Annotated in this window: 55 protein-coding genes and 1 tRNA gene (1 of these 56 only partly in view); 27 read left to right on the forward strand and 29 right to left on the reverse strand. The window is 72.4% G+C overall.

The genetic code is table 11. The features are described from left to right. Window positions 1-69 precede the first annotated feature (69 nt). From otsB to QC282_RS18850, 3 genes are all read right to left on the reverse strand, one after another. Window positions 70-939 (reverse strand): trehalose-phosphatase, encoded by an 870-nt coding sequence (gene otsB / locus QC282_RS18840; RefSeq protein ID WP_279550645.1) that lies wholly within the window; start codon window positions 937-939, stop codon window positions 70-72. A 27-nt stretch (window positions 940-966) separates the two neighbouring features. Beyond that, a complete protein-coding gene (locus QC282_RS18845; protein ID WP_279550646.1) occupies window positions 967-1,188 on the reverse strand; it encodes a DUF3263 domain-containing protein in 222 nt (73 codons plus the stop codon). 227 nt (window positions 1,189-1,415) lie between these two features. Continuing rightward, window positions 1,416-2,630, reverse strand: coding sequence for an extracellular solute-binding protein (locus tag QC282_RS18850; RefSeq protein WP_279550764.1), 1,215 nt, complete (start codon window positions 2,628-2,630; stop codon window positions 1,416-1,418). Between the two features lie 158 nt (window positions 2,631-2,788). Here QC282_RS18850 and QC282_RS18855 point away from each other — a divergent pair, with 158 nt between their 5' ends. The 3 genes from QC282_RS18855 (at window position 2,789) to QC282_RS18865 (ending at window position 6,015) form a co-directional block, all read left to right on the forward strand. After that, the gene (locus QC282_RS18855; protein WP_279550647.1) at window positions 2,789-3,733 is read left to right on the forward strand and encodes an ROK family protein; all 945 of its coding nucleotides are present in this window, start codon (window positions 2,789-2,791) and stop codon (window positions 3,731-3,733) included. Continuing rightward, entirely contained in the window at window positions 3,733-4,968 is a 1,236-nt protein-coding gene (gene nagA / locus QC282_RS18860; protein ID WP_279550648.1) for an N-acetylglucosamine-6-phosphate deacetylase, read from the forward strand. The genes QC282_RS18855 and nagA overlap by 1 nt, the downstream gene beginning before the upstream one ends. Window positions 4,969-5,085: 117 nt before the next feature. After that, a complete protein-coding gene (locus QC282_RS18865; RefSeq protein ID WP_279550649.1) occupies window positions 5,086-6,015 on the forward strand; it encodes a 1-phosphofructokinase family hexose kinase in 930 nt (309 codons plus the stop codon). Between the two features lie 68 nt (window positions 6,016-6,083). On the opposite strand, the gene QC282_RS18870 is transcribed toward QC282_RS18865, so the two are convergent. Beyond that, window positions 6,084-7,028, reverse strand: coding sequence for a carbohydrate-binding protein (locus QC282_RS18870; RefSeq protein ID WP_279550650.1), 945 nt, complete (start codon window positions 7,026-7,028; stop codon window positions 6,084-6,086). A gap of 121 nt (window positions 7,029-7,149) precedes the next feature. Beyond that, the gene (gene cdgB, locus QC282_RS18875) at window positions 7,150-8,808 is read right to left on the reverse strand and encodes a diguanylate cyclase CdgB (protein ID WP_279550651.1); all 1,659 of its coding nucleotides are present in this window, start codon (window positions 8,806-8,808) and stop codon (window positions 7,150-7,152) included. 367 nt (window positions 8,809-9,175) lie between these two features. On the opposite strand from cdgB, the gene QC282_RS18880 reads away from it, so the two are divergent. Beyond that, entirely contained in the window at window positions 9,176-9,739 is a 564-nt protein-coding gene (locus QC282_RS18880; protein ID WP_279550765.1) for a flavin reductase family protein, read from the forward strand. A gap of 27 nt (window positions 9,740-9,766) precedes the next feature. Here the strand turns inward: QC282_RS18880 and arfB are convergent, their stop codons facing one another. Further along, window positions 9,767-10,204 (reverse strand): alternative ribosome rescue aminoacyl-tRNA hydrolase ArfB, encoded by a 438-nt coding sequence (gene arfB, locus QC282_RS18885; RefSeq protein ID WP_279550652.1) that lies wholly within the window; start codon window positions 10,202-10,204, stop codon window positions 9,767-9,769. Window positions 10,205-10,394: 190 nt separating this feature from the next. On the opposite strand from arfB, the gene QC282_RS18890 reads away from it, so the two are divergent. Beyond that, window positions 10,395-10,970, forward strand: a complete 576-nt coding sequence (locus QC282_RS18890; protein WP_279550653.1) for a TerD family protein — start codon at window positions 10,395-10,397, stop codon at window positions 10,968-10,970. Window positions 10,971-11,115: 145 nt separating this feature from the next. Here QC282_RS18890 and QC282_RS18895 read toward each other — a convergent pair whose 3' ends face one another. Together QC282_RS18895 and QC282_RS18900 are read right to left on the reverse strand one after the other, a co-directional pair. Beyond that, a complete protein-coding gene (locus QC282_RS18895; RefSeq protein ID WP_279550654.1) occupies window positions 11,116-12,507 on the reverse strand; it encodes a M1 family metallopeptidase in 1,392 nt (463 codons plus the stop codon). A 61-nt stretch (window positions 12,508-12,568) separates the two neighbouring features. Continuing rightward, the gene (locus QC282_RS18900; protein WP_279550655.1) at window positions 12,569-13,138 is read right to left on the reverse strand and encodes a heme-binding protein; all 570 of its coding nucleotides are present in this window, start codon (window positions 13,136-13,138) and stop codon (window positions 12,569-12,571) included. Window positions 13,139-13,238: 100 nt separating this feature from the next. Between QC282_RS18900 and QC282_RS18905 the strand changes: the two genes are divergently transcribed. Further along, window positions 13,239-13,739 (forward strand): hypothetical protein, encoded by a 501-nt coding sequence (locus QC282_RS18905; protein ID WP_279550766.1) that lies wholly within the window; start codon window positions 13,239-13,241, stop codon window positions 13,737-13,739. Between the two features lie 176 nt (window positions 13,740-13,915). On the opposite strand, the gene QC282_RS18910 is transcribed toward QC282_RS18905, so the two are convergent. Further along, complete coding sequence (locus tag QC282_RS18910) at window positions 13,916-14,605, reverse strand: pentapeptide repeat-containing protein (protein WP_279550656.1); 690 nt, start codon at window positions 14,603-14,605, stop codon at window positions 13,916-13,918. A gap of 159 nt (window positions 14,606-14,764) precedes the next feature. Between QC282_RS18910 and QC282_RS18915 the strand changes: the two genes are divergently transcribed. The 5 genes from QC282_RS18915 to QC282_RS18935 all read left to right on the forward strand — a co-directional run bounded on the left by QC282_RS18915 (window position 14,765) and on the right by QC282_RS18935 (window position 20,108). After that, on the forward strand, window positions 14,765-15,934 hold the full coding sequence (locus QC282_RS18915) for an NAD(P)-binding protein (protein WP_279550657.1): 1,170 nt from the start codon (window positions 14,765-14,767) through the stop codon (window positions 15,932-15,934). Between the two features lie 74 nt (window positions 15,935-16,008). Then, window positions 16,009-16,989, forward strand: a complete 981-nt coding sequence (locus QC282_RS18920; RefSeq protein WP_279550658.1) for a zinc-binding dehydrogenase — start codon at window positions 16,009-16,011, stop codon at window positions 16,987-16,989. A 56-nt stretch (window positions 16,990-17,045) separates the two neighbouring features. Further along, window positions 17,046-18,548, forward strand: coding sequence for an MFS transporter (locus tag QC282_RS18925; RefSeq protein ID WP_279550660.1), 1,503 nt, complete (start codon window positions 17,046-17,048; stop codon window positions 18,546-18,548). 121 nt (window positions 18,549-18,669) lie between these two features. Beyond that, entirely contained in the window at window positions 18,670-19,632 is a 963-nt protein-coding gene (locus QC282_RS18930; protein ID WP_279550662.1) for an aminoglycoside phosphotransferase family protein, read from the forward strand. Continuing rightward, window positions 19,629-20,108, forward strand: a complete 480-nt coding sequence (locus QC282_RS18935; protein ID WP_279550663.1) for a GNAT family N-acetyltransferase — start codon at window positions 19,629-19,631, stop codon at window positions 20,106-20,108. Before QC282_RS18930 ends, QC282_RS18935 begins: the two co-directional genes overlap by 4 nt. A 41-nt stretch (window positions 20,109-20,149) precedes the next feature. Here the strand turns inward: QC282_RS18935 and QC282_RS18940 are convergent. Beyond that, a tRNA-Thr gene (locus QC282_RS18940) sits at window positions 20,150-20,222 on the reverse strand. A gap of 327 nt (window positions 20,223-20,549) precedes the next feature. Between QC282_RS18940 and QC282_RS18945 the strand changes: the two genes are divergently transcribed. The 3 genes from QC282_RS18945 (at window position 20,550) to QC282_RS18955 (ending at window position 23,140) form a co-directional block, all read left to right on the forward strand. Then, window positions 20,550-21,638, forward strand: a complete 1,089-nt coding sequence (locus QC282_RS18945) for a sn-glycerol-3-phosphate ABC transporter ATP-binding protein UgpC (RefSeq protein ID WP_279550665.1) — start codon at window positions 20,550-20,552, stop codon at window positions 21,636-21,638. A gap of 247 nt (window positions 21,639-21,885) precedes the next feature. Then, window positions 21,886-22,338, forward strand: a complete 453-nt coding sequence (locus tag QC282_RS18950; RefSeq protein WP_279550666.1) for a hypothetical protein — start codon at window positions 21,886-21,888, stop codon at window positions 22,336-22,338. A 70-nt stretch (window positions 22,339-22,408) separates the two neighbouring features. Then, a complete protein-coding gene (locus QC282_RS18955; RefSeq protein ID WP_279550667.1) occupies window positions 22,409-23,140 on the forward strand; it encodes a nucleotidyltransferase family protein in 732 nt (243 codons plus the stop codon). Window positions 23,141-23,264: 124 nt separating this feature from the next. Here the strand turns inward: QC282_RS18955 and QC282_RS18960 are convergent, their stop codons facing one another. From QC282_RS18960 to QC282_RS18985, 6 genes are all read right to left on the reverse strand, one after another. Beyond that, window positions 23,265-24,956 carry a DoxX family membrane protein gene (locus tag QC282_RS18960; RefSeq protein WP_279550669.1) on the reverse strand — a complete coding sequence of 564 codons (1,692 nt, stop codon included), beginning with the start codon at window positions 24,954-24,956 and terminating at the stop codon, window positions 23,265-23,267. A gap of 139 nt (window positions 24,957-25,095) precedes the next feature. Further along, window positions 25,096-26,037 carry a 23S rRNA (guanosine(2251)-2'-O)-methyltransferase RlmB gene (gene rlmB / locus QC282_RS18965; protein ID WP_279550671.1) on the reverse strand — a complete coding sequence of 314 codons (942 nt, stop codon included), beginning with the start codon at window positions 26,035-26,037 and terminating at the stop codon, window positions 25,096-25,098. 97 nt (window positions 26,038-26,134) lie between these two features. Beyond that, entirely contained in the window at window positions 26,135-27,535 is a 1,401-nt protein-coding gene (cysS, locus tag QC282_RS18970; RefSeq protein ID WP_279550672.1) for a cysteine--tRNA ligase, read from the reverse strand. A gap of 72 nt (window positions 27,536-27,607) precedes the next feature. Beyond that, window positions 27,608-28,102 (reverse strand): 2-C-methyl-D-erythritol 2,4-cyclodiphosphate synthase, encoded by a 495-nt coding sequence (gene ispF, locus QC282_RS18975; RefSeq protein ID WP_279550673.1) that lies wholly within the window; start codon window positions 28,100-28,102, stop codon window positions 27,608-27,610. After that, window positions 28,092-28,844, reverse strand: a complete 753-nt coding sequence (gene ispD, locus QC282_RS18980) for a 2-C-methyl-D-erythritol 4-phosphate cytidylyltransferase (protein ID WP_279550674.1) — start codon at window positions 28,842-28,844, stop codon at window positions 28,092-28,094. The genes ispF and ispD overlap by 11 nt, the downstream gene beginning before the upstream one ends. Window positions 28,845-29,163: 319 nt before the next feature. Next, a complete protein-coding gene (locus QC282_RS18985; RefSeq protein WP_003953493.1) occupies window positions 29,164-29,646 on the reverse strand; it encodes a CarD family transcriptional regulator in 483 nt (160 codons plus the stop codon). A gap of 699 nt (window positions 29,647-30,345) precedes the next feature. Here QC282_RS18985 and QC282_RS18990 point away from each other — a divergent pair. Then, window positions 30,346-31,047 (forward strand): DUF461 domain-containing protein, encoded by a 702-nt coding sequence (locus QC282_RS18990; RefSeq protein ID WP_279550675.1) that lies wholly within the window; start codon window positions 30,346-30,348, stop codon window positions 31,045-31,047. A gap of 225 nt (window positions 31,048-31,272) precedes the next feature. On the opposite strand, the gene QC282_RS18995 is transcribed toward QC282_RS18990, so the two are convergent. After that, entirely contained in the window at window positions 31,273-31,953 is a 681-nt protein-coding gene (locus QC282_RS18995) for a response regulator transcription factor (protein WP_030829297.1), read from the reverse strand. Continuing rightward, complete coding sequence (locus QC282_RS19000) at window positions 31,950-33,296, reverse strand: cell wall metabolism sensor histidine kinase WalK (RefSeq protein ID WP_279550676.1); 1,347 nt, start codon at window positions 33,294-33,296, stop codon at window positions 31,950-31,952. Before QC282_RS19000 ends, QC282_RS18995 begins: the two co-directional genes overlap by 4 nt. Window positions 33,297-33,518: 222 nt before the next feature. On the opposite strand from QC282_RS19000, the gene phoU reads away from it, so the two are divergent. From phoU to QC282_RS19015, 3 genes are all read left to right on the forward strand, one after another. Next, window positions 33,519-34,217 carry a phosphate signaling complex protein PhoU gene (phoU, locus tag QC282_RS19005; protein ID WP_279550677.1) on the forward strand — a complete coding sequence of 233 codons (699 nt, stop codon included), beginning with the start codon at window positions 33,519-33,521 and terminating at the stop codon, window positions 34,215-34,217. 264 nt (window positions 34,218-34,481) lie between these two features. Then, on the forward strand, window positions 34,482-34,637 hold the full coding sequence (locus QC282_RS19010) for a hypothetical protein (protein WP_279550678.1): 156 nt from the start codon (window positions 34,482-34,484) through the stop codon (window positions 34,635-34,637). 158 nt (window positions 34,638-34,795) lie between these two features. Beyond that, entirely contained in the window at window positions 34,796-35,044 is a 249-nt protein-coding gene (locus QC282_RS19015; protein WP_279550679.1) for an SCO4226 family nickel-binding protein, read from the forward strand. A gap of 55 nt (window positions 35,045-35,099) precedes the next feature. On the opposite strand, the gene QC282_RS19020 is transcribed toward QC282_RS19015, so the two are convergent. Continuing rightward, on the reverse strand, window positions 35,100-36,416 hold the full coding sequence (locus QC282_RS19020; RefSeq protein WP_279550680.1) for a pyridoxal phosphate-dependent aminotransferase: 1,317 nt from the start codon (window positions 36,414-36,416) through the stop codon (window positions 35,100-35,102). An 860-nt stretch (window positions 36,417-37,276) separates the two neighbouring features. Here QC282_RS19020 and QC282_RS19025 point away from each other — a divergent pair. Continuing rightward, window positions 37,277-38,194, forward strand: a complete 918-nt coding sequence (locus tag QC282_RS19025; protein WP_279550681.1) for a hypothetical protein — start codon at window positions 37,277-37,279, stop codon at window positions 38,192-38,194. Window positions 38,195-38,482: 288 nt separating this feature from the next. Here the strand turns inward: QC282_RS19025 and QC282_RS19030 are convergent, their stop codons facing one another. Next, complete coding sequence (locus QC282_RS19030) at window positions 38,483-39,241, reverse strand: GntR family transcriptional regulator (RefSeq protein ID WP_279550682.1); 759 nt, start codon at window positions 39,239-39,241, stop codon at window positions 38,483-38,485. Window positions 39,242-39,343: 102 nt separating this feature from the next. On the opposite strand from QC282_RS19030, the gene QC282_RS19035 reads away from it, so the two are divergent. Further along, window positions 39,344-39,727: an ATP-binding protein gene (locus tag QC282_RS19035; protein ID WP_279550683.1), complete on the forward strand. Its 384-nt coding sequence runs from the start codon at window positions 39,344-39,346 to the stop codon at window positions 39,725-39,727. Window positions 39,728-39,833: 106 nt separating this feature from the next. Here QC282_RS19035 and QC282_RS19040 read toward each other — a convergent pair whose 3' ends face one another. Continuing rightward, on the reverse strand, window positions 39,834-40,595 hold the full coding sequence (locus QC282_RS19040; protein WP_279550684.1) for a phosphoglyceromutase: 762 nt from the start codon (window positions 40,593-40,595) through the stop codon (window positions 39,834-39,836). Between the two features lie 164 nt (window positions 40,596-40,759). On the opposite strand from QC282_RS19040, the gene QC282_RS19045 reads away from it, so the two are divergent. Continuing rightward, window positions 40,760-42,097: an MFS transporter gene (locus tag QC282_RS19045; RefSeq protein ID WP_279550685.1), complete on the forward strand. Its 1,338-nt coding sequence runs from the start codon at window positions 40,760-40,762 to the stop codon at window positions 42,095-42,097. Window positions 42,098-42,247: 150 nt separating this feature from the next. Here the strand turns inward: QC282_RS19045 and QC282_RS19050 are convergent, their stop codons facing one another. Further along, window positions 42,248-42,733, reverse strand: a complete 486-nt coding sequence (locus tag QC282_RS19050) for a DUF2000 domain-containing protein (protein ID WP_279550686.1) — start codon at window positions 42,731-42,733, stop codon at window positions 42,248-42,250. On the opposite strand from QC282_RS19050, the gene QC282_RS19055 reads away from it, so the two are divergent. Further along, the gene (locus tag QC282_RS19055; RefSeq protein WP_279550687.1) at window positions 42,732-43,538 is read left to right on the forward strand and encodes an AraC family transcriptional regulator; all 807 of its coding nucleotides are present in this window, start codon (window positions 42,732-42,734) and stop codon (window positions 43,536-43,538) included. The two genes, QC282_RS19050 and QC282_RS19055, sit on opposite strands and share 2 nt — an antisense overlap. 144 nt (window positions 43,539-43,682) lie before the next feature. Here the strand turns inward: QC282_RS19055 and QC282_RS19060 are convergent, their stop codons facing one another. Together QC282_RS19060 and mshA are read right to left on the reverse strand one after the other, a co-directional pair. Further along, window positions 43,683-44,192 (reverse strand): YbjN domain-containing protein, encoded by a 510-nt coding sequence (locus tag QC282_RS19060; RefSeq protein ID WP_279550688.1) that lies wholly within the window; start codon window positions 44,190-44,192, stop codon window positions 43,683-43,685. Continuing rightward, complete coding sequence (gene mshA / locus QC282_RS19065) at window positions 44,185-45,525, reverse strand: D-inositol-3-phosphate glycosyltransferase (protein ID WP_279550689.1); 1,341 nt, start codon at window positions 45,523-45,525, stop codon at window positions 44,185-44,187. The genes QC282_RS19060 and mshA overlap by 8 nt, the downstream gene beginning before the upstream one ends. 280 nt (window positions 45,526-45,805) lie before the next feature. On the opposite strand from mshA, the gene QC282_RS19070 reads away from it, so the two are divergent. The 3 genes from QC282_RS19070 to QC282_RS19080 all read left to right on the forward strand — a co-directional run bounded on the left by QC282_RS19070 (window position 45,806) and on the right by QC282_RS19080 (window position 49,629). After that, window positions 45,806-46,597 (forward strand): class I SAM-dependent methyltransferase, encoded by a 792-nt coding sequence (locus QC282_RS19070; protein ID WP_279550690.1) that lies wholly within the window; start codon window positions 45,806-45,808, stop codon window positions 46,595-46,597. A 293-nt stretch (window positions 46,598-46,890) separates the two neighbouring features. Next, a complete protein-coding gene (locus QC282_RS19075; RefSeq protein ID WP_279550691.1) occupies window positions 46,891-47,976 on the forward strand; it encodes a C40 family peptidase in 1,086 nt (361 codons plus the stop codon). Between the two features lie 336 nt (window positions 47,977-48,312). Continuing rightward, window positions 48,313-49,629, forward strand: coding sequence for a PP2C family protein-serine/threonine phosphatase (locus QC282_RS19080; RefSeq protein ID WP_279550692.1), 1,317 nt, complete (start codon window positions 48,313-48,315; stop codon window positions 49,627-49,629). Between the two features lie 215 nt (window positions 49,630-49,844). Here QC282_RS19080 and QC282_RS19085 read toward each other — a convergent pair whose 3' ends face one another. From QC282_RS19085 to QC282_RS19095, 3 genes are all read right to left on the reverse strand, one after another. Further along, window positions 49,845-50,177 (reverse strand): DUF2516 family protein, encoded by a 333-nt coding sequence (locus QC282_RS19085; RefSeq protein WP_279550693.1) that lies wholly within the window; start codon window positions 50,175-50,177, stop codon window positions 49,845-49,847. 167 nt (window positions 50,178-50,344) lie between these two features. After that, window positions 50,345-50,932, reverse strand: a complete 588-nt coding sequence (locus tag QC282_RS19090; protein ID WP_279550694.1) for a hypothetical protein — start codon at window positions 50,930-50,932, stop codon at window positions 50,345-50,347. 23 nt (window positions 50,933-50,955) lie between these two features. After that, window positions 50,956-51,468 (reverse strand): helix-turn-helix transcriptional regulator, encoded by a 513-nt coding sequence (locus QC282_RS19095; RefSeq protein ID WP_279550695.1) that lies wholly within the window; start codon window positions 51,466-51,468, stop codon window positions 50,956-50,958. A gap of 262 nt (window positions 51,469-51,730) precedes the next feature. Between QC282_RS19095 and QC282_RS19100 the strand changes: the two genes are divergently transcribed. Continuing rightward, a complete protein-coding gene (locus QC282_RS19100) occupies window positions 51,731-52,552 on the forward strand; it encodes a MerR family transcriptional regulator (protein WP_279550696.1) in 822 nt (273 codons plus the stop codon). A gap of 140 nt (window positions 52,553-52,692) precedes the next feature. On the opposite strand, the gene QC282_RS19105 is transcribed toward QC282_RS19100, so the two are convergent. After that, complete coding sequence (locus QC282_RS19105) at window positions 52,693-53,052, reverse strand: helix-turn-helix domain-containing protein (protein ID WP_279550697.1); 360 nt, start codon at window positions 53,050-53,052, stop codon at window positions 52,693-52,695. 84 nt (window positions 53,053-53,136) lie between these two features. Between QC282_RS19105 and QC282_RS19110 the strand changes: the two genes are divergently transcribed. Further along, window positions 53,137-54,033, forward strand: coding sequence for an NAD(P)-dependent oxidoreductase (locus QC282_RS19110; RefSeq protein WP_279550698.1), 897 nt, complete (start codon window positions 53,137-53,139; stop codon window positions 54,031-54,033). Window positions 54,034-54,145: 112 nt separating this feature from the next. Here the strand turns inward: QC282_RS19110 and QC282_RS19115 are convergent, their stop codons facing one another. Further along, window positions 54,146-54,816, reverse strand: the 3' portion of a protein-coding gene (locus QC282_RS19115) for an AAA family ATPase (RefSeq protein ID WP_279550699.1). 1,369 nt of this gene lie beyond the right edge of the window; 671 of the gene's 2,040 nt are visible here — the last part of the coding sequence; its start codon lies beyond the right edge, outside the window; its stop codon occupies window positions 54,146-54,148.

Genomic DNA, 54,816 nt, shown 5'->3' on the forward strand with positions numbered 1-54,816 from the left:
CCACGCCCCCGACCCACCCACCACCTCCACCCACCACGCCGACCACGCCGACCACGCCGACCCGAGGCATCACGCCAGACGATCCGCCAACGCCCCCAGCAACCCGACCACACCCTCCGGCCCGTCCACGACCACATCCGCCCGCCGCCGCAGCTCGGGCACCTCGTCGCTGCCACTGCACACCAGCAACCCCGGAGTCCCCGCCGCACGCAGCCGGTCCACGGCCGAGAACGCCGGCAGATCCCCCAGGTCGTCACCCCCGTAGAGCACCGACTCCGCGCCGATCGACCGCATGAAGTCGTCCAGCGCCACCCCCTTGTCCACCCCCGGCGGCCGCAACTCGAGCACCATGCGCCCCGGTTCCACGATCAGCCCGTGCCTCGTCGCCAGGTCCGTCAACGGCTCCCGCAACACCTCGAACGCGGCCTGCGGATCGGCGGCCCGCCGCGTGTGAACGGCCACCGCGCGCCCCTTCTCCTCCACCCAGGCACCGTCGGCCACCCCCAGCCCCGCCAACAGCCCCGGCAACTCCCCCAGCGCCCCGGCGACTCCGGGATACGGCTCGGGCGCGACGAGCTCCCCGCTCGCGGCCTCCCAGCGCTCGGCGCCGTAGTGCCCGAGCACGACCAGACGTTCCAGCCCGGCGACCCCCGCGAACCCGCCGTACCGCACCGCGACCTCCGCGGGCCGCCCGGTGATCACCGCGACGGCGGCCACCTTCGGCGCGAGCGCGGCCAGCACCGGCACCGCGCCGGGATGCGCCCGGGCCTGCTCCGGATCGGCGACGATCGGCGCGAGCGTCCCGTCGAAGTCGAGCGCGACGACGGCCTTGTCCGGCCGGTCGAGAATGGCGTCGAGGCCGCTGCGCCCGGCCGCGGTGGCAGGCGTCGGCAGGGGCCGAGCGGGGTCAGTTTCCGTGGCGTCCGTATAGCTGCCCATGGAGCGACCCTATCCAGGCAACCCCCGTCACCGCTCAGCGCGCCGAGCGTCCCGCACACGTCTGAGCCGGTTCACGGTCACGGGATCGAGGGCCAGCGCACGGGGATCGTCGAGCAGGGCGTTGAGGAGCTGGTAGTACCGCACGGGCGCGAGCCCCAGCTCCTCCCGTATGGCCCGCTCCTTCGCACCGGGCCCGGAGAACCCCCGACGCTCCAGCGCGAGGATGTCCTGTTCCCACGACCTGTCCATGCCACAACGCTAACGCTGAACGCGCCCGCGAACCGGCACCACCCCTGAACCCGAGCCGCAACGAGCCACGGGCAGGCACCCAAACTCAGACCCTCAGGCGCACCCGCATCCCACCACAACCGCACCCACCCGCACCCGCACCCGCACCCACACCCACACCCACAACCGCACCCGCAGCCACCCCCGGCGTCACCCCCGGCGTCACCACCCACCGACCCGCCGCACCGTCACTCCGCGCTCTCGGCCCGCATCGCCAACGACTGAAGCCGCCCGAGCACGTCCTCCGGACTGCCGCCGGGGGCGACGGCCCGCCCCATCTGCTTCTTCACGGCCGCGCTGACCTCGGCCCAGGAGGTCTGCCCCACGGGATACATCTCGGACAGCTGCAACTCGTCCAGGAACGGCCGCAGCTCCGCGTCCTGCTCGGACCCGCTCATCACCTCGAACGCGGAGGTGGTGACGGGCAGCAGGTCGTACCGCCGGGAGAAGTCGAGCACGTTCTCGTCCTCGTACACGAAGTCGAGGAAGTCGCCGATCTCCTCCTGGTGACCGTTCTGCTTGAACGCGGTCATCCAGTCGGCGACGCCCAGCGTGGCCCGGCTCTCGCCCTCGGCGCCGGGCGTGGGCACCATGCCGAACTTCACGCCCTTCTTCGCGGCGGCCTCCATCAGCGAGGGATGCCCGTTGAGCATGCCGACGTCGCCCTCGGTGAACGCGGCGAAGGCGTCGGCGCGGTTGAGATCGCCGGGCGCGACGGGCCCGGTCAGCCCCTTGCCGACGAGTTCGTCCTTGAGCCAGGTGAAGGTGTCGACGTTCTGCGGGGAGTCGATGCCGTAGCTGCCGACGGTGTCGGTGTAGCCGCCCCCGCCGCTGAGCATCCACTGCATGGTCTCGGCCTGCGCCTCCTCGGGCCCGAGGGGCAGCGCGTACGGGTACTTCACGCCCTCGGCCTTGAGCGCCGCGGCGCCGGCGGCGAGCTCGTCCCACGTGGTGGGCGGGGTGATCCCGGCCTGGGCGAAGAGGGTCTTGTTGTAGAACAGCACCCGCGTGGAGGAGGCGAACGGCATCCCGTACTGCACGGACGACACCTGCCCCGCGGTGGCCAACTGCGAGACGAAGTTGGCCTGGACGGGTATGGAGAGCACGTCGTCGGCCCGGTAGAGCAGGTCCTTCGCCGCGTAGTCGGCGTACGCGCCGATCTGCGCCATGTCGGGCGCCTTGCCGGCGTCGACCATCTCCCTGACCTTGCGGTCGACGTCGTTCCAGGAGTGGACGCTGACGTCGACGGTCACCCCGGGGTGCTTCGCCTCGTAGGCGCTGACCAGCTCGTCCCAGTACTTCTGCGAGCTGCTGCCCGCGTCGTCCCCGTAGTCGGCGGCGACGAGCCGCAGCGTCACCTCGTCCGAGCCGCCGAGTCCGCAGCCGCCGAGGACCACCGTCATGCCCAGTGCGGACACCACCGCGATCGTTGCTGTCCTACGCCGCCGCTGCACTTGTCCTGCTCCCGAACCTGTTGGCGAGAATTTTCGAAACCGGCCATAAGGTCTACACCACGTAAGTGGACTAGACCTCTTGAGGGTAGTCGGGCCACACTGTCCCCGTGAGACATGTCATCGCCCTCGACGTGGGCGGCACCGGGATGAAGGCCGCCCTGGTCGGGGCGGACGGCGAGCTGCTCCACCGGGCCCGCCGGGCGACCGGACGAGAGCGCGGACCCGACGCGGTCGTGGACGGCATTCTCGGCTTCGCCGCCGAACTGCGCGCGTACGGCACCGAGCACCTCGGCGAGCCCGCGTCCGCGGCCGGCGTGGCCGTCCCCGGCATCGTGGACGGCGACACCGGCGTCGCCGTGTACGCGGCCAACCTCGGCTGGCGCGACGTACCGCTGCGGGCGCTGCTCGCCGAGCGGCTCGGCGACGTGCCCGTCGCGCTCGGGCACGACGTGCGCACCGGCGGCCTCGCCGAGGGCCGGGTCGGCGCGGGCCGGGGCGCCGACCGGTTCCTGTTCGTGGCGCTGGGCACCGGCATCGCGGGCGCGATCGGCCTGGACGGCCGGGTGGAGGCGGGCGCGCACGGCTTCGCGGGCGAGATCGGCCACGTCGTCGTACGGCCCGGCGGGCTGCCCTGTCCGTGCGGTCAGCGCGGCTGCCTGGAGCGGTTCGCGTCGGCGGCGGCGGTCAGCCAGGCGTGGGCCGGGGCCTGCGGGGACCCGGACGCGGACGCCGCGGACTGCGCGCGGGCCGTCGAGGCGGGCGACCCGGGCGCGGTGCGGGTCTGGCAGGACGCGGTGGACGCGCTCGCCGACGGCCTGGTCACCGCGCTCACCCTGCTGGATCCGCGCACCCTGATCATCGGTGGCGGCCTGGCCGAGGCGGGGGAAACCTTGTTCTCACCCCTGCGGGACGCCGTCCGGCGTCGCGTCACCTTCCAGAAGCTGCCGTCGATCGTCCCCGCAGCCCTGGGCGACACCGCCGGCTGCCTCGGTGCCGGGCTCCTCGCCTGGGATCTCCTCGACAACACCGACCGTACGGAGGTAAGCGCCTGATGGCCAACGCCCCAGGGGCGCGGGACAGCGCCGACGCGCGGCGGAGCCGCGACGCGCGACCCGCCACCGACCACCCGCAGCCGGCGACGGCGGGAACCCCCACGGTCCTCGCCGGTGCCCGCGTGGTCCTGCCCACCGGAACGGTCGAGGACGGCCGGGTGGTCGTCGACGGCACCCGCATCGCCGCCGCGGCCCCCGAACACGCCCGGGTCGTCGACGTGTCCGGTCACTGGCTGGTCCCCGGCTTCGTCGACATCCACAACCACGGCGGCGGCGGAGCGTCCTTCACCTCCGGGACGGTCGAGGAGGTCCTCAGGGGTATCCGCACGCACCGGCTGCACGGCACCACCACGCTCGTCGCCTCCACGGTCACCGGCGACATGGACTTCCTCGCGCAGCGCGCGGGCATGCTGTCGGAGCTGGCCGAGCAGGGCGACATCGCCGGCATCCACTTCGAGGGCCCGTTCATCTCGCCGTGCCGCAAGGGCGCCCACTCCGAGGACCTGCTGCGCGACCCGGACCCGGCGGAGGTGCGCAAGCTGATCGACGCGGCGCGCGGGCAGGCCCGCATGGTCACCCTCGCCACCGAACTGCCGGGCGGCGTCGACTCCGTACGGCTGCTCGCCGAGCACGGCGTGATCGCTGCGGTCGGGCACACGGACGCGACGTACGAGCAGACGGTCGAGGCGATCGAGGCGGGCGCGACGGTCGCCACGCACCTGTTCAACGCGATGCCGGTGCTCGGGCACCGCGCCCCCGGCCCGATCGCCGCCCTCCTGGAGGACGAGCGGGTCACGGTCGAGCTGATCAACGACGGGACGCATCTGCACCCGGCGGCGCTCCAGCTGGCCTTCCACCACGCGGGAGCGGACCGGGTCGCGTTCATCACGGACGCGATGGACGCGGCGGGCTTCGGTGACGGCCGCTACATGCTCGGCCCGCTGGAGGTCGAGGTGGCCGACGGCGTGGCCCGGCTGGTGGAGGGCGGCTCGATCGCGGGCTCGACGCTGACGCTGGACCGCGCGTTCAAGCGGGCGGTGACGGTGGACAGGCTGCCGGTGGAGCACGCGGTGGCCGCGCTCTGCGCGAACCCGGCCCGTCTGCTCGGCCTCGCCGACCGGATCGGTTCCCTGGAGCCCGGCAAGGACGCCGACCTGGTGCTGCTGGACGACGCCTTCGAGGTGGCGGGCGTGATGCGCCGGGGCGAATGGGTGGTGGATCCCCAACTGGGCTGATACGTCCCGGAGTACGGGAGCGGTCGCGGACCGGGGGCTGGGAGGACAGCCGGGTCTTTGGCATGATCGTGGCCTCGGAAAACGGCAACGGCACGCACGCGGGGGAGGTCGGCCCAGGTGATCCTGACGGTCACGCTGAACACCGCTCTCGACATCACCTACCGGGTCCCGGCCCTCACTCCGCACGCCTCCCACCGGGTCACGGACGTGACGGAACGTCCCGGCGGCAAGGGTCTGAACGTGGCCCGGGTCCTCGCGGCCCTCGGGCACCGGGTGACGGCCACCGGTTTCGCGGGCGGCGCCACCGGGCGCGCGGTGCGGGACCTGCTGGCCGAGGCGGCGGACGTGGTGGACGAGCTGGTGCCGGTCGCCGGGCCGACGCGGCGCACCATCGCCGTGGTGGACGCGGCGACGGGCGACACGACGCAGCTCAACGAGCCGGGCCCGCCCGTCTCACCCGCCGAGTGGTCCGCCTTCCTCAAGACGTACGAACGTCTCCTGGCGTCGGCGTCGGCCGTGGCCCTGTGCGGCAGCCTGCCGCCGGGCGTGCCGGTCGGCGCGTACGCCGGTCTGGTCCGCACCGCCAGGGCGGCGGGCGTCCCGGTCCTGCTGGACACCAGCGGGGAGCCGTTGCGCCGGGGCGTCGCGGCCCGGCCGGACCTCGTGAAGCCGAACGCGGAGGAGCTGGCCGAGCTGACCGGCTCCCACGAGCCGCTGCGGGCCACGCAGGACGCCCGGCGCCGCGGTGCGCGCACGGTGGTCGCGTCCCTGGGCGCCGAGGGCCTGCTCGCGCTCACTCCCGAGGGCCGCTGGCGGGCGGCCCCGCCGGCCCGGGTCCGCGGCAATCCGACGGGCGCCGGCGACTCGGCCTGCGCGGGCCTGCTGTCGGGTCTCGCAGAGGGCCTGTCCTGGCCTGACCGCCTGACCCGCGCGGTGGCCCTGTCGGCGGCGACGGTGCTGGCGCCGACGGCGGGCGAGTTCGACCGGCGGGCGTACGAGGACCTGCTGCCCCGCGTGGCGGTGACGACGGAGGCGAGCGCGGCGTAGGCCGTGTCCGCGGCGTAGGCCGTGTCCGCGGCGTAGGCCGTGTCCGCGGCGTAGGCCGTGTCCGCGGCCTACTTCTTGACCTTGCCCGCCTTCAGCCACATCTGGTCCAGCAGGACGTTGCACTTGTCGCCGTCCTGGCAGGACAGGGAGATGGTGTTGGTGCCCTTGCTGAGGGTCGGCCAGGCGAAGGTCTGGGTCCAGCCCTTGGCGAAGTCGCCGTCCTTGGCGCCGGCGAAGTTGCTCATGTTGAGCTTGCTGCCGAACGGCTTGCCGTTGACGGTGAGCGTCATGGCCTGGTCGTCGTCGGCGGTGCTGTACCGGGTGAACAGCGTGTAGAGGCCGTCCTCGGGGATGCCGTTGACGGTCCAGGTGACCGTGGAGCCGGGCTGGTTGAGGTTCGTCACGTAGATGCCGCCGTCGGACTCGGCGCCCTCGACGTCCGACGCCGTCGCGGCGCCGCCGTCCAGCCGCAGCGCCTTCGCGTCGATCGCCGGCAGCTCGACCTCGTCCTCGGCCCCCTTGCTCGCCGTCTCGCTCGGCTTCGCGCTCTGCTGCGCGGTCGGGGCCGTCGTCGCCCCGCCGTCGGCCTTGTCGTCGTCGCCCTCGCTGGTGGACATGGCGATGCCGATGCCGATCACGACGGCGGCGACGACCGCGATCGCGCCGATCAGCAGGCCCTTGGTGTTGGGCCCGCGGCCACGCCCGCCGCCGCCACCGGCCCCGACGCCGGGCGACGGGTGCTGCGCGGTGGGGGCGCCGCCCGGGAAGGTCTCCGGCGCGGCGTAGTGCGTGTTGGGCCTGCCGTAGGCGCCCTGCTGCTGCGGTACGGGGGCGCCGGCCGGCGCGTGCTGGCCGTACTGACGTGTGCCGACCGGACGCACCCGGTTGACCGAGTTCGGGTAGCCGTACCCACCGGACGGCGGCTGGGCTCCGTTGGCCTGACCGTCGGCGTACAGGTAGCCGAACGGGTCGTCGTCCTCGGGCGTGCTCGCGCCGTTGTTGCCGGGCGTCATCCCTTGGTCTCCTCAAAACAGGTGCGGTGCGGATGCGATACGAGTCGTAGAGGGGCGAGCCTACCCGCTCTGGATGCCCCAAACGGGTGACCCGGATCGCATCGGCTCGCTGAGCTGCGGGTCAGCCGGCGCGGCGATGTTGTTTGGGACGAGATCTTTTCTCGACGTACATCCGCTCGTCAGCAGACTTCAACACTTCGTCCGCCGTCATGCCGCAGTGTGCCCATCCGATGCCGAAACTGGCGCCCACGCGCACCGCCCGGCCCTCCGCCCGGATGGGCTGGATGATCTCGTTGCGCAGCCGCACGGCGAGGTCCTGCGCGTCGGCCCGGCCGAGCCCGTTGGCGAGAATGACGAATTCGTCACCCCCGAGCCGCGCGACCGTGTCACCGTCGCGCACGCCGCGTGACAGTCGCCGGGCGACCTCGATGAGGACGGCGTCGCCCGCGTTGTGCCCGAACCGGTCGTTGATGGACTTGAAGCCGTCGAGGTCGCAGAAGAGGACCGCGAGCCCTTTGGCGCCGTCGTCGGGGTCGCTCTCGGGGGCGACGGTGTGCACGTGGTGGTCGTAGGCGTCGTACGTCTCCGCGGCCGGCCCGTAGTCGAAGCCGTGACTCGGGGTGTCGTGGACGGCGGGGTGGCCGTAGGCCGCGTCGATGGAGTCGGCCGTGGCGGAGTGCAGCGACTGCGGGCGCTGGCAGAGCCGGGCGGCGAGCCGGGCGCGCAGCTCGGCCGAGTTGGGCAGGCCGGTCAGGGAGTCGTGGGAGGCGCGGTGGGCGAGTTGGAGCTCGCGGCGCTTGCGTTCCTCGATGTCCTCGACGTGGGTGAGCAGGAAGCGGGGCCCGTCGGCGGCGTCGGCGACCACGGAGTTGCGCAGCGACACCCAGACGTAGGTGCCGTCGCGGCGGCCGAGGCGCAGCTCGGCCCGGCCGCCCTCGGCGGAGGTCCGCAGCAGGGTGCCGATGTCCTCGGGGTGGACGAGGTCGGAGAAGGCGTAGCGGCGCATCGCGGAGGCGGGGCGGCCGAGCAGCCGGCACAGGGCGTCGTTGGTGCGCAGGATGCGGCCGTGCTGTTCGCCGCCCATCTCGGCGATGGCCATGCCGGAGGGCGCGTACTCGAAGGCCTGCCGGAAGCTCTCCTCGCTGGCGCGCAGGGCCTGCTGTTCGCGTTCCAGCCGGACGAGGGCGCGCTGCATGTTGGAGCGCAGCCGGGCGTTGCTGATGGCGATGGCGGCCTGGAATGTGTACATCTGGAGGGCCTCGCGGCCCCAGGCGCCGGGCCGCCGCCCGTTGCGCGGCCGGTCGACGGAGAGGACGCCGAGGAGTTCGCCGCTGGAGCCGCCGGGGCCGGGCGCGTACATCGGGGCGAAGAGGCGGTCGGCCGGGTGCCACTCGTCCTCGAAGCGCGGGGCGGGGCCGTCGGTGTACCACTGGGGGACGTCGTCGTCGTCGAGGACCCAGCCCTCGGTGTGCGGTATGAACACCAGGCTGCCCCACTGCTCGCCCATCGCGAGGCGGCGGTCCCAGGACTCGCGGGAGCCGACGCGGCCGGTGATGAGGGCCTCGGCGGCGGGGTTCCCGGCGAAGGCGGCGACGACGAGGTCGCCGTCGGGCCGGACGAGGTTGACGCACGCCAGCTCGTACCCGAGGGCGCCGACCGCGCCGTCGGCGACGGTCTGCAGCGTGTCCGCCAGGCTGCGCGCCGTGTTCATTTCGGCCATGACCCGGTGCAGCTGTCGCAGGGACGCAAGGCGGACATACGGCTCCGACTCGGTCTCCATGCTCGCCCTCCCCCCGAGACCTCGCAGCGAATCAAGGGTTCTCTTCGGCGTATCGAACTGGCAGCTTCCCCGCCACTGAATCACAGCGCGCTGCCCACTCGGTACACAGGGTCAACAATTCCCGGCTCCTGTGACTCAAGTCACAGGCAAAGATGAACAATTGAGTGGGGTTCCAGCGATTCTCCTGTCCGTTTACTGAACGCATTTATGCGCGCGAGGTGACGTTTTCGGCGTTTTTCCGCCGCCCGCGTCCCGCCCGCCGGCACGGCTCCGCCCTCCGGACCAGGTCCCGGATCGGGCGGGGGCCCGATGCGGGGCGTACGGGGCGGAGACTAGCGTTTCAGGTGTGCCGAAGACTTCTCCCGCCATGTCCCCGATGATCCCCGCGCCCGGCTCCGGGCATGCTGAGGGGGTGACCAACGACGAGTTCCGCGCCGCCATGTCCCGGCTCGCGGCGGGCGTGGTCCTGGTGACCGCGCAGGAGCCGCCGCTCGACGCCGGCGATCCGCAGGCGCCGGACGCCGAGGACGTCGGCATGACGGCGACCGCGTTCATGTCGGTGTCCCTGGACCCGCCGCTGGTGCTGGTCAGCCTCCGCGTGGGCTCCCGCATGGACGACCTGCTCGACGAACAGCCGCAGTGGGCGGTCTCCGTCCTCGCCGAGAGCCAGCGCCACATCGCGGGCCGCTTCGCGATGAAGGGCCGCCTCAGCGACCGCCTGCTGTTCGAGGACATCCCCTACGTACGCGGCGAGCTGACCGGCGCGCCCCTGGTCGGCGGCGCCCTGGCCACCCTGGAGTGCCGCACGGAGCAGCGCGTCGTGGCCGGCGACCACACCCTGGTGGTCGGCCGGGTGCTGACGGCCCACATCCCGAGCGCGGAGGGCGGCCCGCTGCTGTACTTCCGGGGGCGCTACCGGCATCTGGGCTGACCCGCCCCGGCCCGCGCGCCGGGGCGGCTACGACCAGTTCTTCGGGGAGCGGCCCCGCTTGGTCTCCGAGCGCTGCTTCTTCTCCCGCAGCCGCCGCTCGTTGATGCCCCGCGGGATGCGGGTGGGCCTGCGCGGCCGGGGCGGCGGCGCCGTGGCCTCCGCGAGCAGCGACGCCAGCCGTACGGCCGCCGTCTCGCGGTTGCGCCACTGGGAGCGGTGCTCGCAGGCGCGGACGGTGACGACGCCGTCGGTCAGGCGCCCGGCCAGCCGCTCCAGGGCCCGCTGCTTCCACACCTCGGGCAGCGCCTGCGTCTTCGCGAGGTCGAAGCGGAGTTCCACCGCCGTGTCGGTGGTGTTGACGTGCTGTCCGCCCGGCCCGGACGACCGCGAGAAACGCCACACCAGCTCGGCCTCCGGGAGGGAGACGGAGCCGCGGATGACGTGAGGACCGGACATGCCGTCCATGTTCCCGTCCCTGTCCGGTCCACGTCACCCCCTTTTCGGGACGGCGGGTAAAAAAGGTAAAGCCGCCCGGAACCTTCGGTACCCCCCGCGGCGTTCATAGAGGTAGCTGTAGCTTCGTGCCGTACGCAATCAGCAGGCGTACGAAGCTACGACGCATCGCGTACGCAACGAGGGAAGGGACTCCCGAACAATGGCTGTAAGCCTGTCCAAGGGCGGCAACGTCTCGCTCACCAAGGAAGCTCCGGGCCTGACCGCCGTCACCGTGGGCCTCGGCTGGGACGTCCGCACCACCACCGGTACCGACTTCGACCTCGACGCCTCCGCGATCGCGGTGAACGCGCAGGGCAAGGTCTACTCGGACGCCCACTTCGTGTTCTTCAACAACAAGCAGACGCCGGACAGCACCATCGTCCACACCGGCGACAACCGCACGGGCGAGGGCGCCGGCGACGACGAGGCGATCAACGTCAACCTGGCCGGCCTCCCGGCCGACATCGACAAGATCGTCTTCCCGGTCTCCATCTACGACGCCGAGAACCGCAGCCAGAACTTCGGCCAGGTCCGCAACGCCTACATCCGGATCGTCAACCAGGCCGGCGGCGCGGAGATCGCCCGTTACGACCTGTCGGAGGACGCGGCCACCGAAACGGCCATGGTCTTCGGCGAGCTCTACCGCAGCGGCGCCGAGTGGAAGTTCCGCGCGGTCGGCCAGGGCTACGCCTCGGGCCTCGTGGGCATCGCCCAGGACTTCGGTGTGAACGTCTGATCCAGCGCTGAACCTGGTGGAGCCCCCGGCCGCGGACAACCGCCCGGGGGCTCCGCGCTTCCCCGGGGCACCTTTCCCGCGTGATCCCGGAGCCCCTTCCCCTCACACCCCACCGTGACATTCCGGCGCCGGCGTGCGGCGGTCCTCAGGAGAGGTCCGGCTTCCCCTCGCCGTACAGCCAGTCCTCCCAGACGGCCGTGAAGTCCTTGCCGGGCGCCCGCTGTTCCACGTACGCGGTGAAGTCGGCCGTGTCCGCGTTGCCGTGCCGGTGCTTCCCGGCCCAGCCGCGCAGGAGGTCGCGGAAGGCGGCGTCGCCGACCGTCCGGCGGATCCGGTGCAGGACCATCGCGCCCCGCACGTACACCGGAGCGCCCGAGATGTGCGCGGCGTCCGTCGGCCGGGCGGGCGGGAACGCCCAGATCTCCGGGTCGGCGCTCCCGCCGGCGTAGAACGCGTCGAAGGTCTCCTGCGCGCTGTCGCCGCCGTGGTCCTCGCGCCACAGCCACTCCGCGTACGTGGCGAAGCCCTCGTTCAGCCACATGTCCCGCCAGGTCTTCGGCGAGACGGAGTTGCCGTACCACTGGTGGGCCAGCTCGTGCACGAGGGTCGTGAGGTCGGGGGTGCCGGGGAAGACGGGGCGGTTCTGCGTCTCCAGGGCGTATCCGGCGTCCTCCTCGCGGGCGACGATCGCGCCGGTGGAGGAGAAGGGGTACGGGCCGAAGTTCCGTTCCGCCCAGGTGATGATCTCGGGGATCCGCGCCAGCACCGGGCGGCTGGACCGGACGCGGTCCGGGTCGACGGCCGTGTGGACCGGCAGCCCGGAGCGCGTGCGGGAGCGGGTCACCTCGTAGTCGCCGATCGCGAGCGTGGCGACGTGGCTCGCCATGGGTTCGGCGGTGCGCCAGGTGAAGGTGGTGCGGCCGCGCGCGGTGCGCTGCCGCGTCAACTCCCCGTTGGACTCGGCCCGCAGGTCCTCGGGGACGGTGACCTCGATGTCGTACGTCGCCTTGTCGGAGGGGTGGTGGTTGCCGGGGAACCAGGCCATCGAGCCCGTCGGCTCGCCCAGCGCCAGCGCGCCGCGCCGGGTGCGCAGCCAGCCCTCCTCGGAACCGTCCGGGTCGGTGATCGTCTCGGGTGCGCCCGCGTAACGGACCGTCACGCGGAAGGACTCGCCGCCCGCCAGGTCGTCGGCCGGGCGGACGGTGAGGTCCTGGCCCGCCCGGTTCCAGCGGGCCCTGTCGCCGTCGACGGTGACCTCCGCGACGTCCAGGCCCTTCAGGTCGAGGGCGAGGGCGGACAGGTCCCGGGTGGCGCGGGCGGTGATCGTCGCCGTGCCGGTGAGGTGGTGCCGGCCGGGGTCGTAGGACAGGCGCAGGCCGTAGTGGGTGACGTCGTAGCCGCCGTTGCCCGCCTTCGGGAAGTACGGGTCGCGCACGCCGGAGCCGCCGGGCGTGCCGTCGACACCGCCGCCGCACGCGGTGAGGGCAGCGGCGACGACGGTGACGGCACTGACGGCGAGGGGACGGGCGATGCGCACGCGGTGATCTTATGGGGGTACGAGGTGATTCCGGCTCCGCGAACGGGGTTGGGCCCCGGCGTCAGCGGGCCAGCGCCGCCGCTCCCGCCGCCGCGAACTTCTCGTCCAGCGCGCCGGACGGGGCACCCGCGACGCCGATGCCCGCGATCGGGGCGTTCTTCGCGGTGACCGGGACGCCGCCGGCGAGGAACAGGGTGCCGGGGATGTCCTTCAGGTTCGGGGCCTGCGCCAGGCGCTCGGCGAGCTGGGAGGTGGGGGCGTTCCAGGAGACGGCGGTGTACGCCTTGCGCTCGGCGGACTCGTACGACTGCGGGCCGGCGCCGTCGCCGCGCAGGGTGACGAGGGTGTTGCCGTTGCGGTCGACGACGGCGACGGTGACGCGCTGGTTCTCCTTCTCGGCGGCGTCCAGCGCGGCCTGCGCGGCCTCGGTCGCGGCGTCGATGGTCAGGTGGGCGGAGGTCGTGGTGGTGCCGGCCGCCGCTACGGGGGCGGCGGCCGGAGCCCCGGCGGGGGCGGAGGCGTTCGCGGACACCGCGCCGAGCGCCGTGACGGCGACGGCGGCGGTGAGGGCGGCACCGGCGGTGGCGATGCGGGCACGGCGGGAGAGCTTGTTCCGGGGCATGGCGTGCATGGCGGTGAACTCCTCGGAGGGACGGCGGGCGGGCCGTCCTGTGGTGGGGGTGAGCGGGGGCGGCGCGGTGACGCCGGTGTGCCGTGACACCATCGCCCTCGTGCTCGACATCGGCTATGCCCTCTCCAACCGGTTCCCGGACCCCCCGCAGACCGACTACCGGCGCGCGGACGTCCGCGCGCTGCGCCACGACCTGTTCTGCGGTGACGTCTACCTCGCCGACACGGAGTCGGACCGCGAGCTGTCCACAACCTGGGGATGGGTGCCGGTGCTGGACTTCGCGTGGGCGCTGTGCGACATCGTTGAGCGGATCGACCAGGACCCGGCGGGCTCCCGCGCCTCCCGCCCTCAGCGCGCCGAGCTGGACTTCACCGAGTCCACCGACCGCATGCTGTTCGAGCGCCGGTTCGGCTGGGTGGACGTCGAGGCCGACTGGATGCCGGCCGAGGAACCGCCGCTGACCTTCCCCCACGCCGAACTCCGCCGCGAGGCGCGGGACTTCCTGCACGACCTGATCGCCGACCTGTGCGATCTGCACGAGGCCCTGGCCGAGAACCCGGCGATCTGGACGCTTCAGGCCCGCTTTCCCCGGCTGCCCTGAGCGCCTCGCGTCACCCCACGGGTCTGTCACCCCACGGGTCTGTCGTCCCACGACGCTGTCGCCCCACGGGGCTGTCGTCGCGGAGGTCCGGCATCCGCGCGGACCGGCATCCGCGAGGACCGGCTCCCGGCGCCCCAGCCTCCCGGTGGCCCGGCCCTCGGGACCCCGGCGCCCCGTCACTCCACCCGGATGCCCAGCGTCACCGCCAACTCCCCCGCCAGGTCGATCAGTTGCGCCGGACTGATCACCGCACCCGCCAACCGGTCCACCCCCCGGGCGATCTCCAGCGAGGCGACCCCGCGCAGGTCAACGTCCGTCAGGGTCGCCGCGTGGAGGTCGGCGCCCTTCAGCGCGCAGTCCACGAACTCGACGCGCTCCAGACGGGCGCCCCCGAAGTCCGGCTCGATCAGGACGCAGCTTTCGAACACGACGTCCTTGAGGCGGGCCGTGCGCAGGTTCAGGAAGTCGAGCTTGCCGCCCCGGACCACCACCCGCTCCAGCACGGCGCCGTGCGCCTGCGTGCCCCCGAGCCGGGCGTCGACGAGCTCCACGTCGCGCAGGGTGGCCTCGGCGAGGTCGGTGCCGACGCCCCGTACGCCGGTGAGGCGGGAGTCGAGGAAGCGGGCGCGCGGCAGCCGCGTCTCGTCCAGGGCGCAGCCCGTCAGCGCGCAGTCCATGAAGCGGGCCCCCGCGCCGTCCTGCCCGGCGAGATCCGCCTCACCGAACTCCAGCCCGTCGTAGTCCCCGTCGGGCTCAAGCCCCGCTCCCCCGTACGGCGCCAGTGGTGGCAGCCGCAGCTCCGGGCGCCGCGCCGCCCGCACCCCCGTACCGTTGCCGGGCCGCCCGCCCATCGCTCTCCTCGCCATGAACCCCATGCTGCACCCCGCCACTGACAATCGCGCCGACCTGCGAAAACCCGCCGCTGCGCGCGCCGATGTCACATTCCGGCCGCCGCGTCTGTCTAGTCGGTGAAGGCCGGACCCGTGTGCAGGGCCCGCAGACGCGACCAGAGGGAGACCCCCGACATGCACCGCATCACCGTCATCGGCGGCGGCTTCGCCGGGCTCACCGCGGCCATCACCGCCGCCGAGGCGGGCGCCAAGGTCACCGTGTACGAGGCCCACCACACCCTGGGCGGCCGGGCGCGCACCGCCGAGGGCCCGTACCGGACCAACGAGGGCCCGCACGCCCTCTACAACGGCGGCCCGCACTGGGCGTGGCTCAGGCAGCGCGACCTGATCGGCCCGCTGGCCCCGCTCCCGCCGCTGGAGGCCGCCCGGCTGCGCCTGCGGTACCGGGGCGTGCTGCGCCGCACGCCGCCGTTCGCCCTGCTGAAGCTGCTGCGCCCGGGGCTGGCGCAGGCGCCCGTCGACGTCGACTTCCTGACCTGGGCGACCGGCATCGCTGGTGAGGAGGGCGCCCGGGCCGCCGCGCACTACTCGGCGGTCGCCCTGTTCCATCACGACCCCGGCGCGCTGTCGGCGGCGTTCGTGCAGGAGCGGCTGCGGCGGGCCACCAGGCTGCCGCCGGAGGCGCACTATCCGCGCGGCGGCTGGGGCAACGTCGTCGAGCGCATGGCCACCCGCGCCTGGAACCTGGGCGTCCGGATGGAGACCCTGGCCCGCGTCGACACGCTCCCGACGGACACCCCGGTCGTCGTCGCCACCTCGCTGGACGCCGCCCGCCGGCTGCTGAAGGACGACTCCCTGACCTGGACCAGTGGCCGTACCGCGCTGATCGACCTGGCGGTGCGGACGCGGCGCGGCGACGCCTTCGTCGTGTCCGACCTGGACGCGCCGGGCTGGATCGAGCGGTTCACGGCGCAGGACCGCACGCTCGCGCCGGCCGGCGAACAGCTCGTCCAGGGGCAGATCCCGATCGGCCCGCGCGAGACGAAGGCCGACGGCATCGCCCGCGCCGAGCAGCTGCTCGACCTCGGCTTCCCGGGCTGGCGCGGGCGCGTGACGTGGCGGCGGGAGGCCGTGGCGAACGGCCGTACGGGAGCCGTGGACCTGCCGGGCACGAGCTGGCGGGACCGGCCGGCCGTGGACCGGGGCGACGGTGTGTACCTCGCCGGCGACCAGGTCGCCGCGCCCGGCGTGCTGTCGGAGGTCTCCTTCAACAGCGCCCTCACGGCGGTGTCGCTGGCGCTCGGTCACCAGGGCAGGCAAGCCCTTGACCTCAAGCATGCTTGAGGTCGAAGAGTGGGCCCCGTGCCGGCCACGGCGGGCACCGCCACCGACCACAGCACTCTCCTTGGGGGGCCCACATGCACGCCATCCGCCTGCACGCCTTCGGACCGGCCGAGAACCTCACCTTCGAGCAGGTCGAGGACCCCCGGCCGGGCCCCGGCCAGGCCCGGATCGCGGTCGCTGCGGCCGGCGTCCACCTCCTCGACACCGCCCTGCGCGAGGGCGAGCGGGGCCCTCTCCCCGAGCGGCCCGCCCTGCCCACCGTCCCCGGCCGCGAGGTCGCGGGCGTGGTCGACGCGCTCGGCGGGGGCGTCGACGCCCACTGGCTCGGCAGGCGCGTCGTCGCCCACCTCGGCTTCGCGCCCGGCGGCTACGCCGAACTGGCCGTCACCGATGCCGGCCGCCTGCACGAGATCCCCGAGCGGCTCGACTTCGCCGCGGCGGTCGCCATGATCGGCACGGGCCGTACGGCGATGGGCATCGTGCGGTTCGCCGAGCCGGGCCTGGGCACCGTGGCCGTCGTCCCGGCCGCCGCCGGCGGCATCGGCACCCTGCTCGTGCAGTACGCCAAGAACGCCGGCGCCACCGTGATCGGCCTGGCCGGGGGCCCCGAGAAGGTCGCCCGCGTCGCGGCGAACGGCGCCGACCTCGCCGTCGACTACCGGGACCCGGACTGGCCCGCCAAGGTCCGCGCCCACCTCGGCGGCACCCCGGCCACGGTCGTCTTCGACGGCGTGGGCGGCGACGTGGCCCGCGAGGCCGTCGCCCTCCTCGGGCCCGGCGGCAGGCACCTCGTCTTCGGCTGGTCCGCCGAGGGCATCAGGGGCGGCGGACCCCACCTCGTCGACGGCGTCTCCGAGCAGGTCCTCGGCCCGGCGATGATGCGGCGGGCGGGCGGCCCCGACCCGGTGCGCACCCTGGACCTGCGCGCCCTCACCGAGGCCGCCGAGGGCCGGCTCACCCCGGCCGTGCAGCGCTTCCCGCTCGCCGAGGCGGCCGCCGCGCACCGCGCCCTGGAGAACCGGGAGACGACCGGGAAGGTGGTCCTGGAGCCATGACCAGGGGCACGTCGCACTAGGATGCGATACGCCCCGATTCGTGGTCTTCTGGCCAGATGAGTGTCACCCGGACAGGTGCACCGCAGCCTCCGGTGGAGGCCGATCCGCGCCGCTGGTGGGGCCTTGTGTTCATCGCGCTCGCCCAGCTGATGGTCGTCCTCGACGCGACCATCGTGAACATCGCGCTCCCCTCCGCGCAGCGGGCGCTGGACATCTCCGACGGCGACCGGCAGTGGGTCATCACCGCCTATTCCGTCGCCTTCGGCGGGCTCCTGCTGCTCGGCGGGCGCGTCGCCGACCTCGTCGGCCGCAAACGCACCTTCGTCATCGGGCTCATCGGCTTCGCCGTCGTCTCCGCGCTCGGCGGCGCCGCCACCAACTCCGCCATGCTCTTCGGCGCCCGCGCCCTCCAGGGCGTGTTCGCCGCGCTGCTCGCGCCCTCCGCCCTGTCCCTGCTGACGACGACCTTCACCGACCCCAGGGAACGCGGCAAGGCCTTCGGCGTCTACGGCGCCCTCGCCGGCAGCGGCTCCGCGATCGGCTTCGTCGTCGGCGGCGTGCTCACCGAGTACCTGAGCTGGCGCTGGTGCCTGTACGTCAACGTGCCCATCGCGATCGTCGCCGTCGCCGGCGCCCTCGTCCTGCTGCACGACCGCCCCGGCCACGCCGGAGCCCGCCTCGACGTGCCCGGCGTCCTGCTCGGCTGCGGCGGACTCGTCGCCCTCGTCTACGGCTTCAGCGAGGCCGAGCCCCGCGGCTGGACCGACCCGTACGTCCTGGCGCTGTTCGCCGCCGGCGTCGTCCTCCTCGCGGTCTTCGTGTGGTGGCAGAACCGCGCGCCAGGACCGCTGCTGCCGCTGCACGTCCTCAAGGACCGCAACCGCGCCGGCTGCTTCCTCACCATGGCGCTCGCCGTCGTCGGCATGTTCGGCATGTTCCTCTTCATGACCTACTACCTCCAGGTCGTCCTCGGCTACTCGCCCATGCGCACCGGGTTCGCCTTCCTGCCGCTCACGGCCGCCATCATCGTCGGCTCCACCCAGATCTCCGCCCGGCTGCTGCAACACGTCCAGCCGCGCATGCTGATGGTCCCCGGCATGATCTCCGCCGCCGCCGGCATGCTGGCGCTGACGCGGATCACCACGCACTCGTCGTACGCGTCGGAGATCCTGCCCGCCCTGATCCTCATGGGCCTCGGCATGGGCCTCACCTTCATGCCGGTCTTCGCCACCGCGACCGCGGGCGTCGCCCCGCAGGACTCCGGCGTCACCTCCGCGACCGTCAACACCTCGCAGCAGGTCGGCGGTTCCATCGGCACGGCCCTGCTCAACACCATCGCCACGACCAGCGGCGCCGGCTACGTCACGTCCCACCTCACCGACCCCGCGCAACGCGAGCTGGTCGTGCGGGAGGGAGTCGTCCACGGCTACACCGTCGCCATCTGGTGGGCCGCCGGCATCATGCTGCTGGCCGGCCTCGTCGCGGGCCTGATGGTGACCGCCAGGGCCCCGGGACACGGCAGCCCGGCCGATGCGCCGGTGCCGGAATCGGTGGCCTGAGGGGGACGCGGAGAGGGGCCGTCGATCCGATCCGTGCGGCCCCTCCCCGCCTCGCTCCCCCCTCCTCACCCGCCCGGAAAACGGCGTGCCCGGCACCGCCCGCGCCGCTAACGTCCCTACGGTGATCGACGTCCCGGAACACCTCGCGGCCTCGCTGGAGAGGTTCAACGGCACGGCGGGCCGGGACTTCGCCGCCCGCCTGCCCGGCCTGGCCGCCGCGTTCCTCGACCGCTGGGACCTGCGCCTGGACGGCCCCTGCCTGCACGGCGTGTGCGCCCTGGTCCTGCCCGTCGTACGCCGCGCCGACGACACGCCCGCCGTCCTCAAGCTGCAACTCGTCGACGCCGAGACAGCGGGCGAGCCGACCGCCCTGCGCCGGTGGGACGGCGACGGAGCGGTCCGCCTCCTCGGCCACGACGAGCCAACCGGCACCCTGCTGCTGGAGCGCCTGGACCACACCCGCGGCCTCGGCCGCGTCCCCGACAGCCGCGCGGCCGTCCTCGTCGTCGCCGGTCTGCTCGCCCGCCTCACCGCCACCCCGGCGCCCGCGTCCCTGCGCCGCCTGGGCGACATCGCGTACGCGATGCTCGACCGGACGCCCCGGGCCCTGGACCGCGTCCCCGACCCGCGGCACCGGCGCCTGCTCGCGGACTGCGCCGCCGCCCTGCGCGAGGTCGTCACCGAGCCCGGCGACCGCCTCCTGCACTGGGACCTGCACTACGACAACGTCCTGGCCGCCGACCGCGCCCCGTGGCTGGCCATCGACCCCAAGCCCCTGTCCGGCGACCCCGGTTTCGAACTCCTCCCGGCCCTCCGCAACCGCTACGACCCGGCCGAGACCCGCTGGCGCTTCGACGCGATGACCGACGCCCTCGGCCTGGACCGGGCCCGGGCCCGCGCCTGGACCCTCGCCCGCGTCCTGCAGAACTGCCTCTGGGACATCGAGGGGGGCCGCCCCCCGGAGCTGGAGCACCTGGACATCGCCGGCAGCCTGCGCGACCACGGCCCGGCCGGGCCCCGTCCGCCGGTCGGGCCGGGGCCCGCGGGACCGATCCGGCCCACAGGCCCTAGCCTGCCCACATGATCCGCACCGCGACCCCCGCCGACGTCCCCGTCATCCACGCCCTGATCCGCGAGCTCGCCGAGTACGAGAAGGCCCCGCACGAGGCGAAGGCCACGCCGGAACAGCTCCACGAGGCCCTCTTCGGCGACCGCCCGGCCGCCTACGCCCACCTCGCCGAGGACGACCGCACCGGCGCGCCCGTCGGCTTCGCGCTGTGGTTCCTGAACTTCTCCACCTGGCGCGGCGTGCACGGCATCTACCTGGAGGACCTCTACGTCCGCCCCGAGGCCCGCGGCGCCGGCCACGGCAGGGCCCTGCTGACCGAGCTGGCCCGCATCTGCGTCGAGCGCGGCTACCAGCGCCTGGAGTGGTCGGTCCTGAACTGGAACGCCCCGTCCATCGCCTTCTACGAGTCCCTCGGCGCCCGCCCCCAGGACGAGTGGACGGTCTACCGGCTGACCGACGACGCCCTCACCGCGCTCGGCGAGCGGGCATGAGAAAGCCCGGGCCGGAGGACATCCGGCCCGGGCCGTGCGCGAGCCCCCTGTCGGACTCGAACCGACGACCTTCGCTTTACAAGAGCGGTGCTCTACCAGCTGAGCTAAGGAGGCGCCGTGCGGGGCGGCGCGGCCCTGCACTGAGGCTGCTCCACTGTACACAGAGCCCGTTTCCCGCAGCCACGAAGTTCCCCTTGCGCGGTCGCGGAGGCCGTTTCGACGCCGGCCGAACGGTACCGGCGCGGTCCGGAACGGGCGTCCGGCGAAAAATTTCGGTGAAGTTCACTCACCACGAAGTACTGACAGACCAGGTGAACGCCAGGTACCGTCCTGATCCAGTTCACGCTCGTGGACTCCCACAACGGAATCACCCGTAGTGGCACCACCTTCCTACAACGGATCGTCCGGCACGTTCCTGCCGGTAGAAGGGGGCCCATCACCATGGCCACTGTCACGTTCGACAAGGCGACCCGGATCTACCCGGGTTCCACCAAGCCCGCCGTCGACGCCCTGGACATCGAGATCGCGGACGGCGAGTTCCTCGTCCTGGTCGGCCCGTCCGGCTGCGGCAAGTCCACCTCCCTGCGCATGCTCGCGGGTCTTGAGGACGTCAACGGCGGCGCCATCCGCATCGGCGACCGCGACGTCACGCACCTGCCGCCGAAGGACCGGGACATCGCCATGGTGTTCCAGAACTACGCGCTCTACCCGCACATGTCGGTCGCCGACAACATGGGCTTCGCGCTCAAGATCGCCGGCGTCAACAAGGCGGAGATCCGGCAGAAGGTCGAGGAGGCCGCGAAGATCCTCGACCTCACCGAGTACCTCGACCGCAAGCCGAAGGCGCTCTCCGGCGGTCAGCGCCAGCGTGTCGCCATGGGCCGCGCCATCGTGCGTGAGCCGCAGGTGTTCCTCATGGACGAGCCGCTGTCCAACCTGGACGCCAAGCTCCGTGTCTCGACGCGTACGCAGATCGCCTCGCTCCAGCGCCGCCTGGGCATCACCACCGTCTACGTCACCCACGACCAGGTCGAGGCCCTGACGATGGGCGACCGCGTGGCGGTCCTCAAGGACGGTCTGCTCCAGCAGGTCGACACCCCGCGCAACATGTACGACCGGCCCGCGAACCTCTTCGTCGCCGGCTTCATCGGCTCCCCCGCCATGAACCTGGTCGAGGTCCCGGTCACCGACGGCGGCGTGAAGTTCGGCAACAGCGTGGTGCCGGTCCAGCGCGAGGCGCTGTCCTCCGCCACCGACAAGACCGTCACCGTCGGCGTCCGCCCCGAGCACTTCGACGTCGCCGGTGCCGACGCCGACCTGGGTGTCCCGGTCACCGTGAACGTGGTCGAGGAGCTCGGCTCCGACGCGTTCGTCTACGGCACCGCCAGCGTCGGCGGCGAGTCGAAGGACCTCGTCGTCCGCGTCGGCGGCCGTGACGTCCCGGAGAAGGGCAGCACGCTGCACGTCGTCCCGCGCGCCGGCGAGACCCACGTGTTCTCCACCTCCACGGGTGCGCGTCTGTCCGACTGATCCGTGGCCCGACAGGGTCCGATCAGCGCCCAGCACACGAGAAATGGGGCCCCGCAGACTGCTGCGGGGCCCCATTTCTCGTTCGTTCCGGTGAATCCCCGGCCGCCCGGGTGTCGACAAATACCCCGACACACCGGGCATTTCGAGCAGTGTGCGTCAACCCACTACCCACCTGAGGGCGGCTGCCCATCCCCCGAACCGGTGACTAAATGTCTCCAAATCATTACTCCACGCTACCCTCACACGCGTGAAGCACTCCACTACCCAACAGACGCGACGCGGCCGGGGCCCCGCCCGACGGATCGGCCGCACCCTCGCCCTCGTTCTGCCCGTCGTCCTGGTGCTCTCCGGGACTCTCGCGGTCACCCGGGTCAACTGGTCGGGGAACCCCTCGAACCCGGTACTGACCGCCGCGGACGCCTCCGTCGCCGGGACCACGCGCTCCGTGAGCCGCGCCCCGCAGGACGTGCTGCGCGACAAGCTGCTCACCGAACTGCAGGAGGAGAACCCGGGCGTCGCCCTGACCCACCTCCAGCAGGCCGTCAACGGCCGTCCGTCGCTGGCGCGGCACTGCGGTTCGATCGCCCGCGCGCTGGGCAGGGCCGCGGTCCGGATCTACGGCCCGACCCGCGCCCAGTCGTACGCGCGCCCCGTCTGCGACACCTCCTTCGCCACGGGGGTCGCCGCAGCCCACCGCTGAGCCGCACGGCACCTTCCCCCGAGCGGTCGCCGACGGCGGCCGTGAGCGGGACGCCACGTAAAGTTCGGTCATGACCGATCCGAGCGCTGCGTCCCGCCCCGTCCAAGCCGTCGTCCTGGCCGGTGGTCAGGGTTCCCGGCTGCGTCCCTACACCGACGACCGGCCCAAGCCGATGGTCGAGATCCCCGGCACGGGGACGCCGATCATCGGCCATCAGCTTGCCTGGCTCGCCGAGGAAGGCGTGACAGACGTGGTGGTCTCCTGCGGCCACCTCGCCGAAGTCCTCCAGAAGTGGCTGGACTCCGCCGACCTGCCGGTCTCCGTCACCACCGTCGTGGAGACCGAGCCCCTCGGCCGCGGCGGCGGCCTCAAGTACGCCGCCGCGCACCTCCCCCACCCGGACAGGCCGTGGTACGCCACCAACGGCGACATCTGGACCCGTTTCTCGCTGCGCGACATGGCGGACTTCCACGCCGAGCGGGACGCCGTCGCGACGCTCGCCCTGGCCCGCCCGCGGCTGCCGTGGGGCGCCGTGCAGACGGACGGCTTCGGCCACATCACGGACTTCATCGAGGCGCCGCCGTCCACGTTCGAGATCAACGCGGGTGTGTACGTCTTCTCCCCCGGCTTCGCCGACCTGCTCCCGGCGCGCGGCGACCACGAGCGCACCACGTTCCCGCGGCTGGCGCGCGAACGCCGGCTGTCCGGGTTCCCCATCCCGCAGGGCTCCTACTGGCGGGCGATCGACACCGCGAAGGACCTGACGGAGGCGGCGAAGGAGCTGGCGGCCCAGCGCCGTTGACGGCCGCGGGCGGAAGGAAACCGCCCGAGGCCGAAAACGTCGACGGGTTCCCGCACACCGCGTGTGCGGGACCCCGTCGTTGCCGGGTCGGCCGGCGGCCCGAGGAGGCCGCCCGCCGGCTAGCTCATCCCAGCAGGCCGCCCACGAGGCCGGGCTGGGAGGTGGAGCCCCCCTCGTCGCCGCCCGAGTCGCCGCCGGTGGTACCGCCGGCGGTCGGACCGGAGCTGGTGCTGGGCTCCTGCCCGCCCGGGGCGGTCTGCTGCGGCGGCACCTGGCCCGTGGTGCCCTGCGTCTCGGTGGGCTGCGTACCGGCGGTGCTGCCGTTGGAGACGCCGGTGGTCGCGCCCTGCGAGGGCGAGGAGCCGGCGCTCGGATCGGCCGGCCCGGACGTGGCGCCCTGCGTGGGCGAGTCGGACGCCGACGGCGTGCTCTCCTCGTCCCGGGGCTCCTCCGGGAGCGGGGAGCCCGGCAGTTCGTTGCGCGGGGCCTCGCCGGGGCCGGGCACGACGACCCGGTCGGCGTCCCGGACGGCACCGCCCAGCACCGAGCCGATGAGCAGCGTGAGCCCGGCGACCACGGTGGTGACCAGGGCGCCGCGGCGCAGTACGTAGCGGCGCAGGTCCCAGATGGGGGCGCGGGGCCCGAGGCGCCGCCAGGCACCGGCGGCGAGGCGGCCGTCGACCGAGTAGACCGGGGCGCCGGCGATGACCAGCGGGGACCAGGCGGCGAGGTAGATGATGTCCGGCGCGTCGTAGGCGGGGACGCTCTTCCAGCTGACGGTGACGAGCAGCGCCGCGGACAGCGCGACACCGATCACGGCCGCCACCCGCTGCCAGCAGCCCAGCACCGTCAGGACGCCGACGATGACCTGGAGGAAGGCGATGACGAGGCCGGACCCGACGGGGTGTTCGAGGGCGAACTGCCGCAGCGGCTCGGCGACTTCCCAGGGGTGCAGGGTGTTGAGCCACTTCACCATGGAGCCGCGCTTGCCGCCGTCGAAGTAGTGCGGGTCGCTGAGCTTGCCCATGCCGGCGTAGATGGAGATGAACCCGAGGAAGACGCGCAGCGGGAGCAGCACGACGCCGAGGTTCATGCGGCGGCCCGGGTAGTAGGCGTGCCGCGCCGGGTCGTCGGCGTGGCGCCGGGCGCGGCGCTCGGTGCCGCCGTCGGCCCGCACCGCCTCGTACGCGCCGGTGTCGTCGGGATCCTCGTCCGCGTAGCCGGGTTCCGCGTAGCCGGGTTCGTCGTAGGCGCTGCCCACGGTGCGCATGTGCGGCAGGAGGCGGGTGCCGCCGGTGTCCTGCGGGTCGTAGGAGTCGTGGCTGCGCTGGGCGCCGACGACAGGTGTCTCGACGGTCCGGGCGGTCAGGTCGTCGTCGTATCCGCCGTATCCGTCGTAGCCGCCGCCGGCCGGGCGGTTTTCGACGACGCGGGGGATGACCTGGGTGGCTCCGGCGTCGTAGAGCGGCTCGTCGGCGTATCGGAGGCCGCCGTTCCGCACGGCCTGGAGGAGTCGGTGGGCGCCGGTGTCGTCCGGGGCGGACCGGCCGCTCCACACGACGGGACGGCGACGGGCCCCGGCGGCTCCGACGGCGGGCATCGGGGCGGTGTCCTGCGTGGCGCTCAAGTGCCGTGCGATGCGCGAGGATTGGGTGCGCCACGTCGAGGGGCCCAACTGCACGCGGAACGTCGCGTGGTTGACGATGACCTGCGCCGGATCGCTCGGCACCTTCACCATGCTCAGCGCGGGAGCGTCGTCGTGTCCCGACGAGCGGTCCCCCGTGGGTGTGCGGGGTGTTCTGGTGTCCACACTCATCTAACCGAGTGACGTGTGGTTAGGACACTGCTTTGACCCGTCGGATCTGTCCGGACAGCGTCAAGCTTGTCCTGCTCGCCGGGATTGCCCCGAGCGGGTGACGGCATGGACGTCCGTTCGGACGCCCATGCCGGGCGGGTCAGGCGCGCCTGCGGGCCGCCTCGTACAGCACGATGCCCGCCGCCACACCGGCGTTGAGGGACTCCGCGCCGCCGGGCATCGGGATCCGCACCCGGTGGTCGCAGGTCTCGCCGACCAGCCGCGACAGGCCCTTGCCCTCGCTGCCGACCACGACGACGACGGGCCCGCCGAGGGCCTCCAGCTCGTCCAGCTCCACCTCGCCGTCGGCGGCGAGCCCGACGACCACGATGCCGGCCTTCTTGTACGCCTCCAGGGCGCGCGTGAGGTTGGTCGCGCGGGCCACCGGCGTACGCGCGGCGGTACCGGCGGACGTCTTCCAGGCACCGGCCGTCATGCCGGCCGCACGCCGCTCGGGCACGACCACGCCGTGCCCGCCGAAGGCGGAGACGGACCGGACGACCGCACCGAGGTTGCGCGGGTCGGTCACGCCGTCGAGGGCGACGATCAGCGGGTCCTCGTCCTCCTCCTGGGCGGCGGCGACGAGGTCCTCGGGGTGCGCGTACTCGTAGGGCGGGACCTGGAGGACGAGGCCCTGGTGGTTCAGGCCGTTCGTCATCCGGTCCAGCTCGGGACGCGGGGCCTCCATGAGGTTGATGCCGCCGCGCTCCGCCGCGAGCTGCAGCGCCTCGCGCACCCGCTCGTCGTTGTCGATGAACTGCTGCACGTACAGCGTCGACGCGGGCACCCCGCCGCGCAGCGCCTCGACGACCGGGTTGCGGCCGACGACCAGTTCCGAGGCGGACTTGCCGCCCCGTCCGCGCGCCGCGGGCCGGCGCGCGGCCTGCTTGGCCTGGGCGCCGGCGATGCGGTTCTTCTTGTGCCCCTTGCGCATCTCGGCGGGGGGCGTCGGGCCCTTGCCCTCAAGGCCCCGGCGCCGCTTGCCGCCGCTGCCGACCTGCGCGCCCTTCTTGCCGGACATGCGGCGGTTGTTCGCGGCCATGAGCTACCCGTCTCCGTGAAGTTGCGTGCGTACGTATTCATGCAGTGTGCCGCCCGGGAGGCCGGGCGGCACAGTCGATCTTCGAGCCCGTGGGGTCTCAGCCCTTGCCGAGGCTCCAGCGAGGGCCCTGCGGGCCGTCCTCGATGGCGAGCCCGGAGTGCTTCAGCTGATCGCGGATGGCGTCCGCGGTCGGCCAGTCCTTGCGCGCCCGCGCGGCCTCGCGCTGGTCGAGGACGAGGCGTACGAGGCTGTCGACCACGCCGTGCAGGTCCTCGCCGCGGTCGGACTCGCCGGCCCAGTGCGGGTCGAGCGGGTCCAGGCCGAGGACGCCGAGCATGGCGCGCACCTCGGCGAGGCGCTCCACGGCGGCCTCCTTGTCGTCGGCGGTCAGCGCGCTGTTGCCCTGCCGGACCGTGGTGTGCACGACGGCGAGCGCCTGCGGGACGCCCAGGTCGTCGTCCATCGCCTCGGCGAAGGCGGGCGGCACCTCGGCGGCGGGCTCGACCGGGCCCCCGGCGAGTTCCACCACGCGCTGCACGAAGCCCTCGATGCGCGCGAACGCCGACTCGGCCTCCCGCAGCGCCTCCTCGCTGTACTCGATCATCGAGCGGTAGTGCGGGGTGCCCAGGTAGTAGCGCAGCACGACGGGCCGCCACTGCTTGACCATCTCGCTGACGAGCACCGAGTTGCCGAGCGACTTCGACATCTTCTCGCCGCTCATGGTGACCCAGGCGTTGTGCACCCAGTGCCGCGCGAACTCGTCGCCGTAGGCCTTGGCCTGGGCGATCTCGTTCTCGTGGTGCGGGAAGATCAGGTCCAGGCCGCCGCCGTGGATGTCGAAGGCGGAGCCCAGGTACTTGTGCGCCATCGCCGAGCACTCAAGGTGCCAGCCGGGCCGGCCCCGGCCCCACGGCGTCTCCCAGCTCGGCTCCCCGGGCTTGGCCGCCTTCCACATGGCGAAGTCGCGCGGGTCGCGCTTGCCGGTCTCGCCGGTGCCGGAGGGCTGCTTGAGGTTCTCCAGCTCCTGGTTCGACAGCCGCAGGTACTCGGGGAAGGACTTCACGTCGAAGTAGACGTTGCCGTCGGCCTCGTACGCGTGCCCGCGCTCGATCAGCCCGCGCATCATCTCGACCATCTCGGTCACGTGCCCGGTGGCGCGCGGTTCGTAGGTGGGCGGCAGGCAGCCGAGCGCGCGGTAGCCGTCGCTGAAGGCGCGCTCGTTCTCGTAGCCGATGGACCACCAGGGGCGGCCCTGCTCGGCCGACTTGGCGATGATCTTGTCGTCGATGTCCGTGACGTTGCGGATGAACGTGACGTCGTAGCCGCGGTACGCGAACCAGCGGCGCATGATGTCGAAGTTCAGCCCCGAGCGGATGTGCCCGATGTGCGGTGCGGCCTGCACGGTGGCGCCACACAGGTAGATCGAGACACAGCCCGGAACGAGGGGGGCGAAGTCACGGATCTGCCGGGCGCTGGTGTCGTACAGCCGAATAGTCACGCCTCCAGGGTAGTGGGCGCGGACCTGTGCCTCGCGCCCTTCCCCCACAAGTCCGGCGGAGCGGGGCCTGTCCTAGCCTTCCGGGACCACCAGCGCGGTGGCGATCGCCATGAGGCCCTCGCCCCGGCCCGGGAAGCCCAGGCCGTCCGTCGTCGCGCCGGAGACCGACACCGGGGCGCCGGCCGCCTCCGAGAGGATCTTCTGGGCCTCGTCGCGGCGTTTGCCGATCTTCGGGCGGGGGCCGACGACCTGGACGGCGACGTTCCCGATCCGGAAGCCCGCCTCGCGCACGATCCGCGCGGCCTCCGTCAGCAGCGTCACCCCGGACGCGCCGGACCACTCGGGCCGTCCGGTGCCGAAGTGCTGTCCCAGGTCACCGAGCCCGGCGGCCGAGAACAGCGCGTTGCACGCGGCGTGCGCGACGACGTCCGCGTCGGAGTGCCCGGCCAGCCCCGGCCCCTCGCCCTCCCACTTCAGGCCCGCGCACCACAGCTCGCGGCCCTCCTCGAAGGCGTGGATGTCGGTGCCGATGCCGACCTGCGGCAGCGGAAAGCCCTCAGAAGCCATCGTTCATCCTCCTGCGCGCCAGGACCGCCTCCGCCAGGATCAGGTCCAGCGGGCGCGTCACCTTGAACGCCTCCTCGTGCCCGGGCACGGTCACGACCGTCAGCCCGAGCTGCTCGACCATGCTCGCGTCGTCGGTGACGTCGCCCGTCACCGTCTCGTGCGCCCGCACCAGCGTCGCCCGGTCGAAGCCCTGCGGGGTCTGCACCGCCCGGAGCCGCGCCCGTACCGGCGTGGCCACCACCGGTTCCGCCTCGCCGGGTGCCGCCGCCGGCTCGACCTCCTTGACGGTGTCGGCGAGGGGCAGCGCCGGCACGACGGCGGGCGCGCCCTCGCGCACCGCCTCGATCACCGCGTCCACCGTGTCGACCGGGACCAGCGGCCGGGCCGCGTCGTGGACGAGCACGATGTCGTGGCCGGGCGGCAGCGCGTCCAGACCGCGGCGTACGGACTCCTGGCGCGACGCGCCGCCGGGCACCACGAGGAAGTCGGTGCGCTCGGGCAGCGCGTGCGCGTCGAGCATGCTCTTGACCTCGGCCGCGCCGTCGGGCGGTGCCACGACCACGACCAGGGAGACCGCCCGCGAGGCGGCCATGGCGCGCACGGCGTGGATCAGCATGGGCGTGCCGCCCAGCGCGCGAAGTGCTTTGGGGGCGCCCGGACCGAGCCGAACACCCCGGCCGGCGGCCGGAATCACGGCTGCGGTGCGGGCCTGCGCGGGCGAGGGACGCGAATCGTCAGACATCGGTTCCTGTCAGGTTTGTGTGCTCAACCTACGTGGGTATGGCCACACCGTGCCGGGCGCGAGCCTCGACCGGACCCTTCCGTGACACCGGTCGAGACAGCTGCCCGGGCCCGGCACCTTCAGTACCGGGGGGACACCCCCGTCTTGGGCGTACGGCATGAGCGGGCTTCGAGGCGTACGGCGTGGGCGCGGCGCGCGGCACAGGGTTGCCCGGATACGAACATGCCGCAGCGCCCGGCGACAGGAGAAGTGTCATCGGGCACCGCGGCATTTCACTGCACTGTGCTGAGAGCTGAGCGGGCTGGCTGCCTGCCTTGCGTCAGGAGGCGAGAACCTCGTCGAGCAGCGCCTCGGCCTTGTCCTCGTTGGTGTTCTCCGCGAGAGCGAGCTCGCTCACCAGGATCTGGCGGGCCTTGGCGAGCATGCGCTTCTCACCGGCGGAGAGTCCGCGCTCGCGCTCACGACGCCACAGGTCACGCACGACTTCCGCGACCTTGATGACATCGCCGGAGGCGAGCTTCTCCAGGTTTGCCTTGTATCGACGCGACCAGTTCGTGGGCTCCTCGGCGTACGGCGCGCGCAGCACCTCGAAGACCCGGTCCAGCCCGTCCTGACCGACCACATCACGCACGCCGACGAACTCCGCATTGTCCGCTGGCACACGTACCGTCAGGTCACCCTGGGCGACCTTCAGCACCAAGTAGGTCTTGTCCACGCCTTTGATCTGGCGAGTTTCGATTGCCTCGATCAGCGCGGCCCCGTGATGGGGATAGACCACGGTGTCGCCAACCTTGAACGTCATGTGACAGGTACCCCTTCCGTGGCTATCCAGGGTAACACGGATACGGCGTCTTCTGAATGGCGTTTTCGCAGGTCAGGGCATATCTCGGGGCTTGACAAGTGCAACAGGAACGTGCTTCGCCGGGCGAACGGAAGCAGGTATTCGCAGGTCGGAGCCGCTCTCCGGGGCGAGCGAAACACACCCGTCACACGCCTCCCGAGGCCCCGCCGAGCGGCCGAACATCCCCATATGTCCGCTTCCAGATGATCGACTTCCGCTACTCCGTTCGGTTGCCGCGGTGGGCTTCCGGACGATTCCGGAATTGATCACCGGGCCGCGCGGCCGGTCCCGTAGATCTCTCCGCGCCGGTCCCGGAGATCTCCCCGTGATCACTTTTTCGCCGGGCCGCGCATTCTTCACGGAAATTCCCCGAGACGCCCGGGCGCGACTTATGTGAATGGCGGACGAGGGCGGGGCCAAAGTGACCTGTGCCGGCCTGTGGGACACATGTGGCGGAGATGCCGGGACGGACGCCGGACGGACGCCGGACGGACGCGGTGAGGGCGCGGGGCCTCTTCCGCACCTGCGCGGGGTATGCCGGCGCCCGGAGGGAGGGTCGGGTGCGGCGGCGCGGGAACGGCTCGGTAACCTAAGGCCGCTGACAGACACCAAGGGTGGCTTCCCCGGCCGCCACGCTCGAGTCAAGGAGTTGCCGCCGCCGTGAGCAGCAGCCTTCGACGCGGCGCCCTCGCCGCCGCCGTCATCGCAGTCTCGATCGCCTCGCTCGCCGCGTGCGGCGCCGGCCACAACGCACAGACGCTCGGTGTCAGGCCGGACAACGCGGCCACGGCCGTCGACGGCCTGAAGATCCAGAACGCCGTCGTCGTCACCCAGCCCGACAAGGAGTCGACCGGCCCCGCGGTGGTCTCCGCCACCGTCTTCAACAGCGGCAGCAGCGCCGAGACGCTGGAGTCCATCACCGTGGAGGGCGCCGGCGAGGCCAAGCTGACGCCGGCCAAGGGCAAGACCCTGAGCATCCCGGCGGGCGGCTCGCTCATCATCGGCGGCAAGGACAACGCCTCGGCGGTCCTGGCCGGCGGCGGCGAGAGCCTGGTCGACGGCGACGCGCAGAAGGTCACCTTCACCTTCAGCAGGACCGGCGCCATCGACCTGCGCGCGTTCGTCGTCCCGTCCGAGGGCTACTACGCCTCCTGGGGCCCGACCGGGGCTCCGGCGGCGCCGGGTGCCTCGGCCTCGGCGTCCGCGCCGGAGGAGCCGGGCGACCACGCGTCCGGCGAGGCCACCGGTGAGCCCTCCGAGGGCGCGTCGGCCACGCCCGGCGGCTCCGCCACGCCGACCGACGCCGCTTCCGCGAGCGCGTCGGCCGCGGAGTCGGAGGACCACGCGGCGGCCGGCCACTGAGCCGACGCGGGCCGCGCGGGCGGACGCGAGCACTACCCCGCACGGGCCGCAGCCGCCATACGCGCTGCGTGCGCCGTACGGACTGAACACAGCAGACAACAGCAGGGGCGGACCTCTTCGGGAGGTTCCGCCCCTGCTGTCGTCACTGCTGTTCCGGCCGCCGCCGTTCCGCGGGGACGGCCGTACCGCCGGCCGACCGGTGCTCGGCCCGGCGGGCGGGCCGGTTTACGGCTCGAACTTGTAGCCCAGGCCGCGGACCGTCACCAGGTAGCGCGGCGCGCCCGGGTCCGGCTCGATCTTGGCGCGCAGCCGCTTGACGTGGACGTCGAGGGTCTTGGTGTCACCGACGTAGTCGGCGCCCCAGACGCGGTCGATCAGCTGCATGCGGGTCAGCACGCGGCCGGCGTTGCGCAGCAGCATCTCCAGCAGGTCGAACTCCTTGAGCGGCAGGTCGACCTTGGTGCCGCCGACCGTGACCACGTGCCGGTCGACGTCCATGCGGACGGGGCCGGCCTCCAGGGCGGCCGGGGCCACCTCCTCCGGCTCGCCGCGGCGGCGCAGCACGGCACGGATGCGGGCGACCAGCTCGCGGGAGGAGAAGGGCTTGGTGACGTAGTCGTCGGCTCCTATCTCCAGACCGACAACCTTGTCGATCTCGCTGTCCTTGGCGGTCACCATGATCACGGGAACGTTGGAGCGGCCGCGCAGCTGACGGCACACCTCGGTGCCCGGCAGGCCGGGCAGCATCAGGTCGAGGAGGACGAGATCGGCGCCGTTGCGCTCGAACTCGTCGAGTCCGTCGGGCCCCGTGGTCGCCACTGCGACCTCGAAGCCCTCCTTGCGGAGCATGTACGACAGGGCGTCGGAGAAGGACTCCTCGTCCTCGACGACGAGCACACGGGTCACGGAAGGACCTCCGGGGCGGGAAGCGTTTCGTACGGGGATGTTGGGGGGGCTGGGGAAGACGTGGGGGAAGTGGACCGTCCGGCCTCGGTGTCGAGGCCCGTGCGGGCTTCGCGGGCGGTCCGCTGCTGAGCGCGGTCGCGGGCCGCGCCCGCCTCCGGCAGTCGCAGGGTGAACGTGGAGCCCTGGTTCTCGGCGCTCCACACCGTGACCTCCCCGCCGTGCGAGGCGGCCACGTGCTTGACGATCGCCAGCCCCAGCCCCGTACCACCGGTGGCACGGGAGCGGGCCGGGTCGACCCGGTAGAAGCGCTCGAAGATGCGCTCCTTGTCCTTGTCGGAGATGCCGATGCCCTGGTCGGTGACGGCTATCTCGATCATGTCGCCGCCCGGCGCGGCGATGCTGCGTGCGGCGATGCCGACGCGGGTCCGGGCGGGTGAGTAGTTGACGGCGTTCTCCACGAGGTTGCCGAGGGCGGCGGCCAGCTGGCCGCGGTTTCCCCAGACCGCCAGGTCGGCGCTGCCCGCCCGGCGCCCCCCGCCGTCCTCGTCCGGGAACCCGTCGGGCTCCAGGATCGAGGCGGCGATGGTGATCTGCTTGGTGCCGGCCTGGTGGCGGCAGCGGTCGATGGCCTCGGCGACGAGTTCGTCGACGCGGACGGGTTCGGCGTCCTCCAGCGGGTCGTCGTTCTGCACCCGGGAGAGGTCGATGAGTTCCTGGACCAGATTGGTGAGCCGGGTGGCCTCGATCTGCATCCGGCCGGCGAAGCGCTCCACGGCCTCCGGATCGTCGGAGGCGTCCATGACGGCCTCGGACAGCAGGGAGAGCGCGCCGACGGGCGTCTTCAGCTCGTGGCTCACGTTGGCGACGAAGTCGCGTCGTACGGCCTCGATGCGGCGGGCCTCGGTGAGGTCCTCCACGAGGAGGAGCACGAGCCGGGAGCCGAGCGGCGCGACGCGCGCGGAGACGGCGAGGGCCTCGCCGCGTCCGGTGCCCCGGCGGGGCAGGTCCAGCTCGACCTGGCGTATCTCCCCGTCACGTCGGGTGTCCCGGGCCATCTGCAGCATGGGCTCGACGGCGAGCTTGCCGCCGCGCACCAGCCCGAGGGCGTACGCGGCGGAGCTGGCCTTCACGACGGCGTCGGCCTCGTCGAGGACGACGGCGGACGAGCGCAGCACGGACAGCACCGTGTCCACGCCCGGCGGAAGCACCGGGTCCGTGTGCAGTGAGGTGCGCGTGGGGCGCTTCTGCTCGCGCTCGCTCCAGCGGAACGCCAGCATGGCGATGACGCCGGTGAGCACCCCGGCGATCGCTGCCGCTGCGGCGACCGCCGCGTTCACGTCCATGCGTCCAGGTTAGGCATGCGATACCCCCCGTCCACAGCCGTCCGGGTGCGACCTCGAACACTCGTCGCCCAGAGTTCACCTTGGGGCCAGTATTGATTCATTTGAGGTGATGGAAACGGTCGCGTACGGGACGGAACGTGGGAGCGTGGGGTTGCTGAGCCCCCGGAATCTGTCCGTAACGAGGCTGAGCCCCCGAAGTAGACGCACGAGAGGGAAACCCTGATGCGGGACGCGTACCACGAGGAACTTGACTCGATCGGCGACAGTCTGGTGGAGATGGCCCGGCTGGTCGGGTCGGCGATCGGACGCGCCACGACCGCCATCCTCGACTCCGATCTGAAGCTGGCCGAGAACGTCATCGAGGCCGACCAGCGGGTCGACGAACTCCAGCACGAGCTGGAGGCTCGTGCCATAGCCCTGCTGGCCCGGCAGCAGCCGGTGGCCACCGACCTGCGGATAGTCGTGACGTCGCTGCGCATGTCGGCGGACCTGGAGCGTTCGGGCGACCTCGCCCAGCACGTGGCGAAGCTCGCGCGGCTGCGCTACCCGGAGCGCGCGGTGCCGCAGGACCTGCACGCGACCATCCTGGAGATGGGCCAGCTCGCCCAGCGCCTGATGGCTAAGGCGGCCGAGGTGATCGTCACGAAGGACGTCGACCTGGCGCTCCAGCTGGAGCAGGACGACGACGCGATGGACCTGCTGCACCGGGCCCTGTTCCAGCACCTGATGGACGACCGCTGGAAGCACGGCATCGAGACGGCCGTCGACGTGACGCTGCTGGGCCGCTACTACGAGCGGTACGCGGACCACGCGGTGGCCGTCGCGAAGCGGGTGGTGTACCTGGTGACGGGCGAGCACGCGGACGAGTTGCAGCAGGAGAAGTCCGAGATCCAGGCGGTTTCGGGGGTCGAGGGGGCGTAGGGCTCGGCCTTCTGGACTGTGGGGCACGCCTTGACGGGCGCGGGCGTGGGCTGGGCTTGGGCCTGGGCCTGGGTTGGTCGAGGGCCGGGTCAGCCTTACCGGGGCCCGGACTCGGCCGGTGTCCGGACTCGGCCGGGGTGGGGGGCGTGCGAGGGGAGGTGCCGGTCGGCCGGAAGGGCTCCCGAGCACCTGTGCGCCGTTGATGCGCCCGCCCGACCGGGCATGCAATGGGCACAGGCATCAGCCTCTCTTTAGGAGGGACCCATGGCCGAGACCCCCGGCACGACGCCGGACCCCACGCAGGAGCGCGAGACCGAGCAGCCCGCCGAGATCAGGAACCTCATGCTGATCGGCGCCTGCGGCTGCGGCTCGGGCTGCGGCTGCGGGTGCCAGTCGGGCAGTCCCTGCCAGTGCAGCTGACGAAACCGAGGGGCCCCGGCGCGGTGTGACCGCGCCGGGGCCTTCGGCATGCCGGGCCGCCGTCACCCGTTCGGCCGAGTCGCCACATCGGTTCGCCGGGCGCAGCATGGAAGGAACGACGGCAGGGCGACGCACTCGGAAAGAGGGAGGTGCGGGCCATGGCCAAGTTCATGGACGTCCACCACGGGATGACGGGCATCACGTCCGACCAGTTGCACGAGGCACACCAGGCGGACCTGGCGATCGAGCAGGAAGAAGGCGTCCACTTCGAACACGCGTGGGCGGACCCGCGGTCCGGCACGATCTACTGCCTCTCGGAGGGCCCGTCGGCGGACGCGGTCCAACGCGTCCACGAACGCGCGGGCCACAAGGCGGACGAGATCCACGAGGTGCCGCTGTCGGTCTGAGACCGGCGCGCGGGCGGCGGGGCGGAGTGAACGTCAGGGTCAGGCGGCCGGGATTTCAGGTGGCGGCCAGGTAGTCCAGCCCGGCGTCCGCCATACGCCGTACGGCCTCGGTCACCCCGTCCACTCCGGAGCCGAGATAAAGCCGGAGCTGAGGGCGCTGCTCGGCGCCCGGGGTGGGCATCGGCCAGGGCCAGATGGGCGCGGTGAGTACGGCGGTCCGCTCGAAGCACCGGCTGCGGAACTCCCGCGCTTTGTCCTCACTCACCGCGTAGGCGGGCGGCACGTCGACGACCACGTACGGGGTGCACTCGCCGGCGTGCACCGCGGCCGCCGGATATCCCAGCTTCTTGACGAACTGCGTCTCGGCGGTGGCCCGGATCTCGGTCAGCCGCAGGCGCTGGCGGGCCAGAAAATCCGCGCTTTCCGGCGAACCGAGCCAATCGGCCATCGCGTGCTGAAGCATTCCGGAAGCCATCAGGGTGTGGTGCAGCCGATACGTGTTCACCAACGCGTCCAGTGTTTCCACGGGCGCGGTGAGCGAGCCGATCCCCCAGCCGTTGCTGCCGAACTGTTTGCCCATGGACTGCACCGCGACCCAGGGAACTCCCTTTCCGATTCCACCGCGCTCGATCATCATGCTCAGCGCGGAGGTCGGCGTGACTCCCTCGTCGTGCACAGTGAAGTACGCGTCGTCGATCAGCACCGCGGCACCGGCGGATTCCGCGGCGCCGAACATCCGGGCCACGAAATCGCCGCTCCAGTTCACCGCGGTCGGATTGTGCTGGGCGTTGACGACGACCAGGGCGAGCTCCGCGTCCGGGTCCGCCGCGACGCCGGTGACGATCCGGTCGAGTTCCGCCGTGTCCGGTACGAACCCGGCCTCGGGCCGCAGCGTCAGGTACCGCAGCTCGTAGCCGAGCGGGGCGAACACCCCGGCGTAGTCCCAGGCGGGGCCTGCGACCAGCGCCACCGGCCGACGCGCGGCGGACCCGGCCCGGTCCCGCACCAGTCGGCCGAAGTCGTACATCGTGGTGCGCGTCCCGGTCCAGGTGACGGCCACCTCCCAGTCCCGCCCGCGCTCGGCCGTGCCGGGGAGGCGGTGCGTGGTGCGCAGATGCTCGGCGAGGGCGTTGCGCAGCCGGGGCAGCCCGTGGAGCGAGAGCTGATACCCGTGCGCTCCTTTCGGCACGCCGGACAGACATTCGGCGAGACCCGGAGCTATTCGGTCCCAGGTCTCACCGAAACTCATACATATCGGCTCACCGTGAGGCATGCCGGCAGCTAAATAGTCCCGCAATAAACCGGCGTCGGGCATTCCGCAGGGGGAACTGTCGGACGCGAGCAGATCCTGAAGGGTTTCCTTTTTGATCATGCGGCGGAGGGTAGCGTGGGGAGGTTCGACAAAGGAACCTGTGGGACGGGATTTGTCACCACGGCACCCTTACGCACAGGAACCCACACGGAAAACCGGAACGCCACTCGACTGCACCAACATGCAGGTGAGTGGCGCGGTGATTATTTCCACCTTCCCTCACTCCGCCCTTGCCCCGACTTTCGGCGCGGATCTTGAACGGCGAACTTCCCACCGCTCACGGCCGGTACGCCCGGAAGCGGGGTACCGCACCGCTGGTCGCCTCGGTCACGGGGTGTCCGTCATCTGGAGTATCGTTCTGGTGTCGGAGCGTTACCACTCCGACACGGGAGTGATCTTGCCTGCGGGTGCCCGAACCCCGTATGGCCGGCACCGGAGGAGCACAGTCGCCCGTGGCAAATGATCACCCCCGCGCTGCTTCCCCGCGGGTTACCGACTTCTCCGACACGGGCGGGACACCTCTCCAGGGCGTCGCACCCAGATATGGGTGGTGACGAGTGGTCGGCCGTGACCTCAAGCCCTCCGACCACCCGAAGAAGGACGTGCGTCGCGTCCTGGAGAAGTGGGTGGACCGCGGTTGGGCGCTGCGGAAGGAAGGCCACTGGGGCAGGCTCTACTGCCCGTGCGAATCGGAGTGCACGGTCATCCCCATCTCGGGAACGCCTCAGAACGAGAGCTCGCACGCTCGGCGAGTAGACCGCCTGGCCGCCCGCTGCCCACTACCCCCTGACTCCCCACAGCGCAGCCTCACGGGCCACCCCAGGGATTAGTCACAGTATTTTTTGCCCGACTTTGCCCCGGTTCTGCTGTTGACGAATGTCAACGGCTCTGCGACGGTGATGAAGGATGAGGGGGCAACCATGGACTATGACTTCACCTTTGTCGTATCCGGCGTGGATGTAGATGACCAGGCTGCCGTCGATGCCTTGCAGGAGAAGTGCGATGCGCTGCTGGCCCGGGCCGGCGGCGTGGATCTTCTGATGATCACGGGGTCGGGAGACACGGCCGTCGAAGCGGCCGTGACAGCCGTTTCCGCTGCTCGGGGCGCTGTTCCGCAGCTTCAGGTGTGCCGCTTGGACCGAGATCTCGTCGGCGTTCACGAGATCGCCGAGAGAACGGGCAGGTCCCGCCAGAACGTCAGTCAGTGGATCGCGGGCGCGCGGAAGGCCCAGGGTGAGCGTTTCCCCGCCCCGGAGGGCACCGTGGGCAGGTCTCAGGCCTGGTTGTGGAGTGAAGTCAACCGATGGCTGTCTGCTCACGAACTGGATGACGGTGCGACGTACCCGACCCGGGAGGAGATGGCCGAGATCGACGTGGCGCTGGCCAACTCGGTTTCCGTCACCCTCAACTTCACTTGGGCGAAGACCCCCGGCTTCCAGTCCGGCCGGGAAAAGGTGATCCGGGACCTGCGGAGCAAGCACATCCCCGGGTTCATGGGCTTCCTGTCCGAACTCGACCGGACGACGGGCGAGGACGGGGCGCACGTGCTGGTGGTCGCGGACCCCGAGGAGCCTGCCTCCGGTGTGATGGAGCGGGTCTCCGGCATCGGCCATGACGTCGTCCTCATCACGGCCACCGACCAGTTCACGGCGATGGTGCTGTCCACCTCTCCGCCTCCGCGGCCGACAGAAATCGTCTTTGTTCCGCAGGAAGCGACCGTCGGGGACTGGCTGTGCTTGGTGCAGTCGAACCCGCAGGCGTCGTTCAGCCTCGCGGGTACAGCAGAGGATGAGGACGAAGCCCCCACGATTCAAAGGCGCTTGGCGATTGCCGCGTAGCGCGCCAACGGGTGCCGGGCGGCAGTACTCAGGGCTGGCTCGCCCCGGCCCTGCCCTGAGATGCAGTGCGGTGCGGTGCCGGGCGCCACGACGGAAACGGCCCGCGAAGAGGCGCGCCGATGGTCTACCGGACGTCAGCCGTCGCGGACAGGTGGACTTCCAGGCCGCCGCCCCGGAACCAGCACCCTCCGCGGGCCGCCAGCACAGGCGGCTTCTCGAGTTCTGCCATGCCGAGGACGACGTGCTCTGGGAACTGACGATCGCTGTTGGGCAGGGACCGTCCCGCGCTCACGCGTCGAAGTCGTACTCCAGGATGTACGAGGCAGCGTCGAGCGTCATTTCACTGACCTCGACGGGTCTGCCGTCATCCGTGAAGGCGGTGCGGCAGACCAGGACGACAGGGGTGCCCGCGGACATGCCCAGTTGGGCCGCCTCGTCCTTCGACGGCATGCGTGAGCGGATCTCTTCGCGGAAGTGAGCGGGCTTGTAACCGAGTTCGGCGAGCCGGGCGTACGTCCCACCCGGCCCGGTGTCCTCCCGAGTGATGGCCGACCCGGCAACCACCGAGGCGGGCAGGTAGCTGGTGGCGAGCATGACGGGCTTGCCGTCCAGGACGAAGCGCCGACGCCTCACGCACACCGTTCCCGCGTCGGCCAGCTCCAGCACCGCGCCGATGCGGTCGGGTGCCGCTTCCTCGGAAACGGTGACCTGATCCACCTCAAGGGCCCGGTTCTCCATGTCCGCCGACCAGATGGAGCGGCCATTGCCCCACTGCTCCTGGGACAGCCGCTGGATACCCCGGCGCCGAAGCGGCCGGAACGCCCGGACGAACACCCCGGCACCCTTGCGGGCTTCGGCGACACCTTCGTCCCGCAGGACGCTCAGCGCCTGACGGGCCGTCATGCGGGCCACGCCATGAGTGGCCATGAGGTCGTTCTCGCCCGGAAGGCGATCACCGGGACCGTACTCACCCGACCGGATCGCCTCGCGCAGGGAGTCCGCGATCCGCTGGTACTTGGGCCGACGGTCGTCGTCGGTGTTGGCCATTCCACCGTCCTCCTTGCCTCTCTAGACACCTTAGGCCATAGGTGGGGCCCCTGCGGGTGCCCGCTGCGGGGACCACCATTGCACTCACCGCGTCTCGGAGCGATGACCCTGCACCCGGAACCCGAGTCCGTGCCCCGCGCCCGGCGTTGGTTCCGGAAGTTCCTCGCTCCCTACAACCCGGACTGCTCGATCGACGACTGCACGCTGATGCTCTCCGAGTTGGTGACCAACGCCGTCCGCTACGGGAAGTCCGAGGACCCCTGGCTGGTGCGGGTCGAGTGGTACCGCGAGGACACCTCGCTCCGCGTCGACGTGCACAACCCGGGCTTCCCGGCGGACGTCCGGCTACGGCACCCGGAAGCACACGACGCCCACGGCCGCGGCCTGCTCCTGGTCGACTCCATCGCCGACTCCTGGCACTCCGGCCCCAGCCGCTTCGGCGGAACGGTCGTTTCCTTCCTTGTCGCCGATGCCTGGGCGGAGTGAGGGGACATCCGGCCTTCTCCAGTCGCCCTCTCAGCCGCCAGACCAAAAGGCTCCCGCCCTGCCGAGAAACAGCAGGGCGGGAGCCAACTCAGTCAGAGGGCGGACGTTACTTCTTCTTGCCCTGGTTCTTGACCGCCTCGATCGCAGCCGCCGCTGCCTCCGGGTCCAGGTACTTGCCGCCCGGGGTGACCGGCTTGAAGGTCGCGTCGAGTTCGTAGTACAGGGGGATGCCCGTCGGGATGTTCAGGCCCGCGATGTCCGCGTCCGAGATGCCGTCCAGGTGCTTGACCAGGGCGCGCAGGCTGTTGCCGTGGGCGGCGACCAGGACCGTGCGGCCGGTCAGCAGGTCGGGGACGATGCCGTCGAACCAGTACGGCAGCATGCGGACGACGACGTCCTTCAGGCACTCCGTCTGCGGGCGCAGCTCCGGCGGGAGGGTCGCGTAGCGCGGGTCGTCGAACTGGGAGTACTCGGCGTCGCGGTCCAGCGGCGGCGGCGGGGTGTCGTAGGAGCGGCGCCACAGCATGAACTGCTCCTCGCCGAACTCCGCCAGCGTCTGCGCCTTGTCCTTGCCCTGGAGGGCGCCGTAGTGACGCTCGTTCAGGCGCCAGGAGCGGTGCACGGGGATCCAGAGGCGGTCCGCGGACTCCAGCGCGAGCTGTGCCGTGCGGATCGCGCGCTTCTGGAGGGACGTGTGGACCACGTCGGGGAGCAGGCCGGCGTCCTTGAGCAGCTCACCGCCGCGGACTGCCTCCTTCTCGCCCTTCTCGTTCAGGTTGACGTCCACCCAGCCGGTGAACAGGTTCTTCGCGTTCCATTCGCTCTCGCCGTGGCGGAGGAGGATCAGCTTGTACGGTGCGTCGGCCATGGGCCCGAGCGTAATCGAACCCCCTGATCCCTCGCGCGCCCCGCCCGCAGGGCGGACGGTTGACGGGATCTGTTAATTGAGTGGTCACCGGCAGCCACCCCCTCGTAAGTTGTGCTCACCGCTTGAGCCGCTTACAGCAGGCCTGATGTCCGTGGGGGATCCTCATGCCGTACGCCCGTGCCAGACGCGCTGTCCGGGAGACTGTTTCCGGGTTGCCCCGTGAGTTCTGGTGGCTGTGGACCAGCACCCTCGTGAACCGGCTCGGTGCCTTCGTCGCCACCTTCATGGCGCTGTACCTCACCCTGGAGCGCGGCTACTCCGCCACCTACGCGGGTCTGGTCGCCGCCCTGCACGGGCTCGGCGGCGTCATCTCCTCCCTCGGCGCCGGCGTCATGACCGACCGGCTCGGGCGGCGGCCCACCCTGCTCGTCGCCCAGGCCTCCACGGCCCTGTCCGTCGCGCTGCTCGGGTTCATGCACCACCCGGTCGCCATCGCCGCCGTCGCCTTCCTCGTCGGCATGGCCTCCAACGCCTCCCGGCCCGCCGTGCAGGCGATGATGGCCGACATCGTCCGGCCCGAGGACCGGATCCGCGCCTTCTCGCTCAACTACTGGGCCATCAACCTCGGGTTCGCCGTGTCGTCCATGGCCGCCGGGTTCATCGCCGAGTTCAGCTATCTCGCCGGCTTCCTCATCGAGGGCGGCATGACCCTGGTCTGCGCCGTTCTGATCTTCCTCAAGCTGCCCGAGTCCCGGCCCGTCCAGGACGGCAAGACCGGGAGCAAGGACGCCGTCGGGCTGGGGACCGTACTGCGCGACGGGCGGTTCATGAGTGTCGTCGGGCTGTCGTTCCTCGTGGCGCTCGTCTTCCAGCAGGGCTTCCTCGGGCTGCCCGTCGCCATGGGCGAGGCCGGGTTCACGCCCGCCGACTACGGCATGGCCATCGCCGTCAACGGCGTGCTGATCGTCGCGCTCCAGATCCCCGTCACCCGGTTCATCGAGCACCGCGACACCCGGCTGCTGCTCGTCGCCTCGTCCCTGCTCGCCGGGTACGGCTTCGGGCTCACCGCCTTCGCCGGTTCCGTCGGTGTCTTCGCGCTGACGGTGTGCGTGTGGACGCTGGCGGAGATCGTCAACGCCCCCACGCAGACCGGGCTCGTCGTGCGGCTCTCGCCGGTGCACGGACGCGGCCGCTATCAGGGCATGTACACGATGTCCTGGTCCGTGGCCGCGCTCGTCGCGCCCCTGCTGTCCGGGGTCGTCATCGACCGGTACGGGGCCGAGTGGCTGTGGGGGCTGTGCGCCGTCGTCGGAACGGTGGCGGGCGTCGGGTACAGCGCCCTCATGCGGCGACTCCCGGACGAACCCAACGGAGAGAGGGGAGAGAGCGGCGAGAGCGGCGATGGCGGAACAAAGCAGGAGGCCCCGGAGAACGAGGAGCCTGTCGTCGTCGACGTCGCGCCGGCCGGCACCGGCCCCAAGCCCGGGGTCACCACCGCCTGACAGCCATCCCCGCGCCCCGCGACACCGCCTGAAGACGGCCACAGCCAAGCCCGGCGACACCGCCTGAGAAAACGGCCACAGCCACGCCGGCGCCGACGCCCCCGCGCCCCGGCCCAGGCGATCACCGCCCAACGGCCACCCCCACCCTCCTCACGGATGCATCCGCGCCCCCTTCACCACCTTGTCCACCCCGTTCCGCGGCCCGTACACCGCCAGCCCCACCAGGTCCAGTTCCCCCGTCGGCACCGCCCGTACGGCCGCGCGGTTGTCGCGGTCGTTGCCCGTCGTGAACAGGTCCGACGTGAAGAGGGCGCGCGGCAGGGCGCGGGACAGGGCTCGCGCGTGGGCCGCGGTCAGCGTCTCCTTCGTGCCCTCGAAGACCAGCACCGGCTGGCGGAACATCGGCAGGTAGGCGACGCCGTCGGCGTCCTCGTACGGCTCGCCGATCACCTCGGGGAGCTGGGTGCCGAGGCCGCTGACCAGGAAGGCGGTGACGTTGAGGCGCTGCCAGGGCTCCAGGTCCTCGCGCAGCAGGACGGCGATCTTGGTGTCGAAACGGATCGGCTCGGTGGGCTCTGTGCTCATGATCCGAGACTGCCGGGAGGCCCGCGGCGGGGTCTTGTACGTTCTTTGCATGGCCGCGCAGCGGAACGTCTCCGCCTGGCGACCCCGCGTTCCGGGCGTCGTGGAGGTCTTCCACGCCCACTTCACGGAGTACGCCTATCCGATGCACGTCCACGAGGCGTGGACGCTGCTGATCGTGGACGACGGCGCCGTACGGTACGACCTCGACCGGCACGAGCACGGCACGCCGCACGACACGGTGTCGCTGCTGCCGCCGCACGTCCCGCACAACGGCTCCCCGGTCACCTCCGACGGCTTCCGCAAGCGGGTCCTCTACCTCGACGGCACGCTTCTCGGCGAGGACCTGATCGGGCGGGCCGTCGACTCCCCCGACCTGCGTGATCCGCTGCTGCGCCGCCGCGTCGGCCAGTTGCACACGGCGCTCGCCCGGCCCGGCGACGAGTTGGAGGCCCAGAGCCGGCTGACGCTGGTCGGGGAGCGGCTGCGGGCCCACCTGGCGCCGGGGGCCACCGGTTCCGCACCCCGTCGCGACCCGGCGCTCGCCCGCCGGTTGCGCGAACTCCTCGACGAGCGGGTGGTCGACGGCCTCTCGCTGGACGACGCCGCCGCGCTGCTGTCCGCCCATCCGGCGCATCTCGTACGGGCGTTCAGCGCCGCGTACGGCATCGCGCCGCACCAGTACCTGATGTCCCGCCGCGTCGAACGCGCCCGCCGGCTCCTTCTCGACGGACGGCCACCGGGCGAGGTGGCGCCCGCGACCGGCTTCTACGACCAGTCGCATCTCACCCGGCATTTCCGCAGGCTCGTCGGTGTGCCGCCGGGCCGCTACCGGGCCGCGGCGCGCCGGGCGTCCTAGGGGTTCCGCGGCCGTACGGCGCCGGTGGTGGCGTAGAACTCCAGGCGGGAGTGCGGGTCGCCGGTGAAGCCAGGGACGTCGGGGACGTCGGGGACGTCGGTCCGGTCGGGCTCGCGGGCCTCGCGGCGGCCGGCGGTCGCGGCCTCAGTCCGCGGGGCGCTCGATCAGGTGCGTGAACGCGTCGAGGTTGCGTGTCGACTCACCGCGCGACACGCGCCACTCGTACTCCTTGCGGATCGCCGACGCGAAGCCCAGCTCCAGAAGGGAGTTGAAGCTGCCGTCCGCCGCCTCCAGCACCTGCCCGAGCAGCCGGTCGACCTCGTCGGCGGTGACGGCGGCCAGCGGCAGGCGGCCGGTGAGGTAGATGTCGCCGAGCTGGTCGACCGCGTAACTCACGCCGTACAGCTTGAGGTTGCGCTCCAGGAGCCAGCGGTGGACGGCCGCCTCGTTCTCGTCGGGGTGGCGGATCACGAAGGCGTTGAGGGACAGCGAGTGCCGGCCGACGACGAGGGAGACCGTCGTCGACAGTTTGCGCGTGCCGGGGAGCTTGACGACGTAGGTGCCGGGCGAGGGGCTCTCCCAGTCGAGCTCGGCGCTCCTCAGGGCGTCCTCGACGACCCCCGCCGCCTGTGCTGCCTTGTCTCCATCAGCCATGGTGGGAGCGTACGCGACGGCGGTGCGCGTGCAGCGCGGCCGTGTACACGTCGGCCGTGGCGGCGGCCGCGGTGTCCCACCCGAAGGACTGGGCGTGCCGGGCCGCCGCGGCGCCCATCCGGGGCACGAGGTCCGGCGAGTCGGCGAACTCGCGCAGCACGCGCGCGTACGCGGCCGGGTCGTGGCCCTGGACGAGGACGCCGGTGTGCCCGTCCCGCACGGCGACCGGGAGCCCGCCGACCGCCGCCGCGAGCACCGGCGTACCGGTGGCCTGCGCCTCTATGGCGACCAGCCCGAAGGACTCGCTGTAGGACGGCATCACCAGCACGGACGCGGCCCGGAACCAGTCGGCGAGCCGGTCCTGGTCGACGGGCGGCCGGAACCGTACGACGTCCGCGACGCCCAGCCGCGCGGCGAGCTTCTGCAGGCCCTCCGGCCTGGCGAGGCCGCTGCCGCTGGGGCCGCCGACGACCGGGACGACGATCTTCGAGCGCAGGTCCGGCCGCTCGTCGAGCAGCACGGCGACCGCGCGCAGCAGCACGTCGGGAGCCTTCAGCGGCTGGATGCGGCCCGCGAACAGCGGCACCAGCGCGTCCTGCGGCAGGCCGAGCCGGGCGCGGGCGGCGGCGCGGCCGTCGGCGGGGCGGAAGCGGTCGAGGTTCACGCCGGGGTGGACGACGGCGACCTTGGCGGGGTCGGCGGCGTAGTGCCGCACGAGCTCGTCGGCCTCCTCGGCCGTGTTGGCGATGAGGCGGTCGGCGGCGCCCACGATCTGGGTCTCGCCGATGACGCGGGCGGCGGGCTCTGGGGTGTCGCCGTCGGCGAGGTTGGCGTTCTTGACCTTGGCCATGGTGTGCATGGCGTGCACCAGCGGCACGCCCCAGCGCTGGGCGGCGAGCCAGCCGACGTGGCCGGAGAGCCAGTAGTGCGAGTGGACCAGGTCGTAGTGACCGGGGCGGTGGCCGGCCCAGGCCTGCATCACGCCGTGCGTGAAGGCGCACAGCTGCGCCGGCAGGTCCTCCTTGGCGAGACCCTCGTAGGGGCCCGCGTCGACGTGCCGGACCAGGACGCCGGGGGACAGCTCGACGGCGGGCGGGAGGGCGGCGGAGGTGGCGCGCGTGAAGATCTCGACCTCGATGTTGATCGCGGCGAGGCGCTGCGCGAGCTCCACGATGTAGACGTTCATGCCGCCGGCGTCGCCGGTGCCCGGCTGGTGGAGCGGGGAGGTGTGCACGGAGAGCATGGCGACGCGGCGGGCGCGGCGGTGCAGGCGCAGCCGCGCGGGTGCCGCTGCCACGGAACGACGCCCGAGCCTGCTGACGTACTGGCTCACGTGGCGTTCCTCCTTGCTGCGGGCATGCCGTACGGAGGACGCACGTCACCCTCCAGGCACGTCCAACACCGGAAGGGCCCGCCCCATTTCCGATCCGGGGATCTTTGCGGAATCATTACCGTATTTCGCTCAACCGTTCGAGGCTGAAGTGCGTACGCACCCCCGGGCGCCCCTCGCCGCGGCGGTGCCCCGCCGGCCGCCGCATACCCTCGTAGGCATGACGTCCCGCGCCGCCGCCCGCCCCCACTCTCGGCCTCGCCCGAGCGGGCGGACCCCCGTCGTGGGAACGGTGACACGCGGGACGACCAACCCCAACCGGCTGCGCCGCATGGACCGCTGGATCGCCGCCGCGCACGGCGCCGAGCTGCGCCGCGCCGCCGACCCGGTCGCCGTCGACCTCGGCTACGGCGCCGCCCCCTGGACCGCCGTCGAACTGCTCGCCCGGCTCCGCGCGGCGGCGCCCCGCACGCGCGTGGTCGGCGTCGAGATCGACCCCGCGCGGGTCGCGGCGGCCCGGCCCTACGAGCGCGACGGACTCGCTTTCCGGCACGGCGGCTTCGAGATCCCCCTCCCCCGCCGGCCCCAGCTGATCCGCGCGGCGAACGTGCTGCGCCAGTACGACGAGGCGGAGGTCGCGGGCGTGTGGCAGCGGCTGTGCGCGCGGCTCGCGCCGGCCGACCCGGCGACGGGCACGGGAGGAGGGCTGCTCGTCGAGGGGACCTGCGACGAGATCGGGCGCCGGCACGTGTGGGTCGCGCTCGGGCCCGAGGGGCCGCGCACGGTCACCTTCGCGACCCGGCTCGGTTCCCTGGACCGCCCGTCCGACCTCGCCGAACGGCTCCCGAAGGCCCTCATCCACCGCAACGTCCCCGGCGAGCCGGTGCACGCCTTCCTCCGCGACTTCGACCGCGCCTGGGCCGCCGCCGCGCCCTACGCCTCGTACGGCGCACGGCAGCGCTGGCTCCGCGCGGTGCGGGACCTGGCGGTCGACTGGCCGGTGACGGACGGTCCGGCGCGCTGGCGGCAGGGGGAAGTCACCGTGGCCTGGGCGGCGTTGGCGCCACGCTTCTGACCGGCCCCGCGCCCTCCCCTCCCTCCAGTCCCTCCACTCCCGCCTCCCCCTCCGCCCCCCGCCCGCGTCGGCCCGCGTCGGCCCGCGTCGGCCCGCGTCGGCCGCCAGGAACGATCCGTGTGAGCCGTTCGTCACAAAGGCGGGGAGATCGTCGCGCCGGGGCGGGGAAAGAGGGAAACGACACGGAAGGGCCGCGGAGGCACGACCTCTGTCGCTTTGCGCGCCGACGTGGCACGATCCCCCCGGCGGCCAAGTTACTGACGGTTAATCAATTCGGGGCAGGGGGCAAAGGTATGGGAACGGGCAAGCGCGGCCTGATCACGGCGGCCGTGGCCGTCGTCTGTGCGGTCACCGTACTGGCGGCACCCGGCACGGCGTTCGCGAGCGTGGCCGCCCCCGAACCGCCACCCACGCCGGCCGCGACGCCGAGCACCGCCCCGGGCAAGGACCTGGAGGCCGTGCGCAAACGGCTGGAGACGCTCTACCACGACGCGGCCGTCGCCACCGACGCGTACAACGCGGCCGAGGAGAAGGCCCGCAAGCAGAGCGCCGAACTGGCCGAGCTGGCCCAGCAGATCGCCAAGGTCCGGTCCCGGCTGGACGACCTGACCGAGCGCGCGGGCGCCGCGGCCGCCGCCCAGTACCGCGGCGGCGGGCTGCCGCCCGAGGCGCACCTCATGCTGAGCGAGAACCCCACGCAGTTCCTCGACGGCACCGGCCGCATCCTCCAGGGCCAGCGGGCGACCAAGGGCCTGATCCGCGAGACCGCCCGCACCAAGGAGGACTTGGAGCAGTACGAGCGGGACGCCACCACCCAGTGGAAGAAGCTGGAGGCGAACCGCAAGGCCAAGGCCTCGGCGCAGAAGCGGATCGAGAAGCAGATCGCGGCGGCCGAGAAGCTCGAGTCCGCGCTGGAGAAAGAGGAGATCGCGCGCCTCGCGGAGCTGGAGCGGGCGGCGGCGCTCAAGGCGCAGAACGCCTGGCTGGACTCGGGCGTCCTCGACCGGATCCGCGGCGAGGCGTCCGCGCAGGGCAGGAAGGCGGTCGAGTTCGCCACCGAGCAGATCGGCCTGCCGTACGAGTGGGGCGCCGAGGGCCCGGGGAGCTACGACTGCTCCGGCCTGACGTCCCGGGCGTGGGCCAAGGCCGGAACGCCCATCCCGCGCACCTCGCAGGAACAGTGGCGGCGGCTCAAGCGCATCGACATCGAGGACATGCGCCCCGGCGACCTCGTCATCTACAACAAGGACGCCAGCCACGTGGGGATGTACGTCGGCGCCGGCTCGATCGTGCACGCCCCGCGCCCGGGGCGGACGGTGACGATCGCGGGCGCCGGCTCCATGCCGATCCTGGGCGTGGTGCGGCCGGACGCGCACTGAGGAGGCCCCGGCCCGTGCGTTCCCCGTGTGTTCCGGGCCACTCCCCTTACGGCACAGGCCGGTTCGAACAACCCCATACGACGTGATCGGGACCACGTGACCCATCCCACGCCGAGTCGCCCACAAACGCGGCGGGGACGTGACGTTCGTCATCACGGGCGCCCCGTCGGCCTGTCCAACTGCGGTACGGATCGCGGCATATGACAGTGGCCGACGGCCCGGTGGCGTGCCGCACACCATTCCGTTGCGGCGCCGTCAACCGCTATGGTCCCCGTCGGTGGGTCGAGGTCCCTCGCCCCCGCCATGCCCTCGGGGGGAGGGAAGGAACCCAGGACCATGCCCGTACCCGTACCGCGGCAGAGAGCGATCCCGGCCGCGGAAAGTGGTCAGGCGCAGACCGCGTCCCCGGACGGCGGCCCCACCGCGCACGCCGGCCAGGAGGCCCCGCGCAGGGACGACACCGTCGAGAACGCCGCCCACACCAACCTGACCCTGCTGCTGATCGAGGACGATCCGGCGGGCTCGCCGATCGTGCCCGACCTGCTCGACCAGGCGGGCAAGCCGATCCGCATCCGCACCGCCCGCAACCTCACCGAGGCCGAGCGGCTGCTGACGGACGACGTCCACTGCATCCTGCTGGACCTGGCGCTGCCCGCGCCCGGCCGGGCCGGAGACGCCGAGGACGAGCTGGCGGTGCTCAAGCACGTGCTGGAGATCGCGCCCCGGCACGCCGTGCTCGCGCTGACCGGGTCCGGCGACGCCGAGCGCGGCGCCGAGGCGGTCCGGGTGGGCGCCCAGGACTATCTCTTCCGCGACGAGCTGGACGGCCGGCTGCTGAGCCGCGCGATCCGGTACGCCGTCGAGCGGAAACGTTCCGACACGGCCGAGCGGCGGCTCGCGGAGGGCAAACTGCGCGCCCAGGAGAATGCCCGGCTGGAGCGCGGCCTGCTGCCCACCCCGCTGCTGGAGGGCTCCTCGCTGCGGTTCGCCGCCCGCTACCGCCCCGGCCGCTCGCGCGCGCTGCTCGGCGGTGACTTCTACGACGTCGTGCGCACCCCCGACGGCACCGTGCACGCCATGATCGGTGACGTCTGCGGGCACGGCCCGGACGAGGCGGCGCTCGGTGTGGAGCTGCGCATCGCGTGGCGGGCGCTGACGCTGGCGGGACTGTGCGGGGACGAGCTGCTCAACACGCTTCAGCAGGTGCTGGAGCACGAGCGGGCCGACGACGAGATCTTCGCGACGCTGTGCACGGTGGACATCGCCCCGGAAGGCCGCCGCGCCGGCCTGTGCCTGGCGGGCCACCCATCACCCCTGGTCGCCTCCCCCGGCCGGCCCGCGCGGCTGCTGCCGTACGACTTCAACGGCCCGGCGCTCGGTCTGGTGCCGGGCGCGCGCTGGCCGCGCATGCAGGTGGACCTGGGCGCCGAGTGGAGCCTGATGCTCTACACCGACGGTTTGATCGAGGGCCGCGTCGGCGAGGGCCGGGAGCGGCTCGGCCAAGACGGCATGGTGGAGATGGTCCGCCGCCAGCTGGCCGAGGGCCTGCGCGGGGAGCAGCTGCTGCAGGCCGCGGTCACCGAGGTGCGCGACCTCAACGGGGGCGAGCTGACGGACGACGTGGCGGTGCTGCTGCTGGACCGCGTGCCGTAAGCGCGGTCGGGGCGCGGACGCCGTGGGAGCGCTCCGCCTGGGGGGGTGCCGCACGACATCGCACACGGCACCGCACACGGCGGTGCGTGTCGTGGGGGGCACCGGCCGCCGGGCCGCTCAACGACTCGACAACTCGACGACAGCGGCCCAACGACTACGGCTCAGCGACTTTGCGGCTCAGCGGCTCTGCGCCTCAACGGCCAACGGCCAACGGCTCAACGGTTGCCGTTCCACGGGCCGTACGGGCCGTCGCTGCTGGAGCCGCGGTTGCTGCGGCCGCCGCCCGGCAGGCCGCGCAGCGCGGGACGCACGTCGACCATGTACACGATCGTCGCGATGAGCCCGATGATCGGCAGGAACGACAGGATGTTGAAGATCAGGTTCACCACGAAGGCGAGCCCGAGGATGATCAGCCAGAACGGCTTGGTCTTCTTGTCCGCGGCGCGGTAGGCGTCCTCACGGCGCGTGGCCGCGTCGATCAGCGCGAAGCCGCTGAAAAGGATCAGGGCGATGCTCAGCAGCCACATGAACCCCGCGAACCCCTGCATCAGCACAACGTCCACCACCCGATTCGGCTCGTCATTACGCGGTCACCGTACCCGCAACCGCAGGTCCGCTACCCGCTGAACGGGCCGGGCACCACGAGAGTGCCCGGCCGTGTCCGGCAGGTGCGACCGGTGCCCCGTCACTCGGAGCCCGGTCGCCCTGTGTGCCCCTACTTGGCGGGCGGCGTGGTCTTCTTCGCCGTGGTCTTGCGCGGCGTGGTCCGCTTGGCGGCGTTCGCCTTCTTCGCCGCGTCCGGCTCGGCCTTGGCGTCGGACTTGGTCTCCTGGACCTTGACCGGCTCGGCGTTCGGCTCGACGGCCACGGCCAGGTCCTCGATCCCCTCGGCGGCCTCGCCGCGCCAGGTCCTCACGGCCTGCTCACCGTGCTCGGCGACCTTCTCGTAGGTCTCCCGGGCCTTGACGGCGTACTCGGCGGCGCGGCCCACGCCCCGCAGCGCGAGGTCCTGGGCGGTCTCACCGAGCTTCTTCAGGTCGGTGTCGAGGGAGCCGATGAACTCGTTGACCTTGGTCTGGAGGCTCTCCTGCGTCTCCTTGACGCGGGCGGAGGCCTTCTCCTGGACGGCCTTCGGGTCGGTGCCGCGAACGGCGTCGATGCGGGCCGGGGCCTCGGCGCGCAGCTGTTCCACCAGGGCCGGCACCTTCTTGGCCTGCTGCAGGGCGAGGTCGGCGGTGCCGGCCGCGAAGTAGAGCGGGGTGGGGTCGCTGAAGGTCTTGCGCAGGTCGTCGGTGATGGCCATGGGATGTTCCTCCCGGGTTGCTTTCAGCTGAGGGTTTTCGGGTCCCGCGGTCCGTCGGCCGGGCGGGTGCCGCCGGCCTGCTGCCGCGGGGCGGCGTCACTGCCGCCGACCGTGCGGGGGTCGCGTACGGCGCTGTCGCCGGCCGTGGTGTCGTCGTCCTGAGCGGGCTCGTCGGGCTCGTCGGCCCCGAAGCCGTTCTCCTTGCGGAAGGACTCGTAGATCTGGAGCAGCACCTGCTTCTGCCGCGCGTTGAGCGTCGGGTCGGCGAGGAGGGCGGCGCGCGTCTCCACCTCGTCCCGGTCGCGCTCGGCGTCGAGGATGCCGGCCCGCACGTACAGCGTCTCGGCGGAGATGCGCAGGGCCTTGGCGACCTGCTGGAGCACCTCCGCGCTCGGCTTGCGCAGCCCGCGCTCGATCTGGCTCAGGTACGGATTGGACACCCCGGCGGCGTCGGCGAGCTGCCGCAGCGACAGCTGCGCGTTGCGCCGCTGCTCGCGCAGGTACTCACCGAGATTGCCGACGTTGAGCGATGCCATGCCTCCACCATGCCGCAGCTTGCTAACTATTGCAAGCAGGTGCTTGCAATAGTTACGCCACGCGGGGAGCGTCGACAGCGCGGCCGTCACTCCTCGGCCGGACGTCTGCCCGTCCGCCGCGCGGTCACACGTCCGGCGGAACGTCACCGGGGCGCCGTCCGCCGCCGGCGTCTCCCCGCATCCGTCAGCCATGCGGCCGAACCTGCACGGCCCGCTGCGGGCGTGCCCGCCGCTTCCCCAAGACAGGCCTCACGATGGGCATATGTCAGAAATGATGGTCATCGGGGATTTCGCCGCCCTCAGCCGGCTCAGCCACAAGGCGCTGTGCCTGTACGCGGACAAGGGCCTGCTGGAGCCCGCCCACGTCGATCCCGACACCCGAGTACGCCACTACCTCCCGGACCAGCTGCGGCGGGCCCGGCTGATCACCCTGCTGCGGGCCGTCGGCATGCCGCTGGGCCTGATCGGGACCGTCCTGTCGGCGGACGGCGAGCGCGCCGCGGAACTGGTCGGCGACTACTGGCGGACCCACGACCGCGAGCACCGGGCCCGCCGGCCCCTCGTGAGCCAGGTCCAGGACGCCCTGCGGGGACGGACGACCGACACGTACCTGATCGAGGAGCGCGAGACGGGCGAGCAGAAGGTCGTCTTCGTGCAGGGGCACGTGACGGCCGAGGGTCTGCCGGAGTTCCTCCGCGCGGCCACCGAGGAACTGTTCGGCCACCTGCGCGCGGGCGGCGGCTGCCCGTCCGGTCCGGTGTTCGCCGTCTACCACGGGCTGGTCGACCAGGACGGCGACGGGCCGGTCCAGGTGTGCGTGCCGACGGACGGTCCCGTCGAGCCCGCCGGGCGCGTCGGGCTGCGGGTGGAGCCGGCGCACCGGCAGGCGTACACCGAACTCCGCAAGGGCCAGGGCGCGTACGCGACGGTGGCGGGTGCCTTCGACGCGGTCGCCTCCTGGCTGCACGGGCGGGGACTGCGTCCGAGCGCGTCCGCGCGCGAGATCTACTACCCGAACTGGTCCCACGCCGGGCCGGACGAGCACGTCATGGACGTCGCCGTGCCCTTCGCCGCCGCCGTGTGAGCCCGTCCGCGCGCCGACGCCAACACCCACTTTTTTGTGCGTACTTGGCAGCGCATCACTCCTGCGCCGAAGCTGGTCCCGGGCAGCCGGCGCGGACGGACGCGGACAGAGCGAAGGAGACGGAGGACTTGGTGCGCCGGTCAGGGGGCCGGGGCCGGTTCCGTGGCCGGTCCGGCCAGGTTCGCCAGGCGGCGGTGACCCCAGTCGGAGAGCGGGGCCAGCGCCTCGGACAGGTCGCGGCCGAAGTCGGTCAGTGAGTACTCCGTCTTCGGCGGCAGCACGTCGTACACCTCCCGCCGCACCAGCCCGTCCGTCTCCATCTCGCGCAGTGCCTGGGTCAGCACCTTCTCGCTGAGGCCGGGCAGTTGCCGGCGCAGTTCGGCCGGGCGGCGCGGGCCCGGCTCCAGCAGCCAGAGCAGCGCGGTCTTCCACTTGCCGTCGATCACGGCGATCGCGGCGGTCACTCCGCAGACGTTCAGGTCCTGGCGCCGGCGCGTCATCGCTCGCCCCCGTTTCTCACCATTCGCGTTGTCACCATTCGTGGTTTTCGAAGAGCACGGCAAAGAGCTGAAGAGGAGTTCCTCATGCACACGCAGTCCCCTCCCGGTGACCAGTCTGCCGTCACCGTCCTCGGTCTGGGGCCGATGGGCCGGGCCCTCGCCGGCGCGTTCCTCGACGCGGGTCTGCGGACCACCGTCTGGAACCGCACCCCCGGCCGGGACCGGGACCTCGTCGCCCGTGGCGCCCGGACCGCCGCGTCCGCCGCGGAGGCCGTCGCGGCCGGTCCCCTGACCGTCGTCTGCGTGGTCAACTACGACGCTGCCGACGCCGTCCTGCGGCAGGACGACGTGACCGCGGCCCTCAAGGGACGCACGGTCGTCAATCTGAGCGCCGACACCCCGGACCGCGCCCGGGACACGGCCGACTGGGCCGCCCGGCACGGCGTCCGCTACCTGGACGGCGCGATCATGACGCCGACCCCGACGATCGGGACGCCCGACGCGGTGTTCCTGCACAGCGGTCCCGCCGGCCTCTACGCGGAGCACCGGCCCGTCCTGGACGCGCTCGGCGGCACCCACACCCACCTCGGCGAGGAGGTGGGCCGCGCCGCCGCCTACGACATCGCGCTGCTCGACATCTTCTGGACCGCGATGACCGGCTACGCGCACGCCCTCGCCGTGGCGCGGGCCGAGGGTGTCACGGCGGGCGAACTCGCGCCGTTCGCCCGGGGCATCGGCGCGATCCTGCCGCCGCTGTTCGAGGAGGGCGCACGGGAGACGGACGCCGGCACCTTCCCGGGCGACGGCAATCCGCTGACGTCCGCCGTGTCGTCCATGGCCCATGTCGTGCAGGTCTCCGAGTCGCACGGCATCGACGCGGGCGTGATGCGCGCGGCGGAGGGCCTGGCCCGCCGCACCATCGGACTCGGCCACGGCGCCGACGGCTTCGTCCGCGTCGCGGAGGTACTGGGCAGGCGGTGAACGGGGGCGGCCGGTGCGGGCGGAGGCCGGGGGAGCCGCGCGCCGGGCACCCACGGCCGGCAGCCGCCCGCCGCGCACCTATGGGGATGCGGGCGGGTCAAGTCGAGTGGCCCTAGAACGGCAACGGCCTCGCGTGCACCACGTCCAGGCGGGACACCGCCCGCGTGAGCACCACGTACAGCCGGTGTGCCCCGCGTTCCTCCGCCTCCGCGATGGCCGCCGGTTCCACGGCGACGACATGGTCGTACTCCAGTCCCTTGACCAGGATCGCCGGGACCACGGTCACGCGGGCGGCGAGGTCCGCGGGGCCCGCCGCCGGGACGCCGGCCGCGTCCAGGGCGCGGCGCAGGCGGGGTACGTCGTGGTCGGCGGCGACGACGCCGACGGAGCCCTCGCGGGTGAGGGCGTCGCGTACGGCGGTGACGACCGTGTCGGGCACGTCGTCGGGCGGGGTCGCGCGCAGGCGGAGTCCGCCGTCGCCGCGCAGGGACCGGGCCGGCGGGACGTCGACGTCCAGGCGCCCGAGCAGCCGGTTGGTGAGCGCGACGACCGCGCGCGGCACCCGGAACCCGGTGGTCAGCGGCACCACGGCCGCATCCGGTTTCCCCAGGTGGCGCAGGAGCTCCGGCCACGAGCGCGCCGCCCAGGGGGTGGTGCCCTGCGCCAGGTCGCCGAGCACGGTCAGCGAGCCGAACGCGGACCGGCGGGCGACGGCCCGGCACTCCATCGGCGACAGGTCCTGCGCCTCGTCCACGACGACATGGCCGTAGCTCTCGGGGTGTT

The sequence above is a fragment of the Streptomyces sp. DH24 genome (assembly GCF_029813775.1).
GTDB lineage: Bacteria > Actinomycetota > Actinomycetes > Streptomycetales > Streptomycetaceae > Streptomyces.

What these genes read in the sequence shown, in the direction of transcription:
- QC282_RS18870 (WP_279550650.1), bottom strand. Translation starts at nt 7,028, where the DNA reads ATGACGCCCGGCAACAACGGCGCGAGCACGCCCGAGGACGACGACCCG.
- rlmB (WP_279550671.1), bottom strand. Translation starts at nt 26,037, where the DNA reads ATGGCCGCGAACAACCGCCGCATGTCCGGCAAGAAGGGCGCGCAGGTC.
- QC282_RS19055 (WP_279550687.1), top strand. Translation starts at nt 42,732, where the DNA reads ATGGCCGCGCAGCGGAACGTCTCCGCCTGGCGACCCCGCGTTCCGGGC.
- QC282_RS18945 (WP_279550665.1), top strand. Translation starts at nt 20,550, where the DNA reads ATGGCCACTGTCACGTTCGACAAGGCGACCCGGATCTACCCGGGTTCC.
- QC282_RS18985 (WP_003953493.1), bottom strand. Translation starts at nt 29,646, where the DNA reads ATGACGTTCAAGGTTGGCGACACCGTGGTCTATCCCCATCACGGGGCC.
- QC282_RS19045 (WP_279550685.1), top strand. Translation starts at nt 40,760, where the DNA reads ATGCCGTACGCCCGTGCCAGACGCGCTGTCCGGGAGACTGTTTCCGGG.
- QC282_RS19050 (WP_279550686.1), bottom strand. Translation starts at nt 42,733, where the DNA reads ATGCAAAGAACGTACAAGACCCCGCCGCGGGCCTCCCGGCAGTCTCGG.
- QC282_RS19095 (WP_279550695.1), bottom strand. Translation starts at nt 51,468, where the DNA reads ATGGCATCGCTCAACGTCGGCAATCTCGGTGAGTACCTGCGCGAGCAG.
- QC282_RS19040 (WP_279550684.1), bottom strand. Translation starts at nt 40,595, where the DNA reads ATGGCCGACGCACCGTACAAGCTGATCCTCCTCCGCCACGGCGAGAGC.
- QC282_RS18880 (WP_279550765.1), top strand. Translation starts at nt 9,176, where the DNA reads ATGTCCCCGATGATCCCCGCGCCCGGCTCCGGGCATGCTGAGGGGGTG.
- QC282_RS19025 (WP_279550681.1), top strand. Translation starts at nt 37,277, where the DNA reads ATGGACTATGACTTCACCTTTGTCGTATCCGGCGTGGATGTAGATGAC.
- QC282_RS19020 (WP_279550680.1), bottom strand. Translation starts at nt 36,416, where the DNA reads ATGATCAAAAAGGAAACCCTTCAGGATCTGCTCGCGTCCGACAGTTCC.
- QC282_RS19010 (WP_279550678.1), top strand. Translation starts at nt 34,482, where the DNA reads ATGGCCGAGACCCCCGGCACGACGCCGGACCCCACGCAGGAGCGCGAG.
- QC282_RS18955 (WP_279550667.1), top strand. Translation starts at nt 22,409, where the DNA reads ATGACCGATCCGAGCGCTGCGTCCCGCCCCGTCCAAGCCGTCGTCCTG.
- QC282_RS18890 (WP_279550653.1), top strand. Translation starts at nt 10,395, where the DNA reads ATGGCTGTAAGCCTGTCCAAGGGCGGCAACGTCTCGCTCACCAAGGAA.
- QC282_RS19085 (WP_279550693.1), bottom strand. Translation starts at nt 50,177, where the DNA reads ATGCAGGGGTTCGCGGGGTTCATGTGGCTGCTGAGCATCGCCCTGATC.
- QC282_RS18935 (WP_279550663.1), top strand. Translation starts at nt 19,629, where the DNA reads ATGATCCGCACCGCGACCCCCGCCGACGTCCCCGTCATCCACGCCCTG.
- QC282_RS19080 (WP_279550692.1), top strand. Translation starts at nt 48,313, where the DNA reads ATGCCCGTACCCGTACCGCGGCAGAGAGCGATCCCGGCCGCGGAAAGT.
- QC282_RS18920 (WP_279550658.1), top strand. Translation starts at nt 16,009, where the DNA reads ATGCACGCCATCCGCCTGCACGCCTTCGGACCGGCCGAGAACCTCACC.
- QC282_RS19060 (WP_279550688.1), bottom strand. Translation starts at nt 44,192, where the DNA reads ATGGCTGATGGAGACAAGGCAGCACAGGCGGCGGGGGTCGTCGAGGAC.
- arfB (WP_279550652.1), bottom strand. Translation starts at nt 10,204, where the DNA reads ATGGACGGCATGTCCGGTCCTCACGTCATCCGCGGCTCCGTCTCCCTC.
- QC282_RS19000 (WP_279550676.1), bottom strand. Translation starts at nt 33,296, where the DNA reads ATGGACGTGAACGCGGCGGTCGCCGCAGCGGCAGCGATCGCCGGGGTG.
- QC282_RS19110 (WP_279550698.1), top strand. Translation starts at nt 53,137, where the DNA reads ATGCACACGCAGTCCCCTCCCGGTGACCAGTCTGCCGTCACCGTCCTC.
- QC282_RS19090 (WP_279550694.1), bottom strand. Translation starts at nt 50,932, where the DNA reads ATGGCCATCACCGACGACCTGCGCAAGACCTTCAGCGACCCCACCCCG.
- QC282_RS18910 (WP_279550656.1), bottom strand. Translation starts at nt 14,605, where the DNA reads ATGGCGAGGAGAGCGATGGGCGGGCGGCCCGGCAACGGTACGGGGGTG.
- QC282_RS19035 (WP_279550683.1), top strand. Translation starts at nt 39,344, where the DNA reads ATGACCCTGCACCCGGAACCCGAGTCCGTGCCCCGCGCCCGGCGTTGG.
- QC282_RS18845 (WP_279550646.1), bottom strand. Translation starts at nt 1,188, where the DNA reads ATGGACAGGTCGTGGGAACAGGACATCCTCGCGCTGGAGCGTCGGGGG.
- otsB (WP_279550645.1), bottom strand. Translation starts at nt 939, where the DNA reads ATGGGCAGCTATACGGACGCCACGGAAACTGACCCCGCTCGGCCCCTG.
- cdgB (WP_279550651.1), bottom strand. Translation starts at nt 8,808, where the DNA reads ATGGAGACCGAGTCGGAGCCGTATGTCCGCCTTGCGTCCCTGCGACAG.
- QC282_RS19100 (WP_279550696.1), top strand. Translation starts at nt 51,731, where the DNA reads ATGTCAGAAATGATGGTCATCGGGGATTTCGCCGCCCTCAGCCGGCTC.
- QC282_RS18960 (WP_279550669.1), bottom strand. Translation starts at nt 24,956, where the DNA reads ATGAGTGTGGACACCAGAACACCCCGCACACCCACGGGGGACCGCTCG.
- QC282_RS19075 (WP_279550691.1), top strand. Translation starts at nt 46,891, where the DNA reads ATGGGAACGGGCAAGCGCGGCCTGATCACGGCGGCCGTGGCCGTCGTC.
- QC282_RS18915 (WP_279550657.1), top strand. Translation starts at nt 14,765, where the DNA reads ATGCACCGCATCACCGTCATCGGCGGCGGCTTCGCCGGGCTCACCGCG.
- phoU (WP_279550677.1), top strand. Translation starts at nt 33,519, where the DNA reads ATGCGGGACGCGTACCACGAGGAACTTGACTCGATCGGCGACAGTCTG.
- nagA (WP_279550648.1), top strand. Translation starts at nt 3,733, where the DNA reads ATGGCCAACGCCCCAGGGGCGCGGGACAGCGCCGACGCGCGGCGGAGC.
- QC282_RS18925 (WP_279550660.1), top strand. Translation starts at nt 17,046, where the DNA reads ATGAGTGTCACCCGGACAGGTGCACCGCAGCCTCCGGTGGAGGCCGAT.
- QC282_RS18850 (WP_279550764.1), bottom strand. Translation starts at nt 2,630, where the DNA reads ATGACGGTGGTCCTCGGCGGCTGCGGACTCGGCGGCTCGGACGAGGTG.
- ispD (WP_279550674.1), bottom strand. Translation starts at nt 28,844, where the DNA reads ATGTCTGACGATTCGCGTCCCTCGCCCGCGCAGGCCCGCACCGCAGCC.
- ispF (WP_279550673.1), bottom strand. Translation starts at nt 28,102, where the DNA reads ATGGCTTCTGAGGGCTTTCCGCTGCCGCAGGTCGGCATCGGCACCGAC.
- QC282_RS19105 (WP_279550697.1), bottom strand. Translation starts at nt 53,052, where the DNA reads ATGACGCGCCGGCGCCAGGACCTGAACGTCTGCGGAGTGACCGCCGCG.
- QC282_RS19030 (WP_279550682.1), bottom strand. Translation starts at nt 39,241, where the DNA reads ATGGCCAACACCGACGACGACCGTCGGCCCAAGTACCAGCGGATCGCG.
- QC282_RS18900 (WP_279550655.1), bottom strand. Translation starts at nt 13,138, where the DNA reads ATGCACGCCATGCCCCGGAACAAGCTCTCCCGCCGTGCCCGCATCGCC.
- QC282_RS19015 (WP_279550679.1), top strand. Translation starts at nt 34,796, where the DNA reads ATGGCCAAGTTCATGGACGTCCACCACGGGATGACGGGCATCACGTCC.